General features: G+C 38.5%; 54 protein-coding genes, 1 tRNA gene and 2 pseudogenes (1 of these 57 running past the window's edge). 27 read left to right on the top strand and 30 right to left on the bottom strand.

All coding sequences use genetic code 11. The annotated features are described in order from the left end of the window. Together Q0976_RS16735 and Q0976_RS16740 are read left to right on the top strand one after the other, a co-directional pair. A partial coding sequence (locus Q0976_RS16735) for a condensation domain-containing protein (RefSeq protein WP_299495015.1) occupies positions 1-2,153 on the top strand: 2,153 nt, incomplete at its 5' end. A gap of 62 nt (positions 2,154-2,215) precedes the next feature. After that, a complete protein-coding gene (locus tag Q0976_RS16740) occupies positions 2,216-2,611 on the top strand; it encodes a VOC family protein (RefSeq protein WP_299495016.1) in 396 nt (131 codons plus the stop codon). Positions 2,612-2,697: 86 nt separating this feature from the next. Here Q0976_RS16740 and Q0976_RS16745 read toward each other — a convergent pair whose 3' ends face one another. Continuing rightward, complete coding sequence (locus Q0976_RS16745) at positions 2,698-3,366, bottom strand: GDSL-type esterase/lipase family protein (protein WP_299495017.1); 669 nt, start codon at positions 3,364-3,366, stop codon at positions 2,698-2,700. A gap of 306 nt (positions 3,367-3,672) precedes the next feature. On the opposite strand from Q0976_RS16745, the gene Q0976_RS16750 reads away from it, so the two are divergent. The 5 genes from Q0976_RS16750 (at position 3,673) to Q0976_RS16770 (ending at position 8,869) form a co-directional block, all read left to right on the top strand. Next, positions 3,673-4,188: an AAA family ATPase gene (locus tag Q0976_RS16750; protein WP_299495018.1), complete on the top strand. Its 516-nt coding sequence runs from the start codon at positions 3,673-3,675 to the stop codon at positions 4,186-4,188. Between the two features lie 647 nt (positions 4,189-4,835). Further along, positions 4,836-5,324 (top strand): hypothetical protein, encoded by a 489-nt coding sequence (locus tag Q0976_RS16755; RefSeq protein WP_299495019.1) that lies wholly within the window; start codon positions 4,836-4,838, stop codon positions 5,322-5,324. A 1,117-nt stretch (positions 5,325-6,441) separates the two neighbouring features. Continuing rightward, a complete protein-coding gene (locus tag Q0976_RS16760) occupies positions 6,442-6,753 on the top strand; it encodes a DUF4286 family protein (RefSeq protein ID WP_299495020.1) in 312 nt (103 codons plus the stop codon). 349 nt (positions 6,754-7,102) lie between these two features. Next, entirely contained in the window at positions 7,103-7,891 is a 789-nt protein-coding gene (locus Q0976_RS16765; protein WP_299495021.1) for a hypothetical protein, read from the top strand. Between the two features lie 18 nt (positions 7,892-7,909). After that, positions 7,910-8,869: a sterol desaturase family protein gene (locus Q0976_RS16770; protein WP_299495022.1), complete on the top strand. Its 960-nt coding sequence runs from the start codon at positions 7,910-7,912 to the stop codon at positions 8,867-8,869. Positions 8,870-9,146: 277 nt separating this feature from the next. On the opposite strand, the gene Q0976_RS16775 is transcribed toward Q0976_RS16770, so the two are convergent. Further along, positions 9,147-9,584: an EamA family transporter gene (locus Q0976_RS16775; RefSeq protein WP_299495023.1), complete on the bottom strand. Its 438-nt coding sequence runs from the start codon at positions 9,582-9,584 to the stop codon at positions 9,147-9,149. 741 nt (positions 9,585-10,325) lie between these two features. Between Q0976_RS16775 and Q0976_RS16780 the strand changes: the two genes are divergently transcribed. Beyond that, the gene (locus Q0976_RS16780) at positions 10,326-12,395 is read left to right on the top strand and encodes a hypothetical protein (RefSeq protein ID WP_299495024.1); all 2,070 of its coding nucleotides are present in this window, start codon (positions 10,326-10,328) and stop codon (positions 12,393-12,395) included. A gap of 79 nt (positions 12,396-12,474) precedes the next feature. Here Q0976_RS16780 and Q0976_RS16785 read toward each other — a convergent pair whose 3' ends face one another. Both Q0976_RS16785 and Q0976_RS16790 read right to left on the bottom strand, forming a co-directional pair. Beyond that, the gene (locus tag Q0976_RS16785) at positions 12,475-12,987 is read right to left on the bottom strand and encodes a GNAT family N-acetyltransferase (RefSeq protein WP_299495025.1); all 513 of its coding nucleotides are present in this window, start codon (positions 12,985-12,987) and stop codon (positions 12,475-12,477) included. 165 nt (positions 12,988-13,152) lie between these two features. After that, entirely contained in the window at positions 13,153-13,671 is a 519-nt protein-coding gene (locus tag Q0976_RS16790; protein WP_299495026.1) for a GNAT family N-acetyltransferase, read from the bottom strand. An 880-nt stretch (positions 13,672-14,551) separates the two neighbouring features. Between Q0976_RS16790 and Q0976_RS16795 the strand changes: the two genes are divergently transcribed. Together Q0976_RS16795 and tadA are read left to right on the top strand one after the other, a co-directional pair. Continuing rightward, positions 14,552-15,202, top strand: coding sequence for a trimeric intracellular cation channel family protein (locus Q0976_RS16795; protein ID WP_299495027.1), 651 nt, complete (start codon positions 14,552-14,554; stop codon positions 15,200-15,202). Between the two features lie 30 nt (positions 15,203-15,232). After that, complete coding sequence (gene tadA / locus Q0976_RS16800) at positions 15,233-15,730, top strand: tRNA adenosine(34) deaminase TadA (protein WP_299495028.1); 498 nt, start codon at positions 15,233-15,235, stop codon at positions 15,728-15,730. Positions 15,731-15,779: 49 nt separating this feature from the next. Here tadA and Q0976_RS16805 read toward each other — a convergent pair whose 3' ends face one another. Both Q0976_RS16805 and mltF read right to left on the bottom strand, forming a co-directional pair. Beyond that, positions 15,780-15,929 carry a hypothetical protein gene (locus Q0976_RS16805; protein ID WP_299495029.1) on the bottom strand — a complete coding sequence of 50 codons (150 nt, stop codon included), beginning with the start codon at positions 15,927-15,929 and terminating at the stop codon, positions 15,780-15,782. Positions 15,930-16,092: 163 nt separating this feature from the next. Beyond that, a complete protein-coding gene (gene mltF, locus Q0976_RS16810; RefSeq protein ID WP_299495030.1) occupies positions 16,093-17,553 on the bottom strand; it encodes a membrane-bound lytic murein transglycosylase MltF in 1,461 nt (486 codons plus the stop codon). A 359-nt stretch (positions 17,554-17,912) separates the two neighbouring features. Between mltF and purL the strand changes: the two genes are divergently transcribed. From purL to cydX, 4 genes are all read left to right on the top strand, one after another. Beyond that, positions 17,913-21,794, top strand: coding sequence for a phosphoribosylformylglycinamidine synthase (gene purL / locus Q0976_RS16815; RefSeq protein ID WP_299495111.1), 3,882 nt, complete (start codon positions 17,913-17,915; stop codon positions 21,792-21,794). A 503-nt stretch (positions 21,795-22,297) separates the two neighbouring features. After that, on the top strand, positions 22,298-23,854 hold the full coding sequence (locus tag Q0976_RS16820) for a cytochrome ubiquinol oxidase subunit I (RefSeq protein ID WP_299495031.1): 1,557 nt from the start codon (positions 22,298-22,300) through the stop codon (positions 23,852-23,854). A 13-nt stretch (positions 23,855-23,867) separates the two neighbouring features. Further along, on the top strand, positions 23,868-25,007 hold the full coding sequence (gene cydB / locus Q0976_RS16825) for a cytochrome d ubiquinol oxidase subunit II (protein WP_299495032.1): 1,140 nt from the start codon (positions 23,868-23,870) through the stop codon (positions 25,005-25,007). An 11-nt stretch (positions 25,008-25,018) separates the two neighbouring features. Then, positions 25,019-25,141, top strand: coding sequence for a cytochrome bd-I oxidase subunit CydX (gene cydX / locus Q0976_RS16830; RefSeq protein ID WP_299495033.1), 123 nt, complete (start codon positions 25,019-25,021; stop codon positions 25,139-25,141). Positions 25,142-25,275: 134 nt separating this feature from the next. Here the strand turns inward: cydX and Q0976_RS16835 are convergent. After that, a pseudogene (locus Q0976_RS16835) lies at positions 25,276-26,508 on the bottom strand (efflux RND transporter permease subunit); the annotation flags it as partial. A gap of 45 nt (positions 26,509-26,553) precedes the next feature. On the opposite strand from Q0976_RS16835, the gene Q0976_RS16840 reads away from it, so the two are divergent. Beyond that, positions 26,554-27,180, top strand: a complete 627-nt coding sequence (locus Q0976_RS16840; RefSeq protein ID WP_299495034.1) for a TetR/AcrR family transcriptional regulator — start codon at positions 26,554-26,556, stop codon at positions 27,178-27,180. A 148-nt stretch (positions 27,181-27,328) separates the two neighbouring features. Then, positions 27,329-28,213: an autotransporter outer membrane beta-barrel domain-containing protein gene (locus Q0976_RS16845; protein WP_299495035.1), complete on the top strand. Its 885-nt coding sequence runs from the start codon at positions 27,329-27,331 to the stop codon at positions 28,211-28,213. Positions 28,214-28,285: 72 nt separating this feature from the next. On the opposite strand, the gene Q0976_RS16850 is transcribed toward Q0976_RS16845, so the two are convergent. The 4 genes from Q0976_RS16850 to Q0976_RS16865 all read right to left on the bottom strand — a co-directional run bounded on the left by Q0976_RS16850 (position 28,286) and on the right by Q0976_RS16865 (position 32,330). Then, the gene (locus tag Q0976_RS16850; protein ID WP_299495036.1) at positions 28,286-28,843 is read right to left on the bottom strand and encodes a chalcone isomerase family protein; all 558 of its coding nucleotides are present in this window, start codon (positions 28,841-28,843) and stop codon (positions 28,286-28,288) included. A 28-nt stretch (positions 28,844-28,871) separates the two neighbouring features. Then, the gene (locus tag Q0976_RS16855; RefSeq protein WP_299495037.1) at positions 28,872-29,351 is read right to left on the bottom strand and encodes a DUF2947 domain-containing protein; all 480 of its coding nucleotides are present in this window, start codon (positions 29,349-29,351) and stop codon (positions 28,872-28,874) included. A gap of 514 nt (positions 29,352-29,865) precedes the next feature. Further along, positions 29,866-31,188: a GntP family permease gene (locus Q0976_RS16860; protein ID WP_299495038.1), complete on the bottom strand. Its 1,323-nt coding sequence runs from the start codon at positions 31,186-31,188 to the stop codon at positions 29,866-29,868. Positions 31,189-31,256: 68 nt separating this feature from the next. Then, positions 31,257-32,330, bottom strand: a complete 1,074-nt coding sequence (locus Q0976_RS16865) for a hypothetical protein (protein ID WP_299495039.1) — start codon at positions 32,328-32,330, stop codon at positions 31,257-31,259. A gap of 267 nt (positions 32,331-32,597) precedes the next feature. On the opposite strand from Q0976_RS16865, the gene Q0976_RS16870 reads away from it, so the two are divergent. Then, entirely contained in the window at positions 32,598-32,963 is a 366-nt protein-coding gene (locus Q0976_RS16870; protein ID WP_299495040.1) for a hypothetical protein, read from the top strand. Between the two features lie 82 nt (positions 32,964-33,045). On the opposite strand, the gene Q0976_RS16875 is transcribed toward Q0976_RS16870, so the two are convergent. Both Q0976_RS16875 and Q0976_RS16880 read right to left on the bottom strand, forming a co-directional pair. Continuing rightward, a complete protein-coding gene (locus tag Q0976_RS16875; RefSeq protein WP_299495041.1) occupies positions 33,046-33,204 on the bottom strand; it encodes a hypothetical protein in 159 nt (52 codons plus the stop codon). A 66-nt stretch (positions 33,205-33,270) separates the two neighbouring features. Next, positions 33,271-34,650 carry a metallophosphoesterase gene (locus Q0976_RS16880; RefSeq protein WP_299495042.1) on the bottom strand — a complete coding sequence of 460 codons (1,380 nt, stop codon included), beginning with the start codon at positions 34,648-34,650 and terminating at the stop codon, positions 33,271-33,273. Positions 34,651-34,811: 161 nt separating this feature from the next. Between Q0976_RS16880 and Q0976_RS16885 the strand changes: the two genes are divergently transcribed. After that, on the top strand, positions 34,812-35,321 hold the full coding sequence (locus Q0976_RS16885) for a hypothetical protein (protein WP_299495043.1): 510 nt from the start codon (positions 34,812-34,814) through the stop codon (positions 35,319-35,321). On the opposite strand, the pseudogene Q0976_RS16890 reads toward Q0976_RS16885, so the two are convergent. Both Q0976_RS16890 and Q0976_RS16895 read right to left on the bottom strand, forming a co-directional pair. Further along, positions 35,318-35,833, bottom strand: a pseudogene (locus Q0976_RS16890) (DUF2726 domain-containing protein). The gene Q0976_RS16885 and the pseudogene Q0976_RS16890 sit on opposite strands and share 4 nt — an antisense overlap. A 102-nt stretch (positions 35,834-35,935) precedes the next feature. After that, on the bottom strand, positions 35,936-36,334 hold the full coding sequence (locus Q0976_RS16895) for a DUF4019 domain-containing protein (RefSeq protein WP_299495044.1): 399 nt from the start codon (positions 36,332-36,334) through the stop codon (positions 35,936-35,938). A 458-nt stretch (positions 36,335-36,792) separates the two neighbouring features. Here Q0976_RS16895 and Q0976_RS16900 point away from each other — a divergent pair, with 458 nt between their 5' ends. Further along, positions 36,793-37,341: a TlpA disulfide reductase family protein gene (locus tag Q0976_RS16900; protein WP_299495045.1), complete on the top strand. Its 549-nt coding sequence runs from the start codon at positions 36,793-36,795 to the stop codon at positions 37,339-37,341. Positions 37,342-37,378: 37 nt separating this feature from the next. Here Q0976_RS16900 and Q0976_RS16905 read toward each other — a convergent pair whose 3' ends face one another. Further along, entirely contained in the window at positions 37,379-38,830 is a 1,452-nt protein-coding gene (locus Q0976_RS16905) for a PLP-dependent aminotransferase family protein (protein WP_366525081.1), read from the bottom strand. Positions 38,831-38,965: 135 nt separating this feature from the next. Between Q0976_RS16905 and Q0976_RS16910 the strand changes: the two genes are divergently transcribed. After that, positions 38,966-39,478: a GNAT family N-acetyltransferase gene (locus Q0976_RS16910; protein ID WP_299495046.1), complete on the top strand. Its 513-nt coding sequence runs from the start codon at positions 38,966-38,968 to the stop codon at positions 39,476-39,478. Between the two features lie 4 nt (positions 39,479-39,482). Next, positions 39,483-39,830 carry a GNAT family protein gene (locus tag Q0976_RS16915; protein ID WP_299495047.1) on the top strand — a complete coding sequence of 116 codons (348 nt, stop codon included), beginning with the start codon at positions 39,483-39,485 and terminating at the stop codon, positions 39,828-39,830. Between the two features lie 3 nt (positions 39,831-39,833). Here the strand turns inward: Q0976_RS16915 and Q0976_RS16920 are convergent, their stop codons facing one another. The 3 genes from Q0976_RS16920 to Q0976_RS16930 all read right to left on the bottom strand — a co-directional run bounded on the left by Q0976_RS16920 (position 39,834) and on the right by Q0976_RS16930 (position 42,548). Then, positions 39,834-40,283, bottom strand: a complete 450-nt coding sequence (locus Q0976_RS16920) for a cellulase family glycosylhydrolase (protein ID WP_299495048.1) — start codon at positions 40,281-40,283, stop codon at positions 39,834-39,836. Continuing rightward, positions 40,232-40,594 carry a cellulase family glycosylhydrolase gene (locus Q0976_RS16925; RefSeq protein ID WP_299495049.1) on the bottom strand — a complete coding sequence of 121 codons (363 nt, stop codon included), beginning with the start codon at positions 40,592-40,594 and terminating at the stop codon, positions 40,232-40,234. The genes Q0976_RS16920 and Q0976_RS16925 overlap by 52 nt, the downstream gene beginning before the upstream one ends. A gap of 274 nt (positions 40,595-40,868) precedes the next feature. Further along, positions 40,869-42,548, bottom strand: a complete 1,680-nt coding sequence (locus tag Q0976_RS16930) for a carbohydrate porin (protein WP_299495050.1) — start codon at positions 42,546-42,548, stop codon at positions 40,869-40,871. 1,005 nt (positions 42,549-43,553) lie between these two features. Between Q0976_RS16930 and Q0976_RS16935 the strand changes: the two genes are divergently transcribed. Both Q0976_RS16935 and Q0976_RS16940 read left to right on the top strand, forming a co-directional pair. Further along, positions 43,554-44,336, top strand: a complete 783-nt coding sequence (locus tag Q0976_RS16935) for a hypothetical protein (RefSeq protein WP_299495051.1) — start codon at positions 43,554-43,556, stop codon at positions 44,334-44,336. Positions 44,337-44,373: 37 nt separating this feature from the next. Beyond that, positions 44,374-44,772 (top strand): CesT family type III secretion system chaperone, encoded by a 399-nt coding sequence (locus Q0976_RS16940; protein WP_299495052.1) that lies wholly within the window; start codon positions 44,374-44,376, stop codon positions 44,770-44,772. A gap of 677 nt (positions 44,773-45,449) precedes the next feature. On the opposite strand, the gene Q0976_RS16945 is transcribed toward Q0976_RS16940, so the two are convergent. Together Q0976_RS16945 and Q0976_RS16950 are read right to left on the bottom strand one after the other, a co-directional pair. Continuing rightward, positions 45,450-45,525: transfer RNA gene (locus Q0976_RS16945), tRNA-Arg, on the bottom strand. A 91-nt stretch (positions 45,526-45,616) separates the two neighbouring features. Then, the gene (locus Q0976_RS16950; protein WP_299495053.1) at positions 45,617-46,519 is read right to left on the bottom strand and encodes a flagella assembly protein FlgT middle domain-containing protein; all 903 of its coding nucleotides are present in this window, start codon (positions 46,517-46,519) and stop codon (positions 45,617-45,619) included. A 266-nt stretch (positions 46,520-46,785) separates the two neighbouring features. Here Q0976_RS16950 and Q0976_RS16955 point away from each other — a divergent pair, with 266 nt between their 5' ends. Then, the gene (locus Q0976_RS16955; protein ID WP_299495054.1) at positions 46,786-47,583 is read left to right on the top strand and encodes a FlgO family outer membrane protein; all 798 of its coding nucleotides are present in this window, start codon (positions 46,786-46,788) and stop codon (positions 47,581-47,583) included. Between the two features lie 98 nt (positions 47,584-47,681). Here the strand turns inward: Q0976_RS16955 and Q0976_RS16960 are convergent, their stop codons facing one another. The 3 genes from Q0976_RS16960 to flgA form a co-directional block, all read right to left on the bottom strand. Beyond that, entirely contained in the window at positions 47,682-48,107 is a 426-nt protein-coding gene (locus Q0976_RS16960; protein WP_299495055.1) for a flagella synthesis protein FlgN, read from the bottom strand. Positions 48,108-48,123: 16 nt separating this feature from the next. Further along, positions 48,124-48,447, bottom strand: a complete 324-nt coding sequence (flgM, locus tag Q0976_RS16965) for a flagellar biosynthesis anti-sigma factor FlgM (protein WP_299495056.1) — start codon at positions 48,445-48,447, stop codon at positions 48,124-48,126. A gap of 98 nt (positions 48,448-48,545) precedes the next feature. Continuing rightward, positions 48,546-49,253, bottom strand: coding sequence for a flagellar basal body P-ring formation chaperone FlgA (flgA, locus tag Q0976_RS16970; RefSeq protein WP_299495057.1), 708 nt, complete (start codon positions 49,251-49,253; stop codon positions 48,546-48,548). A 233-nt stretch (positions 49,254-49,486) separates the two neighbouring features. Here flgA and Q0976_RS16975 point away from each other — a divergent pair, with 233 nt between their 5' ends. Then, complete coding sequence (locus Q0976_RS16975; RefSeq protein WP_299495058.1) at positions 49,487-50,407, top strand: chemotaxis protein CheV; 921 nt, start codon at positions 49,487-49,489, stop codon at positions 50,405-50,407. A gap of 177 nt (positions 50,408-50,584) precedes the next feature. Continuing rightward, positions 50,585-51,478 (top strand): protein-glutamate O-methyltransferase CheR, encoded by an 894-nt coding sequence (locus Q0976_RS16980; RefSeq protein ID WP_299495113.1) that lies wholly within the window; start codon positions 50,585-50,587, stop codon positions 51,476-51,478. Positions 51,479-51,716: 238 nt separating this feature from the next. On the opposite strand, the gene Q0976_RS16985 is transcribed toward Q0976_RS16980, so the two are convergent. From Q0976_RS16985 to Q0976_RS16995, 3 genes are all read right to left on the bottom strand, one after another. After that, entirely contained in the window at positions 51,717-52,277 is a 561-nt protein-coding gene (locus Q0976_RS16985; RefSeq protein ID WP_299495059.1) for a hypothetical protein, read from the bottom strand. A 289-nt stretch (positions 52,278-52,566) separates the two neighbouring features. After that, positions 52,567-52,806, bottom strand: a complete 240-nt coding sequence (locus Q0976_RS16990; protein WP_299495060.1) for a hypothetical protein — start codon at positions 52,804-52,806, stop codon at positions 52,567-52,569. 133 nt (positions 52,807-52,939) lie between these two features. Beyond that, entirely contained in the window at positions 52,940-53,701 is a 762-nt protein-coding gene (locus Q0976_RS16995) for an SDR family oxidoreductase (protein ID WP_299495061.1), read from the bottom strand. Between the two features lie 173 nt (positions 53,702-53,874). On the opposite strand from Q0976_RS16995, the gene Q0976_RS17000 reads away from it, so the two are divergent. Further along, positions 53,875-54,711: an SDR family oxidoreductase gene (locus Q0976_RS17000; RefSeq protein WP_299495062.1), complete on the top strand. Its 837-nt coding sequence runs from the start codon at positions 53,875-53,877 to the stop codon at positions 54,709-54,711. Here Q0976_RS17000 and Q0976_RS17005 read toward each other — a convergent pair. From Q0976_RS17005 to mfd, 3 genes are all read right to left on the bottom strand, one after another. After that, positions 54,689-54,886, bottom strand: coding sequence for a hypothetical protein (locus Q0976_RS17005; protein WP_299495063.1), 198 nt, complete (start codon positions 54,884-54,886; stop codon positions 54,689-54,691). The two genes, Q0976_RS17000 and Q0976_RS17005, sit on opposite strands and share 23 nt — an antisense overlap. Positions 54,887-55,088: 202 nt before the next feature. Further along, positions 55,089-56,033: a peptidoglycan binding protein CsiV gene (locus Q0976_RS17010; protein ID WP_299495064.1), complete on the bottom strand. Its 945-nt coding sequence runs from the start codon at positions 56,031-56,033 to the stop codon at positions 55,089-55,091. A 2-nt stretch (positions 56,034-56,035) separates the two neighbouring features. Beyond that, positions 56,036-57,671, bottom strand: the final stretch of a protein-coding gene (gene mfd, locus Q0976_RS17015; RefSeq protein WP_299495065.1) for a transcription-repair coupling factor. 1,838 nt of this gene lie beyond the right edge of the window; the window shows 1,636 of its 3,474 coding nt (coding positions 1,839-3,474); its start codon lies off the right edge, out of view; it ends in the stop codon at positions 56,036-56,038.

Genomic DNA, 57,671 nt, shown 5'->3' on the forward strand with positions numbered 1-57,671 from the left:
CTATTTGGCAGACGGTTTTGGGCCTTGAACAAGTGGGGATTGAAGATCACTTTTTTCAGATTGGAGGTGATTCTATTTTCAGTATTCAGCTGGTAACTAGAATGTCTCAGGAAGGCTTTTGTCTGCAGATTAAAGATCTCTTTGAGGCACCGACAGTGGCGCAGCTGATGAAAAGGTTGAGTAATATTAAATCTGAGATAAAAAATGCAGAACAGGGAATATTACAAGGAGGATTTGGATTATCACCTATTCAACAGTTCTCATCAATAAATAACAATGGGAGTATGTTTTTTGTTCAAAATATTTCAGCAGAATTTACTGCAACCCAAATTAAAGAGATGTTAGTTTCTCTAGTTGAATATCATGACATATTGCGAGTGCGTTATCAGCTTATAGAAAATATTTGGACTCAAGAATATTTAAAAAGTCAACCTCAATCTCCGCTAGTTTCTATCGATATGAAGGTGATATGTGGTGAAGAGCTTAGAGAGCGACTTAGCGTGCTTCAAGCTTCTCTTAATATAGAAACAGGTCCTTTGTGGAGGGTTGTACATATCAAGGAGGAGGAAGTTGCTCGGTTGGTGTTTATTATGCATCCTCTCATCTTCGATTCTGACTCTTGGAACATTCTATCTAATGATATCCAATTATTACTCATGGGCCAAACATTGGCTCCAAAAACGAACAGTTATCGACAATGGGTGAGTGAGGTAGCAGATTATGCTTCGGAGAATGAGGTACAGGTAGCCTATTGGCGGCAGATAACAGAGTTCCATATCGATTGGTCAAAGCTATATTCTGAGTCACAGCATAAAATTCATTGGAGCAAGTGCTTAACTGGGCGATTATTAAAAGATGCTCCTAGAGGCTACCATACTCAAATTAAAGATCTTTTATTAAGTGCGTTGTCTATTGCTTTGAATACTACCTTTAACAGAAAGTGTTCATTGATTACCCTAGAAGGCCGAGGGAGAGAAGCTATTAGTCGGTCTCTTGATACTTCACGAACACTAGGTTGCTTTACCACTGAATATCCTATTATTTTACAAAATAAAGATACGGTTGAAGATACGATCATTCATACTAAGGAAATGCTCAGAGCTATACCAGACGAAGGTATTGGTTATGGTGCGCTGATTCAGAGTGGAGAATTACAAAGAATTTCTTCACCTATAAATTTCAACTTTATTAACCAATCAAGTGATAATAATGGATATTGTTGGCCGTTATGCCATAAAGAATATAATGATAACATGTCACCAATGAACCATGAAAATTACCTTTTAAACCTTAGTGGTACCGTGAAAAACGGACAATTGGTTTTTTATATTTGCTCACAATTAAGTAATAAAAAGGTGGGTGCTTTTCTTGAGTCATTTCAGCAAGCAGTGCAAGCGGTAACCGAAGCTGCTTGTTCTCAAGAGAAACAAGGTGGGTTACATACTCCATCAGACGTGATGATACAAAATCAAAAATCTTGGATTGAATATTACCGAGCCTCAGATACCAAAGAAACTCTAATTGTTTTTCCTATTCATGGTCTAGGATACGAAATGTGGTTGAATACCTTATTACCTGAGATATCATCTGATATACACTTAGTTCTGTTTGATACCGATCGAGAGAGGCGGTTTGCTAACTTTGATACTTGGGCTACTGAGTTGGTCGAAAAAATTGTCAGTGAAAACTTATGTCCACAAGGTCATTGTTCTATTTTAGGATGGAGTTTTGGTGCTGTTCTTGGTTATCTCGTTGCCGTTAAACTACAGACGAAAGGTATCATTGTCAATCAAACATTTTTAATGGATCCAATAGTCCTCTCTTTGATTTCTGATGAACCATTGATTCAGAAAGAGGATAATTGGTATCGCAATTTACAAATGCCTTTATATGAAAAAAAGGTGACGGTGTATCAGTGTACAGAGCCAGCTGATGAGTCAATTCATGTACTAAAAGCTGTTCAATCTGACGGTTTAGGTTTTAGACAGCTATGCTCTGATTTATCTGTAGTTCATATACCTTGTCAACATTATCAAATGATGAATAATGATGTTGCTAAAAAACGATTGTTTGAACATTTAAAAAAGTGTTTATATTATTGGAAAGAGGGTTACTTGCGAAATAACGCTGTTGACGAATTGAAATCATTGTAAGCAATAAATAAGGTATTTTTTAGAATAATAAATAGTTAATTACATGGAGTTAAGGGATTTTTATGAAAGAAATAATAAGAATAAATCATGTGGGATTACGAGTAAAATCACTTGATGTTTCACGGGTATTTTACGAGAAATTAGGTTTTGTTTTTATTGAAGGGCCTGTTGGGCCTGAGCCCGTTGCGGTGATGGAGCATCCGTCTGGGATTAATATTAATTTTATTTTAAATGCTTCAAATGATGAATCAACCAATATCTTGATGGATTTACCTCAAAAGTATACTGGGTATACACATATTGCGCTGGAAATTACCAGCCTTGAAGCTGTTCAACAACAATTAGCTGAGCTTAATATCGCAATAACAGGTGGACCTATTACGATTCCTAGTGGTGCACAGTTTATTTTTGTACGTGATCCCGATGGCAATGTCATTGAATTTCATTTTCCAGCTTAAATTAAGCGAACTATAAAGGTGCTAATTTTTAAACCGTCTCATTTTCTAAGGGGTTGGATGATACGGTTATCTTAGATTGGTAGCACCTAACATAGAAGCTGTTTTTTAAGACATTGTTCAAAATATGGCTGTAAATGTTGCAGCCAGAGTGCGTAGGCTTTAGGAGTTAAATGCAGTTTGTCATGCATGATATCCCTTGGAATATTTCCTTGGTAACTCAAAAAAATATCATTGATATCAATGTAATTAATGAGCTTATTTGTGTTTAAGTTTGAATATAATGAACTGGCTTGGGTGACTTTTTGGCGTTCATCCGATCCTTTTTCTCCTCGAGGAAATAATCTATGCAGCAGTATTTTTACCTTAGGTTGTTTATATTGAATTTGATGAACTAACTGTTTTACACCAAGTGCGATTTCCTCTGCGGTATGATCAAAAATATTATTAGTACCAATATTGAGTAGCAATAGTGCAGGGTTAATATTATCCAGCTGACCATTTTGGACTCGCCAAAGTGCATGTTGAATTTTATCTCCTGAAAAACCAAGATTATGGATGGTGAGTTTTTCTGTCCAATGTTGTAGTACTTTTCCTCCCGCTTGCTCCCATTGTTGCATTATTGAGTCGCCCATTAAGATCACATCAGGAGAGACATGGTTTTGTTGGTGACGGGATAGAATATCAAAGTGTCGTTTGGCCCAGCGTTGGCTATTAAGTTTATCTTGTGGGATGATTGTTGAGTTAGAGGGAAGCATAAAGCTAAACCTTTAAAGTTGTGTCTGGTTACATATTAACGAATAACTGAGTATTATTTTACTCTTTTGTTTTTTAGTTTATTTGGTCTTTCGGGCTATGAGCGTATTAACATCGGGACAGGTTTCATATTCAAGTACGCCCTATAAACGCAACATCAATATTTAAATATCCTTTGTTCGGTATAGTGGTTGTTCTCAAATGGGATTGAATCATTATTTAAATTTAGTTGAATACAGCTTACGACGAAATAAATTGTTAGCTACACTCTTATCACCATAAATGATTAAAAATGGAGCATTATTGTGATGGAAGCATTTATTGTCTGTGGTGCACCAGGGGCTGGAAAGTCCACTCATGGATTTCAATTAGCTAATCAGATGGGGGCAACATTAATTGATATTGACGTAGTTACTGAACGCTTAGTTCGCTTGGCACTTGAGTTATCAGGAAGAGATCCTAATGACAGAGACAGTGATTTTTTTAAAGATAATTTTAGAGAGGTGATTTATGAGCAAATGTATGACATCGCAATAGATAATTTAGTATTAAACTCTGTTGTTATTGTGGGCCCTTTTACGCTAGAGCTGCAAGACCCTTATTGGCCTGCGACACTAGCAAAAAGATTACATGCTAAAGTGGTGGTTCATTATGTCAGTTGTCTTTCAGAAATACGTCGAAATAGAATTAAGCATCGTGGCTACTTACGTGATAGGGATAAACTCAATGATTGGGAGCAATATATTCAATATTACAAAGATGAGACGGGGCCTTGTTTTGAGCATGTATTAATCAATAATAATAAGGATAAATATCTTAAATAATCGGATTCAATAAGAGTCCACTAACCCTTATTAATGTTGTTGACGGCAATTTCTATAGAATGCTGTTATAAAATTAATGAAAATGAGTGTTGAGCTGGCATAGCTTAATAATATAGCTGGATAACAAATTATTAAACTTAAGATTGAGTATGTGTTGACTCAAATATTGAACTTAGATGTTAATATTGGATAGTCCTAGATAGAAACTTCTAAGCTATTAAGAGAGTTTTTTTAGAAGCTCCACCTTTAATAACGGCAATCTACAATACAGAGTAAAGTATGTTGAGAAGGATAGTGTTTGGTCTAGCTTTAAACATTAGGTGAGAAGATAGAGGGGGATATGGAACCTAAGTGGAGAATAATTACACATCACTCGTTTTATCTCGTATGAAGAAGCTACAAACTGTGCCATAAACCATAAACCATAAACCATAAACTATAAACTATAAACAACAGATCCTAGCATAGCCATTTTTATATGTTCACTTGTACTTGTAGGGGAAAAGTTAACGGTACACGGACTGATTATAGGCCAATATGTACCAATTAAGTGTGTATCGGTCTATAAGTTATCCATATATAATGAACTTAACTAGGCAATATTATTGAGTATTGTTTTAATTTAATGACTTTAAAGGGTATTCACAATGAAAATACAAATCAACACGGAAATAAAGCAATCAATAGATTCTGTTTGGCAAGTCATGGCTGAAGATTTTACTAAGATTGATCAATGGTTTAAACCTGTATTAAAATCTTATGAGCTGCCAAATACTCCGGCATTGGCTAATGCATCTTGTGCAGGGCGTATTTGCGAATTTAGTGAGAAACCGAATGGATTAAAAGCTTCTGAATTAATTGAAGTTTATGATAAAAGTAAGCATTTACTCGTTATTGAAGTCAGTATTCTTAATGCTCCTTCTATTTTTCCAATTAAAAAGAATATAGCCACTTTCCAGTTAACAACTTTAGGAACTTCTCATACACAATTAACACTCGTAGCAGAGCCTGATTTAAACTTCTTAGGTAAAATGCTCTCACCTATATTAAAGCTAGCATTAAAAAAGAACTTTACTGATATAAGCCGTGCATTAAAATTGCATTGTGAATCACCTTTATTGCCCTTAGCCGTTTAGATTTCATTATAACATAATAAGTTGGCTTTATTTATTATTTGATAATGGAATGTGTGTGTTGGGTAATATGAAATTAATATTATAAACTTAATATCAATAGTTAAATGTTGAGCATGGTCATATAATCATGTAATGCTATTTTTTAATGTATGGATTCTATTTTCATAAATGATTTATAGGAGAATGTTTTAGTCTTTACTTGCTCATTATAACGTTGATAGTTGAAATGATTTATACAGAATTTGATATATTGAGTCGCATTTTAAAAGGTTATTGGTGCTTGTGTTTAGCACCAATAATGTTGGATTAATATTACTCAGTTGATGGTTTTGTTACGCATCATAGTGTGTATTTAACGCTATCCTTTATATGGATATTATTGGCTAAATCAGAGCGCAGAAGTAAATATTACGTTCAGATCTCTATTGCTGATTTAAAAAATGATAATAATGGGCAAGTATAATCATAACGTTATCAATTGATCAGGTCATAAATATGCGTAAACCCAGCGAGAAATTATGACATTTTGAGGAAACGAGTCTGCTAAAAAACTAGATACTTTACAAGGGGCACCTTGTAATAAATGGAGTATATATATTGCGTGGATGACTGTTTCCAAAAAATATTGGTGAAGTTGTATGCATCTAAATGATGATGGAATAAAATATCTTATCTTATCTTATCTTATCTTATCTTATCTTATCTTATCTTATCTTATCTTATCTTATCTTATCTTATCTTATTTTATTTTATTTTATTTTATTTTATTTTATTTGTTGGCAGGAGTGGTGTTGATTTTATTTAATAAGGTATGGTGAGCAATATTATATATTTCTTTAATGTTAATTTTTTATGTTTTGTTTTATTGTGATGTCTAGATTAAAATAAATAGTCGGTGATAGTTTTATCTACTTAACTTGTATTTTATTATCAGTTTAATGATTTTTACTTTCTCAGTATCTTATATGATAAATGAAACATCATCTCCTTTTGGTAAGTAAGATAATACAATCCATTATCAGGAATAATTAAATAATTTTTCTCATTATACTTATAATAGAGCTGCTATCATTATGTGTTGATAGGATCAATATTATTTTAATAAAGAGGCGTTATTATGATTATTTATCAAGTCGATCTTAAAATAAAAAAACAAGTATCTATCAGGTATTTAGCTTGGTTAAAGCCCCATATGGAGAAAATGATGACGTTTCAGGGGTTCTTAAAATCTGAGCTTTGTAAAGAAATTGACCTTGATGATCAAGGAGTGGACCATTTTACCGTTATATATCATGTAAGCTCACAGGAAGACCTAAATTTTTATTTTGAGCATCATGCAAAAGTGATGCGTGATGAAGGCGTTAAGCGCTTTGGTGATGCTTGTCATGCTAGTCGTAAGGTTTATAGTGTTAGTCTATCTTTTGGTTAAATGAGTGATAAAAGGACAGTACCTATTTTATCTTGTTTATGTCTTATTAATGATATAATGGTTGTTGCTGTATAGACTTTAGCTTTTGACTGATATAAATATATTTTAGGGTTTTCTCTATTAGTGAAAGCTGTTTTTTATGAACATTATAAAAATGATTTATTGGTATTAAGTTTATTGTTAGATTGTCGCTTTTATATATGCAAAAACTTTTATTCTCCCGCCTTGTTTATTACCAATAAGTAGTGTTGACATTGTTTTGATTGTAGTGATATAAAATAATTCGAATGAGAATATTCGATAACTCTTACAATAATAATCTATTATTTTATGTATAAGGATTTACACAATGCTGTTGAAAATAAGTGTTCCTTTTCTTCGTTTTGGCAATAAACCTAATAAAATTTCAAAAGTGAGTACCTTATCATATCAGTCACTTTCAACTCAATCACAAAAAGATATGATAGATAATGTTTATGATATATATAAAGAATCATCTTTAACTCTTAATAAGGATGAGTTTTCAGAAGCATTTTTTAATACTGATAATGTCCAAGTTTGTTTATTTTATAATAAAATGAAAGAACTGATTGGTTTTATCAATGTTTCTATTTTATTTATAACAGATGATAAGGATAAAAAGCATGCTATTTTTTGCGCAGGTGTTTTTTTTCGCCCGGGATATAAAGGAGGAAAACTAGCGGTATTATTTGGTTTGTCACAGTTCTTAAAATTTAAATCCCACAATGTGATGACGCCGATTAGTTATGTCACACTGGTTTCTAATCCTGCTGTTTATACATTGCTTGCCGAGAATGCTTATAAACTTTATCCCGTGGCAGATAAGCAAACACCACAATATGTCAAAACGATTTTTGATAGAACGGTCGACGCCAGAAATATTTGTATGATTGACCGTAATAAGTATCTTGCTCGCTCTCAAGCTATTCCTAGGTATGTGAGAAGATTGTCGCATTCTGAAAAGCTGGCATCGAATCCATTTGCTGCATTTTTTAATAAAATAAATCCACACTATAGTCAGGGGATGGCGATGTTAGTGTTTATTGAATTAAATTTTATTACATTTACATTTGGTTTATGTAAGTGCATTAAAAACTTAGTGATGACTAAACGATAATAATTAAAGGAAACAATAATGTTAAAGAAAGGATTTTTACCATATACGCTAGTTTCTACTCTAGGCTTTCCTGTATCATTGATATTGTTTACTTTTATTTCTTGGGAGATTTTTACGTTAGAGCCCAGTATCAGTATTTTTTTTTATTTTTTGATATTAAGAGTAATAGCTGCTGTTTTTTGTCTATCTTTTGAATCACTTATACCTTTTGATAAAGAACAACCATTTGAAAAAAATGAATTAAAAACAGATTTTCTATTTTATATCACCAATAACTTTCTGCTTATTCCTGTTATTGCAGTATTTCATGTTACTTTGTGTTTTTGGGTGATAGAGGCATTAGATTATCAGAATACATTTTCCTTATCGAATTTACCAATATATTGGGAAATAGTGATTGGCTTTTTTTTAATGGAGTATCTTAGCTATTGGGCTCACCGGTTAGTTCATACTCAACCTCTATTATGGCGTGGGCACGCGACGCATCACAGTCCGACATCTATGTATTGGTTGAATAATTTCCGCAATAATTTATTGAGCTACCTTGTTGCTTTTGCACTGGTTTATACTCCGATGTATTTACTTGGGATAAGTAAAGAGTTTTTGATATTTCGTTTTAGTATTTTTATATTGTTAGCTCCCTATCAGCATATTAATGCCGATTTTAAAATGGGATGTTTAAATTATATTTTTAGTGCGGCAACAAATCATCGATTTCATCACTCAAAAAACCCAAAACAAGCGAATGCTAACTTTGGTCTAATGGTGATTATTTTTGACATTTTGCATGGCACTTTTATTAATGGTGATAAATACGATAAAAAAATTAAAATGGGACTATTTTCGGAAGTAAAAGGGTATAAAAAACATGATTTTGTTTTTCAAGAGTTGGCACCTTATCGTTCTAGTCTCTGGAAGAAAAAACCATCAGTTAATTCAATGGATGTCCCTGTTTCGGTAAAGCAGGAGCAGGTTTAAAGTAAATGGAAGAAATTGAAGAAAATATTCGCTTTTTGATGAAATAGGATCGACTATCAATATCCAAGTGGAAGGTATCATTTATTCATTTCACTTGGGTATTCATACTTCATGTTCATCATCGATGGAGAGTCGATTTTGCTTTCCATCATGCTACCTTATTTTCATTAGGGGAGATAAATCATTTCAAGAGAGGCCGATATTGGGCTCGTTGGTTTGTTATTACAAACCTCTATATTGCCTTGTTTAACTTAGGTGTCTGTTAGGTGTGTTTGCTTTATTGGCTATTTCCTAGGTTGAAAAAAACAATGGTAACGATAGCTGAAAATACCGCGATCCAATGATACAGATTTAACGTTTCTTTAAAGACGATACCGCTCACAACTAACACCGTTATTAGGATAGAAAGAACCGCATAAATGATATAGCTAGAAGCGCCAAATGAAGAGTACAGTAAGTTAAATCCCAAGTAAGTCAAGAATAATCCGAATCCACTAATAATCGCCCATATACCATTTACTCTGATGACTTCTGAGTACTTGGGGGAACCAAATAGAGGGGCTGCGAGTAAAGTGAGCAGTAAACAAAAAATGGCACTGATACTGATAAATGTAAAAGGATTTGCGAGTTCTAGGGCTTTTTTTTGTCCGATAACAAAAAAAGCATTTCCAGTTGCTGCGATGAGGGCAAATGCAACTGCAGTTAATTGGTTCATATTTCTCCAGAAGATAAATCTAATATTACCATACTGTTGATATTAATATTAGACAGCAAAAATAAAATAGCAACAGTATAAGAAGCATTAAATTTACAGTGTACTTACTATTTAGATTTTACTAAAGTGATAGTATAACTGTTTGTTTTATTAATAATGTTTTTATTTATGTTCTTTTTAAGCAATAATGTACCAATATTATTTAATGATACGGACTTAGCTTTCATGGTATCCATAGTATTCATCGAAAAATGACTCTACTTGATGATATATTATATAATTCATTAAATCTATGATTGTCGAGTGTAGGTGTTAATTGATTAAGGATTTTGACTAAGCTTGTTTTTATATTAACTTCTGTTATCTATGTACATATTATCTAGTTACAATACTTTATGTTTGCTGAATATAGGTTGCATGGAAAAGAGAGTCGTCTTATTTAATTAAGTTGACTATAAGTGTTTGCAATATAATGTGTTGAATAAAAATTTTATTTTTATCTTAATAGTAAAAAAATGTAAATAATAACGTTAAGGCTGGTTTATCTTTGAGGTTTATTAGGATTTCATATACTTTATTGGTGAAGTTGATAATGAGTATATTCTATGATGTCAAACATGAGTCTTGTCATACTATTCATTATTTAAAGTCATTTAAATTTAAATCATATTTTTATAAAAATTAATTAAATCGTTTGAATATTTTAAAAGAGCAAGAAGTGCAGAAGTGCAGAGGTAATGAATGATTAACCCTTCAATAAGAACAGTTTTATATTTGGTATTGTTCGCATTATCATCACAGCTTGCAGCATGTGGTGGCGGAGGCAATGATTCAAGTTCCACAAGTGAGAGTGATTCATCATCGACGGATGATAATGGAGGAAGTAGCGCTGATACACAAACAATGATGTTAACGCCAAGCTTAAGTGTGAGCTCATTCACTTCAGGTGATAGTGGACTTATCACTATTCGTGCTGATGCCTCTCCCTCTTCTGAGATAATAGTCACAGCATCTGAATTGGCGAGATTACTAACTTTCAGTGATTCAAATACTTGTATGATAACAAGCAGTTCGAAGAGCTGTACCATTGCAGTGGTCGCATCTTCTATTGATGACGACACTTCACAAGCAGGCAGTATTCACTTTACCAGTAATGATAGTGATTCAACCTTCTCTGTAAGCAGTCTTTCTTTTACTGTGAATGGGGTAACCAGTCGTTCAGATGACTCAGGAGATTCAGATCCCACTGTAAGGGTGAAAGGTTGGCCGAGTTACTTGGCAATGGGGTCCATTACAGATGATACGTTATCTGAAGATGTTTCAGATACGACTGATTATACCGTTTCATCTGAAGATTCTTTTCAAAGCCGCCCTGTGAATGCGATTTTTAAATACGCAGGTACAGGATTAGAAGGCGATATTGATCTTGAGTATCCTTATTACACTAAAAAAACCATTGTTGAAGCGAATAATTTAACCACCCATTATGCTGCGTTTGGTGCGATTCCGAATGATCATGCTGTTCTGCCTGTGATGGTGGTGTATATGGCTAACATGAGTTATGAGGATTATTCTGTCGACTTTTCTGAAACAGGAATAAGAAACAAGCTAATTAAGCTCATGATGATGGCTAAGATGCTTGAAGCGAATCAAGACAGTAATGGGGATTCTGTGGGCAGTGTAGTATTGAATCCAGATTTACTCGGGTATATACAACAAAATAATTTAAAGGGAGGTTTAGACAGTACATTAGGTTCAATGGATTTGAGCGCTATATTAATTTCAGCGATTAATTATACAGAGCAGGAAATCACATACAATTATACTCATTTGGCTGATAGCGATCATAGAAGTACTTGTGAAGGTTCATTTACAGGTAATGTGAATGATTTATATGATGATCTCTATTCTGTCTGCTCTTGGGGCTATTGGAATGCTAAAGAAGATTGGGCAAGTTTAATTGATGCGAACGGGACAGTGATAGATACGACGCCTGCAACTTATTATACGCTGCCTACTATTAGCAATGATCTTAAAGGTTGGATACTCATGACAAATTGGGTGATGAAAACCTTTGCGCCGAATGTCTCTTTTGGTTGGCAAGAAAACTTATGGGCGTCAGGTGGTACTGAGTGGGTACGAAATTCATCGGGTGCACAAACTGGAGTGTATACACCATCAGAAGCGGCAACCAGTGTTGTCGATTTTTTAAACGAGTTAGATGTGTTTGATGGTGATTATCAGCCAGATTTTCTTGTTATGGATCGCTATGAATTTGATGATTTCAATGAGAATGCTTATAGCATAGGTTACTTATTTAACGCTCAAGATTGGACGAGTTTTTTCACTTATGTCGGGGATATGAGCAATCAGATGAATGATATTCCTGTGATGTTATGGCAAATGCCCGGTGGTCATATTCAAGAAGATGGCGACGGGGATGACAGGGGGGCATACGGTGGCACTTTTCCTCATTTCATGTTTAGTCGCGATCATGGTGGAACTAGTGCTGTTGACTTTGATAGTGTGAATTCATATATATCAGAGATAGATTTGACTGCCTATAGCCGTTATTTTCAAGACATTATTTCTTATTTACAAGTCACTCCCGATGGAAGTGGCAGTGATTATACTTGGGATGAAGGGTATTTAGAAGCAGCTGTTACAGATGCGAATGTCTTCTCTATTCTTTTTGGTGGGGGAAATACGACAGGCGTGGCAGCAGTGCCGATTGTTAGTGTCGGTGATGACGGAGGCTGGTTATCGAATAAAGTAGTAAATTATTTCACTGATCCTATGTATTTTGAATAGGTAGTATTCAAAATACATTGATAAAATGCAATATGTTTAATGGCTTATTGCATTTTTACTTTTTAAGTCAAACAGTATGTTACCAAGGTAAACCATTTAAATTAATGTGTTTAGGACTAATAGGATCGTTTGGGCTTAATAAGAGTGTGTTTGATTGATAATGCTCGATACTATCACCTTGCTTAAATTGGACAGTGCAGTCCACTTTATACCAACCCAATTGCTCATAGAAATTTGTTAAATCATCATTACAAAGTAAAAGCGCATGTTCGACTTTGAGCTGTGTAAAAATAACAGGCCGTGCTTGGATTAATAATTGAGATGCGTACCCTTTTCCTCGATAGTGCTTTGGGGTAACAGCATTGGTAACACCTGCAATTCTAGTTATTTTATCATCAAAAATAGCTTCTCGAATAACAAGATTAAAAAATGAAAAGAGATCATCTTCTTGTTTGAACGCAAAAACAAAGTCAGGCCGAGACCATTGGTGATTTTTAATGAATGAAATATCACCAAAAATTTCATTAATATATTCTTTTTGTTTCTGTTTTTCTTCTATGGATAAACTATGATAGTTGTCAATTTTTAGCATCGTATATTCTGCCTTTCCCAAGTGGTGATATAAATCAACTTTGCAGATTAGTTTATTGATAATGCAATTTTTATTAAGTCGATTGAATTAATTAAGGCAGTGTCAGCAGTGATTTGCAAGTATCCAGTATGACATTATGTTAAAAATATTCTTATCAGGAAGACGTTACCAAGGTAATCCTTTTAAATCTATGTTTGTTGGATTGAGAGGTGCACCTGCACTGAGCATTAAAGTATTAGAGTGGTAATACTCGGTTCCTTGTTTTTGCATGAAAACAACTTGGGTATTAATGATGTACCAGTTCAGCTGTTGGTAGAAAGGAATAAGCTCATCTTTACATAAGAGTAAGCTATGCTGGGCGTTAAGTTGGCTAAAAATAGCTGAAAATCCTTGTGTTAAAAGGGCATTGGCGTGGCCTTTTCCTCTGTGTTGTTCAGGGGTGATAAGGTTACTTAACCCCGCGACAGGAATACAGGTTCCATCCACTTCAATATTTCTTAAGACAATATGAAAAAACGCTAATAATTCATTGCCTTCTTTAAGAGAATAACTCATATCAGGCTGGGCCCATTGCCTTTGCTTTACAAACGGGATATGACCAAAAGTGTCTTGAATATGTGCTTGTTGTAGGGATTTTTCGGTTATAGGTAGTTTGCTGTATTGTTGAATATCAAGGTGCGTCATAAGTTTCCTTTTAACTTCGAGTCCGTTTTTTATCAAGCGATATTAGGTTTTATTTTGAAGTAATATTGCATCATTTTTCATTAATAACAAGGATGTAGTCGACTTTGGTACGCAGTATAGATTGTTCTTCTACTTTTTATTGTACTGTGAATAAGTCAGTGGAAGGTGGGATTATGTCATATCAGGTTAACAGCCTATCAGCCTATCAGCCTATCAGCCTATCAGCCTATCAGTTTTGATTTTGATGCTAACTTGTACAATATCTTTTGAGGTGATTAACACGGCTTGGTCTATGGTTTTTCCTGCCCCAATAGAGGCAATTGATTTGCATCTTTGGCATTAGGTGAAAGAGCTATTTTGTTAACCTTTTTCGTGCTTATGGATGTAAGCGGGCTACTGTCTGCAATAAAGAAGAGAAAGTCATAGAGAATTTCTTGAATAGGGTTAATGAAAACGTTGTCAAAAGAAGGTTACAAACATAGCATTTAATCCACTTTTCTTTTGATTAAGCCTTAAATTATGCGTCACTTTGTCAAGATATTAATGGGATACAGGCTATACCAAGGCGATGGGAGCCAGCTGCGCTTATGTTTGTTAGTGGGGTGTTTTTAATGATTAGTTTATCTAATGTATTTTGAACGTGCAATTTAAAAGGCGGAGTTAACGTCATTTTTTTAGTTAGTAAGCTTATTTATATTGCTATTTTAATTATTTTTGGTGTGGTGTTTAAATGTTTTAGTCTTGGAAATTATCAATTGTATTTGGTTTTTACCCTTTTTAGCATTAGTTTAATTCATGTATTTTATTCTTATTTTGGTTTTGTTTTTTTGTTAAATAAGGCAGAATTGCGCCTTGATATGAATTAATCGATGTGATGAACATGTTTGAAGTGAAATTGATGGGCATATTGTGGCTTATCGGGATCTTAGCTGAGGCGATGACAGGGGCGTTAGCCGCAGGAAAGAAACAAATGGATCTTTTTGGCGTGGTGATTATTGGTTGTGTTACCGCCATTGGTGGCGGCACACTTCGAGATATGCTACTGGGAAATTACCCCTTAATTTGGGTTGAAAATGTGCATTATCTCGTTGCTATTGCATTGGCGTCATTGTTTACCGTAATGATTGCACCTATTATGCGTTACTTATCAAAAGTTTTTTTAATCATTGATGCACTCGGTCTGGCTGTTTTTTCTATTATTGGCGCACAAAAAACACTTCAGTTAGGCTTCAGTCCAATTGTTGCGGTTGTTATGGGATTAGTGACTGGCGTTTTTGGTGGTGTGATCCGTGATATTTTATGTCATCAAATGCCATTGGTTTTTAAAAAGGAGCTGTATGCGTTAGTCGCCATACTCACCGCCTCACTATATATTGTTATGAAGTTATTAGGTGTGGTTGAATGGGCTAATTTATTAGTTTCTTTAACGTTAGGTTTTGGTTTCAGGTTACTGGCAATAAGGTATCATTGGGGAATGCCAAAGTTTGATTATCAGTATGGTGCGGATAGTTCATCTGATAAAGTGCATTAATTTTTTTTAAGAGCCATATGTGGAGCCAATTTGTCACAGCTAACTGAAGATCAATATTTCATGCAAATGGCCATTGAGATGGCTAAAAAAGCGGAACAGCAAGGAGAAGTGCCTGTTGGGGCAGTTCTTGTTAAAGATGGGCAGGTGATAAGTTCTGGATTTAATCTAAATATCAGTTTACATGATCCTAGTGCTCACGCTGAGATGGAGTGTTTACGCCAAGCAGGAAAGCGCTTGGAAAATTATCGACTATTAGGAACAACTTTATATGTAACGTTAGAGCCTTGTGCTATGTGTGCAGGCGCTATGGTGCATTCTAGAGTGTCACGGTTAGTTTTTGGTGCCAGTGATGCTAAAACTGGCGCCGCAGGAAGTGTGCTTGATCTTGTTCGCCACCCTAACTTTAATCATCAACTCGATGTGTCTTCTGGAATATTAGCCACTGAATGCAGTGAACAATTAAGCCAATTTTTCAGGCGCAGAAGAAAAGAAAAAAAGCAATTAAGGCAGCTGCAAAAGAACGGTTAGATAAGCCTTAACAAACTAAGTCTAGGGCTCAGTTAAACAAGGTAATCGATTAGGCACTTTTTAAGGGTAAAAAAGGAGAAGCCTGTTCACTTTTTGACATGGAAAAAAATTGCTTTTGTCTATTTAGCGTTTTTTTTAAACGGCTTTTTCGTAGGCTACGCCGCCTTGCAGCAAAATGATTAAACTTTGTTTTTTTCATGATTGACCCCGTATTGTTATTATCGTCTAACGGTACTAGGTTAATATAGCATGGCTGGTGTTAAGGTCGAGTATTCGTTTGATTTAGCTATATTGCTATAACATGAGTTTGACACAATGGCACTCTATCGATAAAGGGGAATCGATAGAGTGGGTAATGAAGGTTACAAGTTTTGCTCTGCGAGTAGACTGTTGTCAGTATCTTTAATATCAGCAGTTTGTGTTGGTTTAGTCTCATCGTTAAGTTGTATATTTTGATTATCGACCCATACTAAGGTGTCATAGTAACGCCGAATACTGTCAACATAATGCACAGCTTGTTTACCACTGGCATAACCATATCGAGTGTTTTTATAATATTTTCGTTGCTGTAATAAAGGTAAAGCTTGTTTAACATCACGCCAAGCACTGGGATCGAGTCCCATTTTTTGAGCGAGTTTGCGAGCATCTTCAAGGTGGCCGATGCCGATATTATAAGAAGCTAAAGCAAACCACATTCGCTGGCTGTCAGGAATGGAGTTAGGCAGCCTGTCCAGAATTTCTTTTAAATACCTTGACCCTCCTTCAATGCTTTGTGTGGGATCTAATCTATTTTTAATACCTAATTGTTTTGCCGTGGCTAAGGTCAACATCATTAAGCCACGAACACCTGTGGGAGAGCGGGCATTAGGTTTCCAATGTGACTCTTGATAGGCTGTAGCAGCGAGCTTGCGCCAATCCAAATCACCTGCATTTTTTTGAAAAGTATCCTGGTATTCTGGAAGTCGAGTATCGATTGCTTGGATAAATGCACGCGTATCGACATAGTCAAAGCGTTGCACGTGAGCAAAATATTTTTCATTTAAGTGGGCGAGTACGCCAGCTTTTTGTTCCTGATCCCAAAAACGCAATAATTCACTCATCAACCTGTCACTGTTATGTTTGGGTAATAACCAAACAACGGCTTGTTGTTTTTTTAAGATAGGACCTGCACGCAATTCAGGCATGTAACGGCGGTTAATATTAAAGGTTGTAGAGTTCGCCAGCGTATAAGGAATGTCGCCGCTATCTATCATACCAAGTAATTCGGCATTATCTTTGTCACCCACTTGCTGCCAGCTCAATTGGGGATTATCTTGACTCAATGAGGATAAAATATCAGCAAAAGAGGAATGGGCTGTGACGGTGATCTCATCGGTAAGCTGGGTTACATTTTTGGGTTTATTTGTTCCTTGTCTGTAAACCAAGAGCTGATCAACTCGATAGAGTGTCGGGCCAATGCGGTAATGTTCACGGCGCTTAGCTGTGTCCGTTAATCCAGCAGCAATAATATCAATATCCCCTTGTGCCATCGCTTGGTATAGCTCATCAATATTAGCGTAAGGTTTAATGATTAAGGTTTGTTTTAAGAAGGAGGAAAACGATTGTGCCATCTCATAATCAAAGCCAGAGCTGCCTTGATCGGTTGTAAAATAAATACTGGGACCAAATAAGGTACCGACCCTAAGTGAAGCGCTATTCTCATCACCTAAAGCCGCAATGGTTTTGTTTGTGTCAGTTGTGGTGTCAGTTTGAGTACTGTTTTCCTCTTGAGATGGGCCCATCTCTTGGCTATTGTGAATAGCATCTTCTAAATTAGGCTTCACAGTCTCCGTATTAAAAGGCTGGACAGGCGCTTTTTGGCAGCCTGCGAGCGAGAGAAGAAGACAAAATAGGAATAGCAGTTTTTTCATAAATTTAACTTACTTTTTCGACACTTTTTCAAAAAACAGCCGCAGATAATAGCATAAAAGCATGTTTTGAACAAAATTTATCCTCTTAGCCATTGGTCTGGTATTGTTTTTTATGTTTTAAACGTCACTTTTAAAGGAGGGATTTATTGATTTTGCACTCAGAAGGAAACACTGTTTTGCTCTTACTGTTCGGGTGATTTGTCTGGGACATTTCCCTATAATGGCGCCAGATTTTGACCCTGCAATAATCAATCATAAGGTGAAATGACGTGATGGAGATCATCCGCGGAGCCCCAGCACTTTCAGCGTTTAGAGTACAAAAATTAATGCAAGCTTGTGAAGCTGCTTCTTTGCCCATACAAGCCATTTATTCCGAATTTATTCATCTTGCTGATATTGATTCAGAATTGACTGCTGCCGAGCAGCAGCAACTGAAGACGCTATTGACCTATGGCCCTGCTATTGAGGCCTCTTCACCTAAAGGAATGCTTTACTTTGTTATTCCTCGTCCAGGGACATTGTCCCCATGGTCTTCTAAAGCAACAGACATTGCCCATAATTGTGGCTTAAATAAAGTGAAACGCTTAGAGCGTGGTATTGCTTATTATGTTGACTCGCAAGCTTTAACGGCCGATCAAGAACAGCAACTCACCGCTTTATTGTATGATCGCATGGTAGAAGTCGTATTAAGTACGCTTCAAGAAAGTGAGATATTATTTGCTCAGACTCGCCCTAAGCCTGTTAAAAGTGTCGATATATTAGGCCAAGGAAAAATAGCCTTAATAAAGGCTAATAATGATTTAGGTTTAGCGTTAGCAGATGATGAAATCGATTATTTAGTTGACAACTTTACTCGGTTAAATCGTAATCCTAATGATGTTGAGCTAATGATGTTTGCTCAAGCGAATTCAGAGCATTGCCGACATAAAATTTTTAATGCCGACTGGACCATTGATGGCGAGAAACAGCCAAAATCATTGTTTAAAATGATTAAAAACACATTTGAGAAAACCCCAGATAATGTGTTGTCAGCATATAAAGATAACGCAGCAGTCATGACGGGATCAACGGCTGGCCGTTTTTTCCCTAACAGTGAAGGAGAATATGCTTACCATACTGAGCCTATGCATATTTTGATGAAAGTGGAAACCCATAATCATCCCACAGCAATCAGTCCCTATCCTGGTGCAGCCACAGGATCAGGCGGCGAAATTCGTGATGAAGGGGCAACAGGGCGAGGGTCTAAGCCGAAAGCTGGGTTAACGGGTTTTAGTGTGTCTAATTTAAATATTCCTGGGTTTGAGCAACCTTGGGAGACAGAATATGGTAAGCCTGAGAGAATTGTTAGTGCGCTGGATATTATGACTGAGGGGCCATTAGGTGGAGCCGCGTTTAATAATGAATTTGGCCGTCCGGCGTTATTGGGCTATTTTCGGACTTATGAGCAAGCTGTTAATAGTCATAATGGTTTGGAAGTGCGCGGGTATCATAAGCCGATTATGTTAGCGGGTGGTCTAGGTAATATTCGTGAAGAGCATGTTCAAAAAGGGGAGATCACTGTTGGAGCTCAGTTAGTTGTGTTAGGCGGCCCGGCAATGAATATCGGTTTGGGCGGTGGCGCAGCATCCTCAATGGCGTCAGGTCAGTCTAGTGAAGCGTTAGATTTTGCTTCTGTTCAGCGTGAAAACCCCGAAATGGAGCGTCGCTGCCAAGAAGTGATTGATAGGTGTTGGCAACTGGGAGAAGATAATCCTATCCAGTTTATTCATGATGTGGGGGCGGGTGGATTATCGAATGCGTTTCCTGAACTCGTGAATGATGGCGATCGAGGTGGCCGTTTTGAATTGCGTAATGTGCCTTCAGATGAACCGGGAATGAGTCCACTTGAGATTTGGTGTAATGAGTCTCAAGAACGTTATGTGATGTCAGTGGCGCCTGAAAATATGGCCAAATTTAAGGCTATATGTGAGCGTGAAAGGGCCCCTTTTGCTGTTGTCGGAGAAGCGACGGCTAAGAAAGATTTGTTGTTATCGGATACGCATTTTGATGACAACCCCATTGATTTACCCCTTGAGGTTTTATTAGGTAAAGCACCTAAAATGAGTCGCAATGCACAAAAACTGCAAGCCCAATCACCTGCAGTGGCGCAGGATAACATCGATATTAAAGAGGCGGCCTTACGAATCTTGCGATTACCTGCTGTGGCCGAGAAAACCTTTTTAATCACCATTGGTGATAGAAGTGTTACCGGGTTAGTGAACCGAGATCAAATGGTGGGCCCTTGGCAGGTGCCTGTAGCCGATTGTGCTGTAACTGCGGCCAGTTATGATGCTTATGTGGGTGAGGCGATGTCCTTAGGTGAGCGCACTCCATTGGCCTTGTTAGATTTTGGCGCTTCTGCACGTATGGCCGTTGCTGAGTCGATAATGAATATTGCAGGTGTCGATATTGGCCACTTAAAGCATATTAAACTTTCAGCAAACTGGATGTCTGCTGCTGATCATCCTGGAGAAGGTGCAGGCCTGTATGAAGCGGTTAAGGCCATTGGTGAGGAACTTTGCCCTGAATTATCATTGACTATTCCTGTGGGGAAAGACTCCATGTCAATGCGTACAGCTTGGCAAGATGGCGATGAGGATAAATCGGTCACTTCACCCATGTCCCTTGTGATCACCGCATTTGGTCGTGTTCAGGATATTCGCCATACTGTCACGCCACAATTGAGAACCGATAAAGGTGAGAGCGTTATCTTGCTGGTGGATCTTGGCGCTGAGTTACCGCGTTTAGGTGGCTCTTGCTTGGGGCAAGTGTACAGTGAATTAGGCGATGTGGCACCAGATTTGGACAACGCTGCAACATTGAGATGTTTTTTTGAGGTGATGCAATCCCTTGTGTCAGAACAATCAGTCATGGCTTATCACGATCGCAGTGATGGCGGGCTATTTACCACATTGGTTGAGATGGCTTTTGCGGGCAATATTGGGCTTGATATCGATATTAGTGCGTTAAAAGGCAGCCATCTTGAGCGTTTATTCAATGAAGAACTCGGGGCCGTTTTACAAGTCAGCCTTGAACAGTCTCAAGATATTATTAAGCAGTTTGAACAAGTAGGACTGAGATGTCATCCAATTGCTAGTCTGAATACTGCTGATGCAATTACAGTGAATGACTCAGGGCTGCAAGTGTTTAAAGAAGGCCGAAGTGTGCTTCGAGGCGTGTGGGCTGAAACCACCTATCAAATGCAAGCAAGACGGGATAATTCAGAATGCGCCCTAGAAGAATTGACACTAAAACAGCAACCTTTTGAGCCAGGATTAAGCACTGAGCTCAGTTTTGATATCAATGAAGATATCGCTGCACCTTATATTTTAAAAGGTGTGGCGCCTAAAATGGCTATTCTGCGTGAGCAAGGGGTTAATTCTCACCTTGAAATGGCGGCCGCTTTTAATCGTGCAGGTTTTGAGAGCCGTGATGTCCACATGAGTGATATTCTCAGTGGCCACATTTCTCTTGATGAATTCCAAGGGCTAGCTGCTTGTGGTGGATTCTCATACGGCGATGTGCTTGGTGCGGGTGAAGGTTGGGCAAAGTCGATTTTATTTAATGCTAGGGCACGTGAGCAATTTAGTCGTTTCTTTGAACGGGATCAAAGTGTCTCATTGGGGGTTTGTAATGGTTGTCAAATGCTCTCAAATTTAAAGGCAATTATTCCTGGAACAGAATATTGGCCACATTTTGTTCGTAATCGTTCAGAGCAATTTGAAGCGCGTTTTAGCTTAGTTGAAGTGCAATCGAGTCCTTCGCTATTTTTTGACGGTATGGCAGGATCACGTATGCCTATTGCAGTGTCTCATGGGGAAGGACGAGCTGAGTTTACAAGCTTAGACGCATTAGCGGCCACGAAAGCGTCCGGTACTATTGCGCTGAATTACATTGATGGTTTTGGTAAGGTAGCAACGCAATACCCTCAAAATCCCAATGGCTCCCCTGATGGGATCACGGGATTGACGAGTGTTGATGGCCGTGTGACTATTATGATGCCTCATCCAGAGCGCGTTTTTAGAACGGTGGCGAATTCTTGGCATCCTGATGAATGGGGAGAAGACAGCCCTTGGATGCGTATGTTCCGTAATGTGCGAAAAGCCATAGGATAAGCGTTAATGTTGTCTGAATAAAAAGCTGCATAGTCATGTGGCTTTTTTATTATCTGTATCCAATTTTTAACATGTTTTTTTGAATATTAGTAAAGTCTGTTCCACGAAATATAGTATTTGTCAATACTATCCCTGTGAAATGTGTCCTGCCCCGCAAAACCCATTGAAAGCTGATGCTTTGATTGATTCCTCTTTAACTGGGGCGTATAAAAACACTATAGATTGGAATGAAATGACTATATGTAATCGATAGTTATCACCTGTTAAATCTATTGTTTAACAGTGTGCAATAAGGACTTTTACTGTAATAAAAGTATCGATGAATGTACTTTTATGTTTTTTGTATCGTAATTGACTTATGCAGCGCATGCTGCAAGTTTTAATTCGATGATTAGTTAATTGCCTGATAATGTAAATTAACTAATGTTCCTCAAGAAATACATTTTGCTATAGTTAATAAGGATTAATTATCGCAATGTATCGTACCTATTAAGGAGTCTCGAATGATTGTACAAGAGGTGGTTGAACTCTCGCGTTTTCAATTTGCGTTAACAGCCATGTACCATTTCCTGTTTGTTCCATTAACGCTAGGACTGGCTTTTTTACTGGCGATTATGGAGTCACTTTATGTGATGACCAACAAACAAATTTATAAAGACATGACTAAATTTTGGGGAAAGTTATTTGGTATTAATTTCGCCATTGGTGTCACGACTGGCTTAGCCATGGAATTCCAATTTGGAACCAATTGGTCTTATTATTCTCATTATGTCGGTGATATTTTTGGTGCTCCTTTAGCGATTGAAGCCTTAATGGCTTTTTTCTTAGAATCCACATTGGTGGGCATGTTTTTCTTTGGCTGGGATCGATTCAGCAAAGGGCAACATCTCGCCATTACTTGGCTCGTAGCACTGGCCTCTAATATGTCAGCGTTATGGATTTTAGTGGCCAATGGTTGGATGCAAAATCCTGTCGGTTCAGTGTTTAATTATGAAACCATGCGCATGGAAATGACCAGCTTTGCTGATGTGGTGTTTAATCCTGTTGCCCAAGTGAAATTTGTTCATACTGTTGCATCGGGTTATGTAACGGGCGCGATGTTTGTATTGGCTATTAGCTCATTTTATATATTGAAGAAGCGTGATTTACCTTTTGCACGTCGCTCTTTTGCCATTGCGGCCAGTTTTGGTATGGCCGCAATTTTATCTGTACTGGTATTAGGGGATGATTCGGGTTATGAAGTCGGTGAAGTTCAGAAAGTAAAATTAGCTTCTATCGAAGCTGAGTGGAACACTGAGCCTGCACCCGCTTCTTTCACATTAGTGGGTCTGCCGAATCAAGAAACCATGAAGACGGATTATGCGGTTAAAATTCCTTATGTGATGGGCATTATTGCCACCCGCTCATTGGATCAACAAGTGACAGGGCTTAAAGACTTGTTAGTGGCTCATGAGGCTCGCATTCGTAATGGTATGAAAGCCTACGGTATGTTAGAAAAACTGCGAGCAGGGGATGAATCTCCTCAATTAAAAGCAGACTTTGAAAAAGCGAAAGTGGATTTAGGGTATGGGTTATTACTCAAGCCTTATACCGATAAAGTGGTGGATGCCACCGAAGCGCAAATTCAGGCTGCTACAAAAGACTCTATTCCCCATGTATGGCCTATTTTCTGGTCATTTAGGGTGATGGTTGGATTAGGTTTCATTATGTTATTCGTCTTTGCTGCTGCTTTTTGGCAAAGTACAAGGCATAAAATTGAAGAAAATAAATGGGTGCTGAGGGCGGCACTGTTTAGCTTACCTATGCCATGGATAGCGATTCAATGTGGTTGGTTTGTGTCAGAATATGGGCGACAACCTTGGACGATTTCAGAAGTATTGCCCACCTTTATGTCGGCATCGAGTTTAACGCCGAGTGATGTTTGGACGAGTATTATTTACATTACCTTGTTTTATTCAGTGCTGCTAGTGGTTGAGCTGTTCTTAATGACGAAGTTTATTCGTCGTGGTCCCAGTAGTTTAAAAACGGGCCGTTATCATTTTGAAAAACTAGCAGACTAACGGGGAGCAGAATATGTTTGATTATGAAACGTTAAGATTCATCTGGTGGGCATTAATTGGGGTCCTCTTTATTGGTTTTGCTGTTACAGATGGATTTGATATGGGCGTGGGTGCATTACTGCCGATTATTGGTAAAGATGATACCGAACGCCGTATTATGATTAACACAATTGCGCCTCATTGGGATGGTAACCAAGTTTGGTTGATCACGGCAGCCGGTGCTTTATTTGCCGCTTGGCCAACAGTCTATGCCGTCTCTTTCTCGGGCTTTTATTTGGCCATGATGCTGGTGTTGTTCACCTTGTATTTACGTCCAGTGGGCTTTGATTATCGCTCAAAAATAGAAGATCCAAGATGGCGAAAAACATGGGATTACCTATTGTTTTTAGGAGGTTTTGTGCCTCCACTTGTCATTGGTATTGCCTTTGGTAATTTGCTACAAGGTGTTCCTTTTAATTTTGATGAGTATTTACGTGCAACTTATCATGGCGGCTTCTTGAGTTTATTAAATCCTTTTGCGTTGTTAACCGGTGTGGTTGCCGTGAGTATGTTCATCATGCAAGGTGCCAGTTGGTTACAAATGAAAACTGAAGGTGAGTTGCGGGTTCGGGCCGCAGGTGCTTCACAAGTGGCAGCTATTTTCGTGCTTGTTTTCTTTGTGTTATCAGGCTTGCTACTGGTTAATGGTATTGATGGATATGTCATCACTTCAGCAATTGATCATAATGGTCCATCAAATCCAGCATTGAAAACGGTGGCGGTAGAAGCAGGTGCATGGTTAGCTAATTATCAAACCTACCCCATTACATTGCTATTTCCTATCGCGGGCTTGATATTACCGCTATTGGTGATATTTACCAGTCGCTTTCATCGCTCTGGTTTTGCCTTCTTGTTTAGTTCATTGACCGTTGCAATGGTGATCTTAACGTGCGGGGCAGCAATGTTCCCATTTTTGATGCCTTCGTCGCTTGATCCTAATGTGAGTTTAACCATGTGGGATTCCACTGCCAGCCAAGGGACTCTAGGGGTGATGACAGTGGTTGCAGCGATTTTTGTACCATTAATTTTGTGTTACACCATTTGGACGTATTACAAGATGTTTGGTCGTTTAAATCGTCAACATATTGAAACCAATTCAACGTCACTTTATTAAGGGAGCAAGTTATGTGGTATTTTACTTGGATATTGGGACTATTTTTAGCTTGTTCTTTCGGTATTATCAATGCGTTATGGCTTGAAAGCAGCGAGAATATGGATAGAGAATCAGATAGCTCAAAGGGTGAATAGATAGACCGTTAAAGTGTCAACTTATCTCAGGATGGGACAAGGACATAATATAAAAAAGCCTCGTATTAACGAGGCTTTTTTATGTCTTGACTATGACTTTCTGAGAAAAGCTCACTAATATGGTGTCGTGGGGATTAATTGACACCCTTAGCAAGTTTATGATGTGTTGTTTTGCTTCTCGGTCTCATGATGAGTTTATACATGGTGGGTACCCAGATGAGAGATAGGAGGGTGGCCAGTAAGGTGCCACCAGCTATCGCAATGGCAAAAGGTGGCCAGAATCCACCGCCAGCAATGATAAGGGGTAAAAATCCTCCAATGGTGGTGATGGTCGTAGAGCCAATATGGCGACCACAACTGCTAACGAGTCGTACAATAGTATTGATATCGCCTTGGCGTGATTGTGGGTCGACTTCTAGCTCTGCAATAATGACAATCGCTGCATTAATTGCTAGCCCCATTAATCCTAATAGACCAATAATAACTGTAAAACCAAATGGATAATCAAAAACATAGACCGAGAGCAACCCTAATCCTGCAGATTGGACAGCACTTAATAAAATGATCCCTGTTAATCGAAAGGAGTTAAACGACAACACTATAGTGGTTAGTAATAAAGTCAGGACGAATAAAACATTAGATAAGAGATTACCCACTGCCTCGTCACGTTTTGCGCTCTCGCCACCGATTTGAATTTGATAGCCTGAAGGTAATTCAAGCGCATCGAGCTTTACTTTTGCTTCATTTAATACTGTCTGAGGTAAAATACCATTTTCGATATACGCTTCAACAGTGTTAACCCTTTGTCCATCTCTGCGGGGAATCGTACCTCGGCTGACTTTTATTTCACTGTTGGAAATCGCTGATAACGGGATCCCTGACGCGGTATTGGAGATTAAATTCAGCTCAGAAATTTTCATTTGCTCTTGTCGTTGATTATCATCTAGTCGAACACGAACAGGCAAAGATTCTGTTTGCTCTAAAATACTGCCGCCACTCAGTCCTGTGGTGGCCATTTGAATTTGGTTAGCGATATTGGTTAAATGAAGTCCAGCCATTAAGCTTTCATCTTCATCTATTTGTAGCCAGAGCTTCGGAGAGCCTGCACTGAGTGTCGCGCGAGTGTGTGTAACATGTTGTGTGTCAGTAAAAATAAGCCTGACTTGCTCTCCTAAACGTTTGAGTTGATCGAGGTTTGGGCCGAATAACCTGACTTCAACTGGCGCGTTAAAAGGAGGCCCTTGTTCGAATTTTCTGACCAAAATTTGTGCTTGTGGGTAGGCTTTATCCAGCGCTTTTTGTATTTTGGGGATCAATTGATTGGCAGCTTGAAAGGTCTTGGCCTTTACCATGACTTGCGCATAATGACCGGTTCCATGTTGATTACCATTTAATTTGAGAGTAATTTGTTGATGGCACTGACTTCATTAAGCAGCCAAAACCTGACGAAGCGTGAGCAAAAGCACGCTAATATTTTAGCCGCGGCGAATATGTTATTTTGTGAGCAGGGTTTTCCTCATACCAGTATGGAGGAAATTGCAAAAAAAGCGGGCGTGTCGAAACAGACGCTTTATTCTCATTTTGGTTGTAAAAACACCTTGTTTGCAGCATCGATAACAGCGAAAGCAGATAGCTATCAACTCAACAGTGAGATATTTTTTAATTTAGAACAGCCTGAAAAAACATTAATGTATTTTGCTGAACAATTTGGGCAATTAATGGTAAGTAAAGAAGCACTTGCTATTTACCAAACATGTGTAACACATGCAGATAGGCATCCAGAAATCGCGCAGGTTTTCTTTAAAAATGGTCCAGAATGTATTCTTTCTTTACTGAGTGATTATCTCGAAAAAGTGTCAGCGGCACAACAATATCAGTTTCATGAGCCGCGTCATTGTGCAGTTCGTCTTTGTTTGATGTTATTTGGAGAAATGCGCTTAAAGTTAGATCTGGGGATTGATGTGGATGATTTAGTGGCAAGTCGAAATCAGTATCTACAATCGAGTGTTGATATGTTTCTTCGTGCATATCGAGTTTAAAAATAAGCACCTTTATTCAATGTTCACATGCTGTTATCTTTAAGTTTATCGGCTGAATGTGATGGGAATGATAAGTGCTATTTCATGTGCCAGATATTAGCTGAATAAATAAACTATATTAATTAATATCATGTGTTTAGGGAGAAACATGAACTTTACTTCTGTTGCTAAATGGTCATTTATTTCAACGTCTTTATTCTCTTTTTTTGTTGCGGCTAAACCGCCAGCTGATTTTTCGCCATTTACCTTTAGTGTTTCTCGTGTCACGACGGGCAATGCAGATGTCGGTAATGATGGAAATGAATTACAGCGCGATCAGTGGATCACTAATTTTAAGGTTAAATATCCCCTATCTAAAAAATGGATTATAGGAGCTGATTTTGGTTATGATTATCTAGATTATGATTGGAAGAGTCCTTCAGGTGAAGCGACAGATTATGCTTGGGATCATATTAATCGTTTTAGGGCTGGTGTATCAGTTGTCTATCGACCCGATAAACATTGGGTATTTATGTTATCTCCTCGTCTTCAATATGCCTATGCAGAAACTGCCTCTGCTAGTGAGGCACAAAGTTACGGGGTTGTCATTTCGGCCATGCACCGCTTTTCTTCTGGGCATTTATTTGGTCTAGGGGTGGCGTATTTAAATGATATTGATGAAGTCAGAACGGTGCCTTTTCTCGCTTTTCGTTGGCAAATCAATGATGCTTGGTATTTATCTAATCCTTTTTCGGTTGGTTTCAGCGGACCTGGTGGGGCAGAATTGAGTTATTTAGCCGCACCGGATTGGGAGTTTGGTTTAGGTGTATCCAAGCGCACGAATCGTTTTTTGATTGGGGATAATGAAAATACGGCTGAAATTGATGAATGGGTAAGTCATTTACGGGCGAGCTGGAAATGGACGCCAAAGATCACAATATCAGCATTTGCAGGGTATTTCTTCAGTGGTGAGCTTGAGCTCAATCCTGCAGGCACAGATGAGACAATTGAAAATCAAGGCGGAGCTGCACTTGAAGCGAGATTCAGTTTTTAGAGGAAACGTTAACAGACAAGCTGCTGCGATAATAAGAGGCGTGACACTATGCCTCTTATTATCAAACTGGCATTATTTATCGAGTAAATCGCTTTTTAAACTTGATTGCACCGGATCGTCTCCCAGCCAAATATTCAACAATGCCTGACGAAACGTATCGTTGTTTATTGTGACCAAAACGGTACCATTTTTAGACGCGGTCACGCCGGTTTTAGGGCTAGTATCAAAAGTAAACTGATCGCCTTCTGATATTTTATCTGAAAAAACGGCGACGAATTGATCTATTTGGGCTTGAATAGGCTTAACATTGCCGTTTGTCGAGGCATCAAAACCTTCTGCAATGGCCTTTTTCATTTTTTCAGCTGTTATCATACTTGAAACAATATTCAGTTTGATAACGGCACGAGGAGCATTTAATACATCTGCAGCATTATGGATTTTGCTGGGTAGATATAGGCTCGCGACATAAAGGTCAAAAAACATTTTACTTCGCTCACCCGCCCCGTTAAGGAGGAGTGTTTGATTATCTATGCTCAAGGTATCAGGAAGATTAACACCTGATACTTCTTTTGCTTGTGCGCTGGATATGAAAAAGCTACTCAGCAAGAGAAGGGTGGTTAATCGTGTCATATAAAGCCTCATAAAAATAAGTTAGTCCTTAGCCTCTATGTCCAACTTGATATTGACCATTTTGGTGAAACAAAACTGCTTGTTTCCGTTTTGGAGATACCAACAAAGGGCCGTCATCAAAAAATAAAAAGCATTTCCAATTTCGTACAAACACTTCCCAAGTGGTTTGAATCACTTGATATTTATCATAACAAAAATAAACTATAGCATTACTAGGCCAATCGATAAAGTCAGCGAGGGTATCAGGTAATGTTGGGATTTCACTGTCCCAAGCGCTTTGCCAATGATCGGTTTCTTTCCAAGCATCTTGCTTAGCGCCCCAATCTCCCTTTGCAAATTGTTCACTACGCGTGCTTTTATTGCTGATCCATTGATTCCAGACTTGCATGGCACTTTTTTGATCTAGAGGCTGTATTTTATTTTTATCTTCTTCGCTGACGGGAAGATCTTTATGATTAAAAATCCATTTACGAGTGTATTGCGCTAAGGGAATATAAGTGTGGGACAAGCTAGCCTCTCTCAATGATGCTATATAAGACAACAAGGGTAATGATTATTTCAATCCATTATAAAGCTTTCTCTGCGTTTATTATACTAGGGGGCGTTGATCTTTCGTGAGCCCTGCTTGATAAAGTAATGAGGACAGCGTTTGTCGCTTCTTTTTAAGGCGTGATAGCTTATAGATGTACAATCTTAAGGTTGTTCATTCACATATATGTGAACACGACATTTGTTCATCCGTAAACATCAGATGGAGGAGATAGAGCGGCGTCAGGAACCTAAGCCGACGATTCCAGGGATGGTGGAGATAGAGCGACGTTTGAACCCAAGCTGACGACTCCATGGTCGTTCATTCACATCCATGTGAACACGACATTTGTTCATCCGTAAACATCAGATGGAGAAGATAGAGCGACGTTTGAACCCAAGCCGAGAATAATGACATAGCATTAGCTCAGCTTTGTCTAAAACCTTCTCAAACGGTTGCAGAAGTCATCACCAAGAACAACAGCCTTGGCGCATTACATGCCTAGAATAAATAGGGTAATGGCGAGTATGGCGCCCATAAAAGGGATCAGTACGGTTAATGCGCCGAGTGGGAGGTAGGCCGTTTTATGGGTTTCACCACAAATGGCTCTGATTGTAGTGATCACATAGCCATTATGGGGTAATGAATCCAGTCCTCCAGATGTAATAGCAATAACCCGATGCAATGCATTAGGATCCACGCCAGCGTCAAGATAATGAGGGGCAATTAAGGGCAGGGCAATGGCTTGCCCACCAGATGCAGAGCCCGTTAATGCAACGATAACGCTGATGGCAATGGCTGCACTGATTAATCCATTGCCGGGTAATGCTGTCATGTGTGCAAGGGTATCGTTAAAAGCTGGAGTGAGTTTAGCTACGCTGCCAAATCCAACGACAGCACAAGTATTGGCGATGGCAATCAAGGCACTGTAGGTGGCAATAGAAAGAGCATTGCCTAAATGTTCAAATCGTTTCCAATATAAAATGACTGAGCTTATTAAGCCAATTAATAGCGCAATAATGAGTGATGAGCGGCCAAAATCTAACATGACACTGCAATAAAATGAGCTTCCAAGGACTAATACTAATGGGATAAAGCACAGAAAAGGGGGAGGGAGCATATTTGATGATTTAGGGGCGGGATCGCCTTCCCTATCATCAAAACGTTCACCTTTGGCGACGGCTCGTTTTATCATGACATGAAATAGCCACATTCCCATTAAGGCCATAAATAAGGCGACAACAAGGCTTACAGGCCAACCTGCAAATTGATTGGTACCTAAATATTGCATAGGTTGAAAGTTTTGAATTTCGACAGAGCCTGCTGAGGTCATTGTAAAAGTAATGGAGCCAAAAGCGAGGGCTGCTGGAATAAATCGTCTTGGCAAATTGGCATCTTTGAATAAACTGAGTGCCATAGGGAAAACGGAAAAAGCCACAACAAACACGCTGACTCCCCCATAGGTTAAAATGGCACAGGTCAGTACAACGGCAAAAGGGGCGTGTTTTGATCCGAAAGTAAGCATAATCCAATGGGCTAGGCTATCTGCTGCACCACTTGCTTCCATCACTTTGCCAAACATGGCACCTAACAGAAAGACAATGAACCAATCTTGTAAAAAAGAGGCAAATCCTGTCATATAACTGACAGTGAAACTGGTACTATTATCAGCTAATGGAGGGATGATGGGAATATGGCTGGTAACCGCGAGTATTAAAGCACATAAAGGTGCCGCGATAAGAATATTCATGCCTTTTAGGGTTAATATTATCAGTAATATTAACCCTAAAATTAAGCCAACCATGCTCAGTGTCATTCTCGTCCTTATTAATGCATTTATGCTGTTAACATAAAAGCGAATGGTCTTCCTAAGCAAGGTTTTTTTTAAATAATAAAACGGTAATTTGATTTCGCTTCATTCTCTTTTTCGTCCTCAACGCGTTGCTGATATTCTTGAGCACTTTTGAGCGCACATCGACCCAGTAATTGGGTAAGCGTTTCATCTTGCCAGTCCATATTGGGTTGTTTTGTTTGCAAGCGGTCAAATTGACTAAAAAATGCAAAGTGTAAATGGGTATATAGCGCTAGAGTACGATTATAAAGATAAAGTTCTGGGTTATCTTTGAAATCATTGACTTGAGGGATCAGTAATTTGACCATTAAAAAAGGAAAGTGACCTAAGTGGGAAACAAAGGCCATATTCCATAAACTGTAAAGATCTGCCCAGGATTTTGCTTGAGGAGGTGTGAGTAAAATACCTTTTTGATTATCACTAAAACGAGCAGGTTTCGCATTCGGTAGGTGAAAAGCGAGAATGGCGCCTGCTTTAGCATTATCAAATCGCTGTTCACTTAGATCTTCTGCAACAGCTTCAAAGATATTCATGGGTAAATCTAATAGAGCATAATCATGAGGAACAGCTTCGGCGCGGTGAAATTGAAGGTAATCACTCATCGGTTTTTCAATAGAAGCGAGTTTCATACTTTCAAATGTAGAAAGTTGAGACTCTATTCCGTATTGTTTGCGCAGTGGTATCCATATTTTCATTAAAGTATCGATTAAAGGCCAGTGTTGATATAGGGCCTGCGTGAGGCGTTCTTGAACTAAAGCGTATCCAATCACCGCGGGGAGGATTTGTTTGAAATTAAGGGCTGACTTTTCTTTTAATTGAGCAAATTGCTGATGTTCTGCTTGGCTAAGAAAATGCATTAAATATGGGTTGTCAGCAATAGCATTTTGGATATTATCGAGTAAAGATAGTACATGCTCATGAGTAATATTAACAGGCAGCAATTGCTGTGATAATTCTGCTAATTCAGGTGAGGCCCAATGTAACTCACTGTCTATTAAACGCAATGTTTGATAGTGATTGAGCATAATATTATATAAGTCAGTATTGTCTAATTGTGCTGCAGTGACTTTAAGTATATTGACGAGATGATGGATAACTGGGCTCATTGTTTTACTCTCCCTGCTTTATTGAAAATGACTGCTCGATAATGTTGTCGAAGTATTTAGAACATGTAGAGTCTATCTTTCCTTGATTTTGGTGACAATGAATAGGATTGCTTTTTAATTACATATGGGATTGTTCTCACATGTGAAGGGGTAATTGTGAGTCATGTAAATTTTCAATGAAAAATACAACATCAGGTGAACACCTGATGCTTATACAAAAGTATAAAAGGTAGATTGATGCCTGTTTTTAATCATAGGTATTGAGATATGAAAAAATTTATTATAGCGAGTGTGTTAATTGTAACATCAGTTTTATCTGCATCGGCTTTTGCATTAACCAGTGATCAATTAAACTTTATATCACAAGAGCGAGCGGATTATTTTGCTGCCAATGGTACAGTTATCTCTTGGCAATTAGCGTGTAATAATGTTATTAATTCCACTCCAGCTCAAGATAAAATCGCGTTTGCAGCTGCATACCCTCTTGAAACATGCTCAACAGCAGATTTTACAGAATTCTTTGCTTGTAAAGACCGAAACACAGCAAATGCAAATACCCAAAGTGTGTTTGATACTAAAGCCAGCCTTAAAGCCAGTATTGCTGAAGAAGGTTGCAGTTCTTTACCTTTGTAATTATTAACCAAAAAACGGCAAGTCATTTGCCGTTTTTTGATTATATTAAATTTTACCTTGTGTCGTGCCGAATGATCGTATTTTATGGTTTTTCATTAATGTCATAGCGATAAATAATATCGCCATTTTTTAAGTTGCTGGTTCCATCCTCTGGTAATACTGATGCAATATAATCCACTGTAACCTTGTCAGTTGAAACGGTGACATTGATATGTCCAGATGGCGGTAAAATAACACTCATATTAGGGTTGTATTCTGCATGGGGTAAAGCTATCGATTCAGGAGCATAGTAATGAGCATATTTGAGTCAGCTATCTTCACTGTTATCTGCTGGACTGGGTAAACTTTGATAGATCACATCATCGACGACTTCTTTTGAAAATACATGATCATGTCCATGAAAGAAAATAGTCACATTTTTTTGCACCATCAATTGGTGAATGGGAAGTTCCCAATTGGGACGATATTCATTAAATTTAAAGTGCTTGGCATTTTTATCATATCCTCCCCATTCAGCGTTATGTAGGATACTGGCTGCGCCACGCCCATTGATATGATGTGCAAAAACAAATTTATATTTTGCAGTACTGTTCTTTAGTGTATTGTTTAGCCAGTGATATTGTTCATCCCCCATACTGATTTCCCATATATCATGACTTTTTTCATATAGTGGTGGAATACCTGAGTCGACGGCAACAGCTGAGTGCCAGTAGGGGTCTAAGGTAACAAATAAGGCATCTCCCCACTCCCAAGCATAATAATCCTTAAGTAAACCAATACTCTCTAATTGAGTGTGGTCGCCTGAATAAAATTCACTGGGTGACGGTAATGCGTAATATTGACTTCGTGCATTAGCTGCATAAATGGGGGAATAAGCTAAATTAGAATAATGTTCATTATAATCGAAGTTTCCTTCATAGATATACCGAGCGGCTTGTTCATGATTACCGTTGATAAGGTATAAAGCAGTACTGTGCATTGCACCTTGAAGATAATCCCGTTGACTGGCATAAACGTGATTGACTTTTTCTTGGCTGATGGAGTTATCTGCAATTAAACTTTCGATACTGAAATCATCTCCTAGCATAAAAAATAAATCAGGTTTATTGAAGGCAATATTTGCAATATTTAATTTATACAATTCTGAATGATATAATGTTTTTGCTCTTTCAGGGTGTGAGTCTTCTTGAACACCAAAGCTAAATGTTTGGCTTTTCTCTCTTTGAGTATAAAAGCTATGAATACTGCCATAATGTATTTCTGCTCCATCTATTTGCTGTATTATACGGTAATAATATTGTGTGTTTTTTGATAAGTTCGACAGTAATAGGGCGATGGGTTGAGAAGCTGTGGCAGTGAGTTGTTCGGTGTGACTAAATTGGTTATTTTGGTCGAGGCCGTATTCACAATAGATAAGGCTGTTTTCATTAACAAGCAGGTTTACTGTAATGCTAGTATCTGTTGCTTGACCTAAAATAATGTTGAAATCTGCATATTCATTTTTGTTTAATGTATGGGGAGTTTTTGCTTTGAAAATACCAGATATATTTTGTTTTTTAGGGGGTAAATTATCGGCTTGAGATAAATATTGTTCCTTAGCATCGATATGTTTGGATAGTAAACTTGTGAATATAGTGAGAAGAATGAGTGTAATATAATATATTGAATCCCCTTTTATTTTTATCAATATGTACAGAGTATAGGGCGTCTTTAATAAGTTTAAACTTAATGACCTCAGTCTTAATGTATTATTAATCATTGATGTTTAATTAAAGGCTGAAAATAATGAATGGTTTTATTTGGTCTATGCTTTTATTAATCTTATTTTAATAGTCAATAGAGAATAAAATGAAAGGTAGCTTATTTATTTTAATGCTTGCATCATTAATGGCCGCTTTCCCAATTATGGGATGTTTAAATGCGAACTCCTCCGTTCCAGAGACTTCATTTCGTTTAATGTTGAGTGCTGATACCACAAGTAACCACCCGAGTTATTTTTATTGCACCGTTGTTGCTCAACCCAGTTTTGCAAATGGTGGGCACCCTACACTGCCTCAATGGACGCCACCCATTTTGTTTACGCCTGTGTCGTTGATGAATTATGCGCAAAATGTACAAGGCTTCAATGGATTAGGGAAGTTAGATACGACAGCAGACTATATTAATAACCATTATTTTAAATCTTATCATGATCCAGATTTTGATGAATACGCACAATATAGCATTTCAGCAGGGTTTATTGATGCTTTTGTGTTATGGGCTGGGTATGGTATTGAATGTGCGACGTTTGATGAGAGTGAGGTTAATAGCCAAGGGGAATATCGAAATAGAGTATTAGCGGGCAGTGATTATAACTAAGTGTTAAGGCTTGACTGAATAGTATTAATTATCTCATTTATATTATAGCTTTTCTTAGCCTTAAAGCGGACAAGAGTTAAACCAGCTGATGAGCATGCATTGTTAACCAATTTATCTCGTGCTTGTGCTTTTTTTCGTCGGTGGCTTTTATCATCCAGTTCAATGACGGCAATTACTGAGAATGTATTTTTATCTCATAACACAAAATCAAAGTGTTTAGCTGAGATTTTATTAAAAGCAATTTGCCATTGTTGTCTATTCAAGTTGTTTCTTGGAGTGAGTACATCAGCAATACGAACTTTGCTAAATAATAGATACTTTTCATTGAAAGCAGGAGCTTGAATAGCGCTGAATAATACTGTGAAAAATGCTTTTTCAGCAGGAGTGAATAGGGCTTTTCGTTGTGTATATTGAAGAGAAGTTGAAGAAGAAAGTTTGATGATTACAGCGATAAGGCTGATACATAAGAAAAATGATAAAAATGAATATGGATAATCAATTATCCATTGCATAGATTTGCCTTTTAAATAATATCACTTTTTGGGGCTAGGTTGAGTAAGGTAAGCTTTTAAAAAGCTTACCTTACTATTTATAATGAGTCATACCATTGATTCTTATTTAATAAAGTAGCCCACAGTAAGCCATTGGCCACTTTTTTTACTTAAGGTTAATATTTCTGTTGAAGTGGCTTTATGTTGAAATTGCGTTTGGTATTGCAAAACCATATATTCACCGTCGGGTGCACCAGGCAATGAAGAGTAACTGCCAGAACTGAACGCTGAACGTGAAATGACTTGGCCAAGCGGGGCACGGATACCTTCCAGTGTTTCTACCCAGCGTTGTTGCGTGAGTTGTGTTTTAAAGAGTGGAGCAGCTTGTTGCCAACTTTCTGCGTAGGCGCCAGTATCAATAATAGAGAGCCATTTTGTTGCGGGCTCCAAGCTAATAGATTGTTGTGACCAGGCAAGAGGTGAGAAGAATATTAATAGAGCAGCGATGATATTTTTTGTCATAGTAAACTCCTTTTTTAATACACCTAAACTTTATGTATTGAGTATTGGATGTAACGATTTTCATAAATTCCTTTTCTCTCCTAAAGTACCAAGTTCAAAAAGTCATAGCAAGTTTGTTTGTTATCCAAGAGCGTTTAATTTCTGTGGTTAAACGATGTTTATCAAAACGCTGCCTAATATAAAGCCTTCACAAACGATTACAGACGTTATCACCAAAGAGCAACAGGCCCTATATAGAGTAAAGTTTTTTATGATTGATTATAATGACTTTTTTGTGCATGGTGTAACTCGTTTATTCAGTATTGATTAATGTTTGAATATTGATATGGTCTTTGCTGAAAAGGTTATCAGACTCGATAAATTGAATAAGTGTATTTTGTCTTATGGAAATTCACTTTTAAAATGAGGACGCGGATTGAATGAGGGTCACTAAAAAGTAATGAGAGAAGGATATCGTAATGAATAAAGTGAAATTAGCATTGGTGACAGGAGGCATAGTGATGTCACTGTTAGTAGCAGGGTGTAGCCATCATCAAGGGCATGTGAGCCAAGATGCATCGTTACCCGTTAATGAAGCTGCGAAATACCAAACGTATGTGAAAGTGGGACAAAGTGTACCTGTAAATCAATTTATTGATATTCAAGGGCGACATATTGACTTAATGCAATCTAAGCATAAGAAGATACTAATATTATTTGCAACTTGGTGTCCAGATTCCCAGCGGGCAATGAAAGCATTGGTTCAATCGGCTTTAATTCATGATGATACCATTGACATTATTGGTATTGGTCGTGAGGAAAGTATTGCCTCATTGAGCCAGTTTGCTCTGGATTATCAGCTACCTTTTTCTTTAGTCGCAGATAAAGGTAGAAGTCTTTATCGCCAATTTGCCAGTGCGGGTATTCCGCGATTTATTTTACTCGATGAGCATAATAAAATCGTTAAAACCTTATTGCTTGAAGATGATATTCAAGTTGATAAGCTATTAGCGCCTATTCAGTGGTGATCTTGTATTGACGCTTTAGAGAGAAGCCCATCAAATATCATGTTTGATGGGATTGAACGTAAGCTAAAATCAGCTCGCCAAGACGTTTGATACCTGTCGCCATTTGTTCATTCCAAGGCAGTGCAAAGGTTATTCTAAAATATTGAGAATAATCTTGATTGAAGGAAAACATGTCCCCAGGCGCAATAGAAAGCTGAGCTGAAATGGCTTTTTCCCATAACACCTCGCTGCTCAAATGATCGGGTAACTTTATCCATATGCAGGGACCGCCTTCTACTTGGCTATAATAAAAATCATCGCTTTTTATCTGACTAAAAGCAGGTAAGAGTAAATTTAAGGCAGTCGTATAACTTGTTTTTAAACCTGTATGCAATTGACGCATTAATTGGCCATATTGCTTTGTTTGCATCAATTCAATCATCATATATTGCAAGTTGATATTGGGTTCTTCAGTGATTACCTGTTTTGAAAATAAACAAGCCTCTAAGGTATTGGTGCAAATTAAGTAACCTAAGCTAATCGAGGGTGAAATCGTATCATAAAAATCACTCATTGTTATCACGCGGCATGGGGAGCTTGATTTAACTAGGCTGGCGATACTACAAGGTCTGCTAGTGCCAAAGTGAAGTTCACCTCTATCGTACTCGATAATCGTCACGTTATGGTTTTCAGCCCATTGAATTAAGGCTTGTTTATTTTTATTGGTCAAGACTCGCCCAGTAGGATCGGCAAAATTTGGATTGATTAAATATGTCTTAAAAGGTTGTAATTGATGTGCTTTAGAGAGTAGTTCAAGCTCCTCTTGATAATTACCTTGGATGGGAACTTCAATGATATTCGCATTTAATTGTTTTAAAATAGAGTGAAAGTAAAAAGAGGTAGGGGATTCTACTGCAATTGTGCCATTTAAGGATTGAGTGGCGATTAAGGCGATAAGTAAGCAATCTTTACGGCCATTGGTGATGAGTATTTGCTCTGGAGCAAATTGTTGCTGTGATTGAGATAAGTGACGGGTAATTTCATGCCTAAGTGCATACAAGCCTTCAACGGGGTCTTGCATTAGTAATTTATAGGGTCGATTTTTTAAGGCTTTTTTTTGTAGCCGATTGAGTAGCAGTTCATTGTCAATAACACTGCTGGGAGCTGTGCAAGACAAAGGTAAAATATTAGGATCGTTAAAGGAAAACTGTACCGCTTTGTCTAGGCTGAGATCCGTTTGAATATAGTGTATTGCTTTGCCGTAATTAGGCTGGGCAGTACATTTTTTGCTAATAACAAAATAACCAACCTTAGGTTGTGCTTCAATCCATCCCAGTCTTTCGAGTTCATAATAGGCTTGCACAACGGTTGATACGCCAACACCTTGTTCTTTTGCTAATGAGCGAACCGAATGATGCTTGCCGGTTAGCTGTTTTTTTTCAATTTTTTCAATAATATCATCAATAATATTGCGGTATTTAAAGTCAGGTATTGGTTTTTCCTTGATAATAAGCTAAAGAAGACTGCATCGAACAGTGCCTCAATCTGTATTGGGTTTTATTGTGCTGAACTGTATCTGTTTTGCTTTGTTAATTCTATATAAGATAAAACCCAATACAGAAAACGTGAATAGAGACGTCTAAAAATGACAATAATCACTCAAACGACCAGATTAATCATTCGAGAGTTTACCCTTGATGATGTGCAAGCAGTCTATGATTTTAATGCCCCGAAAGAGGTGAATTTATACACAGGTGATGCGGGCATGTGTGAAAGCTTAGAGGATGCCAAAAATATTATCACTAATATTTGGCTGAAAGAGTATCAAACCATTGGTTTTGGTCGCTGGGCCGTGGTACTCAAAGAAACGGGAAAAGTCATTGGCTTTTGTGGGTTTAAAAATGAAACACGGATTAATGAAGTTGATATTGGCTATCGGCTGCACCCTGATTTTTGGGGAAAAGGGTTAGCCACTGAAGCCAATAAAGCGTGTATTGAATACGCTAAAGCGCATATGACGCTTGACTATGTGGTTGGGGATGTTGTTGCAGACAATACCGCCTCTATTAATATTTTGCGTAAGTTAGGTATGCACTTTATTGAAATTTATCAGGAGAATGATTGGTTATTACATCGTTATGGGATGAATTTGAAGTAGGAAAGTGTCACTTGAGTACCTTGGTGGTTGTGGGGTGAATCATTTTGAGCATGATAGATATGTGGCTGTCATTGGTTACGAGCTATGCCAAGGGGCATGGGGTAAGGGGATTGCCAGTGAAGCGTTAAAGGAAGTGATTGATTTTCTATTATCAAAAACGTGTCTGCACCGAGTAAATCGTATTGAGGCTTATGTAATGCAAGGAAATAGGGCGTCAGAAGCAGTGTTGAATAAACTGGGGTTTTTCAAAGAAGGTGTGCTTAGGCAGCACAGTTATTGGAAAGGCAATTACCATGACTTATCACTGTATGCCTTATTGAGGGGAGATTGGTTTAATGGAAGTGGGGAATGACGTTTAATGGTTATCATCCCAGACTTGTTTGCCTAATGGGGTGAGGTTGGTTAGCTGCTGGCAATCATTGATATCAACGCCGTGACCTTTTGGGCTGATAGTGAGATTATTATTATCATCGGCGCTCCAGATCCAAACAAAACGACCAATGCCCAATTTATTGACCGATTGGAACATGGCTTTTGTTGCTTTGCTGGTTGAGATAGATGCATTTTCTGCCCCGTATTCCGTGACGATTAAGGCTTTGTTTGTGTCAAGAACTGTGCCTTGAAAATGAAATAATTTATCTTGGCTATTATGATTCCATTGTTCATAAATATGCTGGCTGAAAATCAAATTATTTAAAGGATCCACATTTGAGTCCAGTAGTGATTGTCCTAGGGATAAAATGGCACTGCTTTTTACTGGTACTTTGGCACTGGACCAGTCACAGGCACTTGGCCCCAGCACCATCCTTGGATCAGAATAGGATTGATATTGCCTGTTTCTCGAATCGTTTGAATGAGAGTTTTATTTAAATTTAACCAATGTTGAGCTTCTTTTTTGGGCGATGCGGTTAAACTGCCAGAGGTTTCAGGTTCATTTGTGGTTTCGAACCATACATAAGGGTTATCCCTATAGCGTTTCGCAAAGTATGCGTATTGCTTTTGTAATCTATCTAACTTGTTTGGCCAGTAACTGACAATAGCGTCAACATTTTCGTTACGTCCTGCGAAGATATTGACCCCTTTTGCTATGAAGGGCTCACCTAGTGCGGGTTTCAAAACTCGCTACACTGCGTTAGTGACTTTAGATATACGACCTCAAGGATGGGGAAGGTAGGGCGACGTTTGAACCCAGGCCGAGAATAACTATTAGCTTCAAGTCCCCGCCTTGTCTATCGTATTTTTGACTTGTCGCTGAATGACCGCCTATTTAATCAAATTGGTATTAAAGCGTAAAAACAAGCTAAGTAAAGTAATAGTGCGATCCGTAAATATGTTTTTATCATAGGGTGAGTTTTTCATATTATCATGGGTATATATTTTGAAATGTAGCTTACCACGAGGTAGTAATTTGTACCCCAGCATTAAAGCCCGATGTGTCATTTGAATAGGCATTTCCACCTACGTTATCGACTTCATAGTCTTTAGACCAAGCGGCAAAGGTGATATAGCTGCGAAGTTGAGTATTTAGGCCTAATTGCATGAAAGGATCAATGGTCAATTTTGTTAGCACCCCGTCTCTTGTTGACGTTCTGAGTTGATCTGAGCTGACATAATCCACACCAAGTTCAAATTGTAAGCCAAAGATATCATCAAACATATAAGTGGGTCTCATCCCAAATGAATACCAATTACGAATGCTGCCATAAGTGGGATCCACATTACCGTTTCTATCATGTTGAAAGATCCCCACTGTAATTAAGGTCCATTTTGGCGTAAAGGGTATTGTGAAAAAATCTAATATTCGAACGCTATGGGCTTTATTTAAATCGTAAATGCTTGGGTTTACATTTTCACCTGATAATGTGAGTTGATCGGTTCCGGCTTTAAAGTTTGAGCTAGTACCGATACCATACATGGCTGCGAATGTATTTTCCCCTCCAAAAAAATGGTCGTTAAAATTAAAAAAACCCACCCCAAAACCTGATGCTGCTTTAGTTTGGTAAGAATAGGTATCGCCATTGATGGAATTATAAGAAGTAGCGGTACCGCCACGATCGTAAGAAGCATTTAACCAGATCATACTGTGTGTATTGCCCATTGGAATATCATGAATTTGAATATCAAGATTATTTTTGGACAAAATGCCATTATTGCTGCCTAAGTAATCCGATGTCGAATCGGCTGGAATATCTGGCCCGCCAATAAAGGCGATATTGAGCTTAGCGGCGGTACCTAGTGCGATATTTTCAGCTCCAGCGCCAACACCACTCATGTCGAGAAAATAAAAGTCATTCAGTAGGGATTCATCAAGCCGATAAAAACGTTGGCCTCCCCATACCGTTGCGTCAGGGTTTGATGTAAACATATTGGCGCCAGAAACAAAAGATTCAGCGATATAAACATGATTAACATCGCTTCGATAAGGCGCTGCGGAAGGAGGAGAATATAAATAAGCTAAACGGACTTGTGCTTCCCAGTAGGGGTCAATCGGCTCGTCTAATATCGTGCTGTTATAGCCTAAAATTAACTCGCCGTAAGTTTCTGCCTCATTGCCTAAGCGGTATTTTGTGGGGGCGTCAGGGTTTTGAAATGCTGTCATGGTATTACTGAGCTTATTAATGCCGTAACCGGATCGAAAGTATCCGCCATAAATAAAGTGTTCAACCGAGGTTAATTTATCGGCATAAGCGGAAGACTGGTTTGCTTCCTGAGTCATATTTTCATCATATTCTTGAATGTTTGAGTTTGCATGTTGTGGCTTGTTATGATCAGTAAAGCGTTTACTGTCTTGATGATCTTTTGCTAAGGTGTTTACGGGGTTGACTTGCTGCCCTTGCTCTGTTTCCAGTAAGGCACTTTTTTCTAGTGCACTAAGTTGTTCGGCTATTTTGGCCATTTGTTGCTGGTATTCTTGCTGCATCGATACCATTTCGGCTTTTAATTGCTGTAATTGCTCTTGGGTCGTTAAAGGCTGTGTATCTTGGGCGAAGATCGTTGTGGAAAAGAGAGTCATAGTTAAAAAAAAGAGCAGTATAACGATAGGTAAAGCTACAAAATCCCTGTTTGTCATTATTGATCCTTACTAGATAAGGGGAAAGCAAGATGGCTAACGACTCACACATATGCATATGGCCATGATACAAAGACTTTTGTGTATTTTTGTGTTGGATGTTTATTTGGATGTTTATAAGATTAGTGAATAACTAATGGAACGGCAATTTTTTACAGGAATGATTATTCTTTAGTCTATTTTTTGGGTAAAACAGTTAACTTATGCATTTTCTGATAGAGAAGGTAAGTTTCATGTAGATAGAATAAAGTTAATGAGTAACGATTAAAATGTGACATAGAAAAATACATGAATTTAAATTTTAAATCAGAGCAATTAGGCCAGTTAAATTTGGGTCATATCAATAAAATTACTCAAGCATATAGTAAGGGGGCAGATGTTGTAGTGTAATTTGGAGAAGGCTTATGGGCTAAAGAGTATAAAGTTGTTTCTCAAGACGAGCAGTTATGTTTAAAGCGAATAGGCCTTATTGCCAATATTAAAGATTTTTTGGGGTTAACGCATCACGGGGCAGTTAAAATGTCAGCTCAAATGCAAAGCCAATCAATAGAGACACAGCATTAAAGAGTAATTGACAGCCAAGCATTACAAGAGAAGCTCGCAATTAACGCACCGAGTAGAAAAGCCACCAGTGTACTTTGCCAGTACAAACACCTTTTTTCAAAGTTCCTTGTTTCCAACCCATGGTTTTTTGGTGGCCGGTAGAACAGGGAATGAGGCACAGATTAAACCGCTGGATAGCTAGCAGTTTATTGAATGCACTTATGCTAAATATAAGGCTCATCCTAAAGTAGATGCTATTTTACAAAGGAAAATAACAGCGTTTGTCGATAGTAAAGGGCGTGAGGCATCTGAGAGTGAGCGAATGAGCCTAAGAGAAACCGCGCTTAAAGAATATAATAATGAGCGCTTTGAAGTGGCAAAAAAAGCAGAGCAACATTATTAAAAGCAGGTGTATCTCATACCGATGGTACAGGTAAAGTCTTTCAGCTATCTTCAGATATCATGTTGTCAAAAATAAAGGTTAATAAAGCCTTTATCGAAGCGGTGATGAAAAACAAGGGGATCCCTGAGCAAACTAAAGCAGCGATTAAGCAATTGAAAGGTTCAGAATATCAATATGTAGAATATTTTATTTTGGATGTGATTAAGCAAGAAAAAAAATTAAACCCTAATGAGAACATTGATGTCAATGTAACATTAAGAGCTTTTCAAAAAAATGCCCCTGAGGTTATTCATTATAAAAAATTGGTTTCAATCTATCGCAAATCGATGGGAATGAAAATGAACTTTAGCACACCATTTTCAAGTTCTGGTGTGATGGTACGTGACGAGAAGCTGTTCAATTTACATAAAGTGATTAAGTCTAAATTGGATATATCGATCACAAGTTTACAAGACATCATAAGAGAGCAGCGTATTTCCCAAGAGTTTAAGTATGAGAAACTGGGTATTGGTAAAGCCACTGAGCAATTTCGAAAAAGGCCACAAGATTTAACTATGGGGCAGTTGGCACCGTTAATACAAAATGATGTGCAATATGCTCGCTTTCCAAGAGGAAAGTATGAATCAAATTGTAATAAAACGGCGGCATCATTATACCAATTGGCTAAAAATAGAGAAATAGCGACTAAAGAAATGGAACAAAGAAAGCAGCAAGATACATTTAAACAAGGTGAAATTATCGTCCCTCGGGCAGATTATCAGAAAGTTAAGACGCCGACTATTTTTTCTATAGGGAGTGGAGATAAAGAGAGAATGGCGCTTTGGCAAGGGGTGAAAGCGTGATAATGGTTTTTGTTTTGCTACATGAGGTATTGCGACTATGCAAGCGTTAATCCATGCACTTCATGCGTTAGGCATGGATGAATTTAGACTTGATGAAACCCAGAGTTATCATTGTATATTTGCCGTTTCTGGTGAAGAGTTGATGTTAACATTAAATGTAGAGGAACAAAGTCACACAGTGTTTTTGTCCGTTACCACCAGTGCATCAATGAAGCATGAGTGTGATAAGGCGTTTTTTATGGCATTTTCTCGTCAAGCCATGGAGCCTTTTCGTGGTGGAGTGGGCGTCGGCGTGTTCCCTGAAAGCGAAGAGATCAGCGTTTATAATGCATTTTCATATATTGAAAATGACAGTGATGAAATATTGGCACTTATTTCAAATGTGGTAGAAAAAGCCTATGAGTGGCAAATGCGGCTTATTGAACCTGCCAGTTAAGCATTGATTTAAGAAGGTGATAAACAGTTATTGATTATTAAGTTGATTCGAGAGCTGAGTTAATGTGACACCAGCTTGCTTCTCGTTTTCAAGCAATCCATTGCTTTTAAACCTCCTGTAAACATGGTTGTGACCGTCAGTGACAAGGATGTCACGGCCGACGCTATAGGGCCAAAAATGTTCCCGACATTTTAAGGCATCTACCACTATCCATGTAGTTCAGACACTTGCGCCGTGTCACAAACGAGTTTGCACATAGCCTGCGGCAGCTAATCGATAACAACGACGTTATAACTGACAATCAGCTAATTAAATACTTGGAGGCTATGTTGGTAGAGTTGGTAGATTTTATGACGTACAACTTCATAACCATTCCCTGCTATCCGTCCAGGATGGAAGTACTTTACAATGAAACCCCTATCTAACAGTCAGCTTGATATTCTGATTTTGCGCCCGCAAGGCTGCAATGATATTGCGCGATTATTGGATTTAAGTCCACTATAGGCAACGGAATATCAATAAGGCTGAATAGAATAACAGATCGAGTGTTTGGACTGGTGAGATAAGAAAGATAAATAGAAAGAGTACTTCAATTAAAGAGGCAAACCTGACAGTAAAAAATGAGATGTTAACATTGTCATTTATCGATAAACGGCACTTATCGATAAGAGAACAACTGGTCTCCCCACAGGGACTCGAACCCCGATCGATCGCTTAGGAGGCGACTGCTCTATCCTGTTGAGCTATAGGGAGACGCCAATGATTATACTGATTTTTTTTGCGATGAAAAGGCTTTAAATTTAACTGCTTGAATATTAGACGTTCAAGATTATTTTTGCAGCCTTTATTTGATAATAAGATCGTTTATTTGAATGTTGCGCATTGCATCTTGTGGGGATAAATGGGCACGAGCATTATTTTCGCTAACTTGATCAATATCGATTTGTATTGAAGTGTCAACGGCGGTGATCCGGGCAATATTAATGCGGTCCTGAAGTGGGTTTTGTACTGCCAGGCGAAAACGATCACCGACTTTAACCCCACTACGCCTTCCTAAGTTAATGAGTATTTGATTGCCATAACGAGCAATAATTTGTCCAATAACAGGACGGCATTGCAAAGTGACATCAAGATCTTGGCTAATTTGAGATAATAGTATGTCAATATTTTGGCCATAGTCACTCTGCCAAAAGTCTTGACTTGCCGAGTCGACATGAGTGGTTAGGCTAAACTCCCATTCTGCGGAACTGTCATAGCGTTTTTGCCAAATGAGTTGTCCGCTCACGCCATGATATAGACGTAGATTAAGAACAAATTGCCGCTCAGGGGAGGTTTCCCATAAGCCAAAAATATAACGCTCTTTTTCTGTGGCCATATTTTCAATACTGGGGATCAGTAAATATTGGCTATTAGTGATTTTGTTTAACCAATCAGGAATACGAGTACTCTGAGTCGGGGAAAGCGAGGGGGAAAAATCCAGACGCTCATTTGAGAATGCCAGCACAAAGGCACTTTGTAGGTTACGATTCAGAACTTGGGTTAACCGATTTGAAAAATGCTGCTCAAAATGCCCTAATTGTCCGTAGCGCAGCTGACTTCTGTCTTGCATTTGAGCTTGTGGTAATAAAATGCTGGCTTTGATATGAGAGGCACACTGTGTAGAGGAGGGCTGCTGCGCTAAGCCATGAGTGTGATATATCAAACTCAATAGGCCAGTAATAATGAATGGGATGCGCTTAATGTTCAAGTAGCTACCTCTATATTTTGGGGATCTTTGAGTCTGTTTTATTGCCAAGGTTTTTGGTGCAAGACGCAAGTCTGCTTATTCTTTAATAGAGTAAGCAATATACATGCCGTACTGATGGACAAGATGTCAGGATGAACATAACGAAGCATTAAAGTAATCAAGATTTAAGCCGATATCACTATAGCAGGGTTATATCCCGTGGCAGACGATTTTTCAGACAGGAGTATGAACTCTTGTATTTATTTTATGAATGTGGATTTATTTTCATGCTGAAATTTTTTTATTCAGGCAAACAAGGTTGGCTGCGCCAATGTAAACAACTATTGTGTATAGCTATTTACGGAATATCAATAATATTAGTAGGCTGTAGTGCCAATGAGGGAGAGGCTTTTACCGAAAAAGGCTCAGTTAATATGGGGAATTCACAGCAAATGAAGGCAGTGAAAGGCACTCAACAAACGCTCACTGGCTTTCAAGCGTTAGCTTATGTGTCGTCGAGAATATTGGATGATTTAGTACAGTTTAATCAAGGTTTATTCGAGACACAACTCATTGTGGTAACCACACCTGTTTTTTTAAATGAATTGACTCAAACTAATCCTTTAGGCTTAGCATTACAAGACAGTTTAATGACGGGGTTGCAGCAAAGACAGTTTACAGTGATTGATGCGAATATGAGTCATAACATTCAAATTACGCCAACGGGAGATTTTATGTTGAGCCGTGATTGGAAACAATTACCTGCTTCTTTGATGGTGGATCATGCCTTAGTGTCGACAATGAGCGTAACATCTGAGGGAGTGATTTTGAATGTACGATTATTGAATATTGACAGTCGAAGATTAGTGTCTTCGGCGCAAGCCTTTTTCAGTGATAATGAACTGGCAGGTTGGATGCCATTTGAATTTGGTTTGTCACAGCAAGAAGCCACTAAAAAAGTACAAAAGCAACCAACATTGACATCAGGAACAACGTCCGCTACTAGCCCAGTTCAGGGGGATGTAGCACATGATATTGAGCTTCATTCAACACGTGTAATCGAGAGAGATATTGAGTTTTTTTGATGTCGCTAACAGCCTGCGTATTGCATTGAAGCGTTAATGACTCAATGAGAGGATAAATAGCTGAAGAGGGAAGTTATCAAGGCATGTATTAGATAAGGTTAGACTTTAATGTTATTACCTAAAGAAGATGCTGTGGATGTTTTCCCTTTCTCATTATAGGTTAAACTTGCAGCGTTACGGCTAACTTGTAATGCTTGAGAGAAACGATTGAGGCTCGCTTGATTAAAAGCAACAATACTGGCATTTTCACTATTAAGTTGTTGGCATTGTGTCAATAATGCTTGAGTGTGCTGCAATTGTTTCTCTAAACTTGGCTCGTTGAGCAATAAAGCGATATTGGGATGGCGAGCCATCATTTTATCATGATGTTTAATTTTCGCCAATAAGGCTGCTTTTTCGTTACAAAGGCTCAGTAATAGGTCCGCTTTTTTATGAATGACAGCTTCTTTTTCTTGAGTCAATAGCGTTTGAAGTTGAACTAACATGTCTTGTTGCAAGTGAAGCTGTGAGTGTAAGTCTTCCATCTCAATATCTCTTCAATTATATGTCATTCAATTTTTGTGCAAACTCACTTTCTAAATTGGCAATGTTATTCGCCAATTTTTCAGGGTCAACTTTATAATGCCCTTCACTGATGGCGAGTTTGATGGCTGCAACTTTTTCCATATCCATTTCTGGTAATTGAGCAAGGCTCGATTGAGCCCCTTGAACTTGCTGTGCTTGTGGAGTGATAGAAACTGAGTCACTGGACACCGTTCGTGGGTGTTGGGCTAATGTTTGTGCCTTAGGATCTGTGTTTTGAGGGCCAGATAATGGCGACAGAGTATTGCTGTTGCTCAGGGTGGACTTAATATCAATTGCCATTTTTTATTCCAAGTCAATAAAGGAGCTATCACGATACTGAGGTTATCGGCCCGCTAGAATATAGCTTTAGGGCTATTTTACATTTTATCATTGATTGATCAAAGCCTGACTTGGACTTGACCGACACCAGTGACGACAGCATTAAATGTTTTCTGTGTGTGAGCATTACTTATTTGGATATTATCACCGATATTTCCTTCATTTAGGGCTTGTCCTTGAGTTTTAATGCTGAGGTTGGCAGTGCGCGCAATAATAGTGACAATATCACCTTCACAGATGAGGCAGAAGTGGTTATCAAATAGTGGCGTATTGGCTGGAATACGGCGTTTGACTTTAGCGCCAATGACTGCGGAGAGTTCATTTTGTTGTTTCCCACGTAATTGACTTTTCTCAAGATAGGCAATGCCCACATCGGTATTTTCAATAATATGATCTGCGCCTAATAAGCGCTGACTGATAATGACGGGAAATAACACATCCACTCTAACACTCAAGAAAAGTTGCCATGGGTAATCAAGCTCCGGGCTATCACAGGTGATCTTAACGGTATTATTACGTTTTATCTGTCTATTGCTCGCAAGTTTTGCCTTGATAGGACCTAAACAAGAGGGAATATATTGAGCAGAATGAAGCTTTTGTGGGGTGATCTTCACTTTTGCCTCATCAGGTACAACAATTTTTTTCTTGATTGCCGCTATAGCTATGTTAGATAGCGCCGATATAGTAGGTATGCTAGCGATATCCTCTGCAATAGCGAATTTTGGTAGTAATAGAAAAAGAAGATAGATACAATATTTAACTTTCATAATCAATGCATTAGTTATATTTTAAGTCAGTATTTGAACGCGCCATTATTTTGACGAACTAAAAAGACATGTTTATGGTTTGCAATAATAATGGTATTTAAGCAATTAATATGCCTTTTCATATGTGTCATGTAGGGGTTTATGATAGTTTTCCATGCACTTGTTTGCATGATGAGGCTTAAACTTAGCGATGTTAAGTTGAGCATAGGTTCATAAGAATAAGGTTTACTTCAATGTCACGTATTCTTGACTCTGTAAATAAACGCACCCAATTAGTGGGGCAAAATCGATTAGAGTTGTTGTTGTTTAAACTAAATGGTAGGCAAAGGTTTGGCATCAACGTTTTTAAAGTAAAAGAAGTACTACAGTGCCCCAAATTAACCAGCTTACCTAAATTAAACAATAATATTCGTGGCGTGGCACATATTCGTGGCGTGACGATTTCTGTGATTGATTTAAGTGCTGCGACGGGCGGCCGCCCAATTGAAGATACCACTGGATGCTTCATCATTATCTCAGAGTACAATCGTAGCGTTCAAGGTTTCTTGGTACGTTCTGTTGAGCGGATCATTAATATGAATTGGGAAAGTATTATGCCTCCGCCTCAAGGGACAGGGCGTTATTCTTATCTGACAGCCGTAACAGAAATAGAAAGTGAATTGGTTGAAATTTTAGATGTTGAAAAAATTCTCGATGAAGTGTCTCCAGCTAATACCAATATTAGTAAAGAACTGGATGAGCAACTGACCATCGACAGAGATAGACATTATCATATTATGGTGATTGATGATTCTTCTGTTGCCCGTAAGCAAATTATTAGAGCTTTATCGGCATTAGATTTACAAATCGATACCGCAAAAGATGGAAAAGAAGCGCTGAATAAACTCAAAGCCATAGCAGTTGATATGGATAATGTTGCGAATGAAATCCCATTGATTATCTCTGATATTGAAATGCCTGAAATGGATGGGTATACCTTGACAGCAGAAATTCGAGACGATCCCAAATTGAAGGATATTAAGGTCGTTTTGCATACTTCATTAAGTGGTGTGTTTAATCAGGCGATGGTACAAAAAGTTGGCGCAAATGACTTTATTGCTAAGTTTAACCCTGATGAGTTAGCCGGAGCGGTGAATAAGCATCTCAGTTTTTAGTCTCCGTTTTGAAATAAAAGACAGACATGCGGGCTAAATATTCATGTTCTGTCTTTATATTTGTATTCAATAATATAATCATGTATTGACTTGTATTTTTTAGCGCTCTGGGGTATAAATCTGCGCGATTGTTATTCATTTTTAAATTTTGTTCCCCCTTTGCTATAAATGTAGGATATAAAGTTGCCAAATAAATCACTCGAACACCTTGAGTATAACCAGTTTAGACTTTTTTTAGAGCAACATAGTGGCATTGTATTAGGGGAAAATAAGCAATATCTCGTGAAAAGTCGATTGGCGCCATTAATGGGGAAGTATAACCTACCGTCTTTATCTGATGTTGTTAGGCACTCAATGAAACCTGCTGCCAGACAATTACGCATCGAAGTGATTGATGCTATGACGACAAATGAAACCTTGTGGTTTAGAGATGGCTATCCATTTACGTTATTACAAGAGCAATTACTACCTCAGTATACTCGTCTGGGGCGTCCGCTAAAAATATGGTCTGCGGCCTGCTCTTCTGGTCAAGAACCTTATTCTTTGGCTATGTCTGTTATTGAATATCAGCAAAAAACATTGAATGGATTATCGTTTAATTGTGATATTTTGGCGACGGATCTCTCTCCGACTATGTTGGAGCGATCTAAGTTGGGTATGTATGACAGTTTAGCATTGGGAAGAGGATTATCAGAGAATCGAAAAAGGGTATTTTTTGAGCCAGTCACTGAGAAAGCTGAACGGGCTATGGCTGGAGCCAATGGTTTTCATTCTCGCGCCCTGAGCGGGCAAATGATCATTAAAGATCATGTTAAACGTATGGTTAATTTCAGGCCTCATAATTTACTGGATAACTATAGTCTATTGGGGAAATTTGATATTATTTTCTGTCGCAATGTGCTGATTTACTTTTCTCCAGAGTCAAAACAAAAAATATTACGGCAATTTGCAGCGGCATTGAACCCCAAAGGTATTTTGTTTTTAGGGGCTTCAGAGTCAATCTCTGGGTTAAGTGAAGAGTTTAATATGGTGCGTTGCCACCCTGGAATTTATTATCAAAAGCGGTTTTAGGTTGCCTGATTGATGCATGGGATCTGCTCATAGTGGACTGTGAAGCGCATGTTGTGTTGGTTGTTCAGGGGTAGATGGATAGGTTGCCGTTAAAGTGCATTTTGTTATTCATTTGATCTATCAGTTAGCGTTCAGAAGAATCATACTAATAAAATTAAGTTAGTATTAGAGCAGGCTAGAGAGTAAAAAAGGAAAAGCTGGCACTTTTCCTGTCGTGATTTTGAAGATAGCATCAATATTATGTTAACTCGGCAATCCGCTCTTCTTTTTCTGCTTTTGAAATGAGATCCATTTCATACTGCTTTTCAACTTTACGAATGTCGATGAAGTTATCGACTCGCTTTTTAGCCTTGAGCAGTTTTTCAGTATGTTCAGCTTTAGAAATAACATCCATCTTTAACGCTTTATCCAGCTTTGCTTGCTCTTCGTCAAATTCATTTTGAAAAGCGGCCTTTTCTTGCATGATAAGCTGATCTTTTAGGTTTTTCTCAATTTCAATGGCTTCATTTTCAAGTTGGGATTTTTTATCGAGTTTCGGAGCAATTTGCATTAATGTGTCTTGTACACCAAATTCAAAAGCTTGTCCTGTCTTAGCAACATGGTCAATGTATTTTTTACCAATTGCTTTATAAGCAAACTCTAAATCTCCATCAATAGAGGCTATCTCACCTTTAATGGCAACTAATTTGCTATTTTCTTTTGAAGACGTTAATACATTACCGGCCAGCTTTGATGTGGTTGCACTGACGCCATCACCTAAGTTATTGACTTGTGCTTTCATTTTGTTCAAAAAACTCATCTTTCATTTCCTTATAGAGATTAAGTACCATGGAGAAAGCCAAAGCTGTGCTTATCATTACTCGATCCATGAGATTTTATGGGTGTTACTGAAGCCATAAAAAGCGACAGATTTCAGATCATACTGAATAACAAGTTTGAAAAATGAAGTAAATAGGTGAGAAGTCCATAACGAGATGAACTTGAGTCGAACACTGAATTCCCTTTCACTTATATTGATTCAATTATGCTATCTGTTGATACCAACACCCTGAATATGGATGCATCTTAATACAATTGTAAATAAACATCTAGGGTTTTTGTCTGCTTTGTATATGTTGGATGCATTCTTCTTCAATGAGATGAATGAGGGCTTGGGTTTGTTGTGTTGCTATATTGAGTGCTATCCAACCATCTGTGCCTAATATGTCGAGATGTTTAATGTGCAGTGCAGGCGAATTGCTGGTAGGGAGAGCAGATTGAACGATATGTCCTGTTAGTCTAAAAATGCCATTAGGAGTATGTATTCGTGTGATATTAAACCTTGGCATGAGAAATCCTTTTGTATCGTTTTTATTGGTGAATTTTAATTGGTTAGTTTGACTGGTATCTATTAATTGAACCTAGAATGAATGGGTTAGCGATTAGATTGTCTATAGTATCGGTCAGGCTTTGGATAAGCAACTAAACATGCTGTCCGCCATTGATATGGATCTCTGCTCCATTAACGTAACTTGATGAGCTGGTACACAGAAAATAAATGGTTTTAGCCACTTCTTCAGTCGTGCCGAGCCGTCTCAGTGGAATAGAGCCCAGCAGTTTCTCCGTACCGGGCGAGAGAATAGAGGTATCTATTTCGCCTGGGGCAATGGCGTTTACGCGAATGCCATGGGGACCAAAATCTGCCGCCATTTCTCGAGTGAGAGAGGCAAGTGCAGCTTTGGAGCTGGCATAGGCCGCGCCTGCAAAAGGGTGTACTCGACTGCCTGCGATAGAGGTGACGTTAACAATTGCCCCCTGAGTCAGTTTCAATTCGTCAAAGAGGCCTCGAGCTAAAAGAATAGGGGCAAAGAAATTGACTTGGAACACTTCTTGCCAAAGAGATAAGTCTGTATTGAGCGTATTTAAACGTTCACCTTGTGTATTTTTAGGGCTGATCCCAGCATTGTTAATCAGTGCTTCTAGTTGACCATTTTTTTCACTTAGGCGTTTTTTTATCTCAAGGATAGCTTTGGTAATATTGTCAGGCACACTTAAGTCAACTTGAATATGATCTTCGGGCCCTGATGGCCAAGGGCATTGACTTGAAAAAGCATGTCTTGAACAAGTGATCACTCGATAACCTTCAGAGGAAAACTGTTTGACCGTTGCATGGCCTATGCCTCTACTGGCACCTGTTAGTACAACTGTTTTTTTAGGCGCTTGAAGATCAGAGTTGATGTGCATATTCTGTGTGTCGAGGTGATCATGTGGGTGAATTTGATACTAGTCATAAATGAGAGCGATGTCGATGATTTTAATGTTTTCCCTTGTTGATGGCCTATCTCTTTGTCGTGATGGTATGCATAATTTGAAAAAATGAACAGAATAGACCAAAGTTATTGCAAAAATGAATGTGGATGTTCCATTTTATGTTTATTAATAATCGTTATATTTTGATCACAGGCGCTGCAAGTGGTATAGGTTTAGGGCTCGTGCAGTACTGTTTACAGCATGGGGTGAGGCAGCTTATTTTGCTTGATTGCGATGAGGAGGCTATTCATCGTTTAAAGGCAGCTTATGCTGCTAAAAAGAATGTACAGGTGATAACCATCGATATTGGTGATGATAATGCGGTTAAGGCATTGTCAAATATGCTGGCTTTATCATTACCATGTATTGATATGGTGATAAACTGTGCCGGCGTATCTGGGCCTTTCGGCCCTGTATGGGAAGTCCCAAAAGAGCAAGTGGATTGGACCTTGACGGTAAACCTTATTGGTACTGTCAATGTTGCGCGTCATTTTATACCGTTACTTCACACATCTAAGCATCCTAATCCCTGCTTTGTGAGTGTGTCTTCCCATTTAGGTTTAGTGACGCAGGGGCATTTATTCAGTTACCAGATCACGAAACATGCCATTGTGGCTTTTACTGAAGCGCTTCAACAAGACTGTCAAGGATTGGAGCCGTCAATTCAGTTCGCTATTTTTTTTCCTTACTTTGTTAAATCTAACCTAGCTAATTCAGGTCGGCATTTAATCAACAATCAAAAAAAGATACATGTTAGTTCAGATTCTAGAGATTTTTTTCATGGGATTGAGAAAGAAACCGAGCTGGGGATAGAAGCTATAGATGCGGCAAAGATATTATGTGATGGATTAGCAGCAAATGCTGTCTATATCTTTACTAATAAGCAGACATTACAAGACTTTAATCAAAGAATTGAGCATATTAAGGATAATGCGTATTGTTAATATGATTGCTTAATGGTTTGTGAGTCGTCAATGAGTCCATTAACGATAAAGCAAGCTCAGCCATAGGGAACATGATTAATGAGGTGGTAATGCTCTGTTTGTACTCGCTTACCCTATCAATATCTTGAGGTAAGCGAGCATTAATTTTTTGTCTCCCGTTGATAAGGTACTGCATTGCATTGCATTGCATTGGATCATTTTACGGATCTAATAACCCGTCGATAAGGTACTGCATTGGATTATTTTACGGATCCAATAACCCGCCGAGAATGAACAGCCTATCTAATTTCCCGCCGATAAGGTACAGCATTGCATTGGATTATTTTACAGATCTAATAACCCGCCGATAAGGTATTGCATTGCATCATTTTACAGATCTAATAACCGGTCGATAATGTACTGGGCTGCGTCATTTTACGTATTTGAATGATCATGCCCATTTTCGGGTGATCAAAGTAATGGATCTCTCCACTGCGCACGCGGCGATTTTGTTTAAGCGGGATGGCATATAAAAACGGCGTTGACTCAGTTTCAGTCATACTATTATTGAGGTTATAACCGCTATCAGTGGTACTTAAATCATCTTTAGTGATCAAGACTTGTTTAGTGCCTTCTTCTCTTAAGTTGAGCGCGGCTTCAATATACAGATAATGATTCAGATAGATATTTAAGGTACCGTCGAGCTGCCAAACGGGGCCTTTTTGCGAGCCCGAATAGACGCCTTGCATAAAATCAAAATTAGGAATGTCGTCACTGTTTTGATTGACGCTAACAGCTTGCCCATCATAATCATAGGCACCTTCAAAATCATGACCGGCATAGAGATGTAACGGCTTGGCTTGATTTCTGGGCTTCATCGCTTGTTGCCACGTCATGTGTAATAAGCTGGTGGTGCCAGGTTGTCTGGCTATTTTTTTGATGATATCGCTAAACTGGCTCTGACTTTTGGCCAGTAAGACGGGGCTGTTACCGGTATAAGCGGTAGCAGGTTGAGAGGCTGCGATTTCAACAGGTAAGTTTTCAGGTGTATTGTTGTTTGAGCTGGTGGTTAATTGGGCATTGCATTCATCACTATTGGTGGCCCAATCTTTTGAAGTACAGCTGGTCAGGCCGTTGCGGACGGAGCTGATGTCTGTGCTTGTCACGGGGGCGATTAAATCAACAGCATTGTTGAGCTTGGGCGGTGTGACTTGAGTGGGCCACTGCTCAACACTGTTACTATTATGCTGATACACATAAATTTCAACTTCAAACCAACGTTCATCTTCTGCGTGAACACTCACCGATAATAAGCTAAGTAAAATAAGACTAAGTCGTAGCACGTTTATTCTCCAAGACGATGTTGGGATAACTGCTCTAAGAGCAATTTGAGCAATGCCAGTCTGTCTTGATAAGACTCTGACGGCAGATTGAATTTTAACTTAACTGGGCCATCCATTCGATAAATTTGTGGTTGCTGTTGTAATAAACCAATAATAAAGCCGGGATCGATACTGTGATTATCACTAAACTCAAGGCTACCGCCTTTGGCATGCATCTCAATTTTCTTGATCCCAAACTCAGTGGCTTGGTGTTTATAAAAACTCAGTGCTAACAGGTTTTTGGTGGGTTCGGGTAACAATCCAAAGCGATCGATGAGTTCGACTTGTAATTCATCTAAGGCTTTTTTACTGGTGCAGTTGGCGATGCGTTTATATAAAGATAAGCGAATATTGACGTCAGCCACATAATCATCGGGTAATAAAGCGGGGATCCTAAGCTCTATTTCACTTTGATGTTTTAGCATATGTTCCAGAGAGGGTTCTTTGCCTTGTTTTAATGATTTGACCGCGTCTTCTAACATTTCCATGTATAAGCTAAAGCCTATTTTAGAAATATGACCACTTTGCTCGTCCCCTAATAATTCACCGGCCCCTCGAATTTCTAGATCTTGAGTGGCAAGCATAAAACCTGCCCCTAAGTCTTCTAATGCACTGATGGCCTCGAGTCGTTTGCGTGCATCTTTGGTTAACCGTTTGGTGTGCGGGGTTAATAAATAGGCGTATGCTTGGTGGTGAGAGCGTCCAACTCGCCCCCTAAGTTGATGTAATTGGGCTAAACCAAACTTATCGGCCCGTTCCATGACGATGGTATTGGCTGAAGGCACATCAATCCCTGTTTCAATAATGGTGGTGCACACCAGCACATTAAAGCGTTGGTGGTAAAAATCAGACATGACTTTTTCTAAATCCCGCTCACGCATTTGCCCGTGTGCAGTGACCACGCGAGCCTCAGGTAATAAATCTGCAATCTCTGCGGCTCTTTGCTCGATGGTCTCAACACTATTATGTAAAAAATAAACTTGCCCACCCCGTAAAATCTCCCTTAATAGGGCTTCACGTATGGTAGCGTCATCATATTCACGAATAAAGGTTTTAACAGCCAGTCTTTTTGCGGGGGGAGTCGCAATAATCGATAAATCACGCATGCCCGACATGGCCATGTTTAAGGTACGGGGGATAGGTGTTGCGGTCAGGGTAAGAATATCGACATTGGCGCGAAGGGCTTTGATTTTCTCTTTTTGCCTGACGCCAAAGCGGTGCTCTTCATCGATGATCAATAACCCTAGATTTTCAAATTTGGCATCAGATTGCAGTAATTTATGAGTACCTATCACCACATCGACTTTGCCAGCCTCAAGATCGAGCATAACGTTTTGTTGTTCTTTAGCGGTTTTAAAACGTGACAGTACTTCTACTTTGATGGGCCAATCGGCAAATCGGTCACTGAAGTTTTCAAAATGTTGCTGGGCCAATAAGGTGGTTGGGACTAAAATAGCGACTTGCTTTGAATCATTGATGGCGACAAAGGCTGCCCGCATCGCCACTTCTGTTTTGCCAAAGCCAACATCACCGCACACAAGTCTGTCCATGGCGATGGGAGAGCACATATCATTAAGCACTTCTTTAATGGCGGTTTCT

It is taken from the genome of uncultured Shewanella sp. (assembly GCF_947501665.1).
Classification (GTDB): domain Bacteria; phylum Pseudomonadota; class Gammaproteobacteria; order Enterobacterales; family Shewanellaceae; genus Shewanella.

Bases quoted from the DNA above. Each gene is read 5' to 3' on its own strand.
- Q0976_RS16740 (WP_299495016.1), top strand. From the start codon at position 2,216: ATGAAAGAAATAATAAGAATAAATCATGTGGGATTACGAGTAAAATCA.
- Q0976_RS16745 (WP_299495017.1), bottom strand. From the start codon at position 3,366: ATGCTTCCCTCTAACTCAACAATCATCCCACAAGATAAACTTAATAGC.
- Q0976_RS16750 (WP_299495018.1), top strand. From the start codon at position 3,673: ATGGAAGCATTTATTGTCTGTGGTGCACCAGGGGCTGGAAAGTCCACT.
- Q0976_RS16755 (WP_299495019.1), top strand. From the start codon at position 4,836: ATGAAAATACAAATCAACACGGAAATAAAGCAATCAATAGATTCTGTT.
- Q0976_RS16760 (WP_299495020.1), top strand. From the start codon at position 6,442: ATGATTATTTATCAAGTCGATCTTAAAATAAAAAAACAAGTATCTATC.
- Q0976_RS16765 (WP_299495021.1), top strand. From the start codon at position 7,103: ATGCTGTTGAAAATAAGTGTTCCTTTTCTTCGTTTTGGCAATAAACCT.
- Q0976_RS16770 (WP_299495022.1), top strand. From the start codon at position 7,910: ATGTTAAAGAAAGGATTTTTACCATATACGCTAGTTTCTACTCTAGGC.
- Q0976_RS16775 (WP_299495023.1), bottom strand. From the start codon at position 9,584: ATGAACCAATTAACTGCAGTTGCATTTGCCCTCATCGCAGCAACTGGA.
- Q0976_RS16780 (WP_299495024.1), top strand. From the start codon at position 10,326: ATGATTAACCCTTCAATAAGAACAGTTTTATATTTGGTATTGTTCGCA.
- Q0976_RS16785 (WP_299495025.1), bottom strand. From the start codon at position 12,987: ATGCTAAAAATTGACAACTATCATAGTTTATCCATAGAAGAAAAACAG.
- Q0976_RS16790 (WP_299495026.1), bottom strand. From the start codon at position 13,671: ATGACGCACCTTGATATTCAACAATACAGCAAACTACCTATAACCGAA.
- Q0976_RS16795 (WP_299495027.1), top strand. From the start codon at position 14,552: ATGTTTGAAGTGAAATTGATGGGCATATTGTGGCTTATCGGGATCTTA.
- Q0976_RS16805 (WP_299495029.1), bottom strand. From the start codon at position 15,929: ATGAAAAAAACAAAGTTTAATCATTTTGCTGCAAGGCGGCGTAGCCTA.
- purL (WP_299495111.1), top strand. From the start codon at position 17,913: ATGGAGATCATCCGCGGAGCCCCAGCACTTTCAGCGTTTAGAGTACAA.
- Q0976_RS16820 (WP_299495031.1), top strand. From the start codon at position 22,298: ATGATTGTACAAGAGGTGGTTGAACTCTCGCGTTTTCAATTTGCGTTA.
- cydB (WP_299495032.1), top strand. From the start codon at position 23,868: ATGTTTGATTATGAAACGTTAAGATTCATCTGGTGGGCATTAATTGGG.
- cydX (WP_299495033.1), top strand. From the start codon at position 25,019: ATGTGGTATTTTACTTGGATATTGGGACTATTTTTAGCTTGTTCTTTC.
- Q0976_RS16840 (WP_299495034.1), top strand. From the start codon at position 26,554: ATGGCACTGACTTCATTAAGCAGCCAAAACCTGACGAAGCGTGAGCAA.
- Q0976_RS16845 (WP_299495035.1), top strand. From the start codon at position 27,329: ATGAACTTTACTTCTGTTGCTAAATGGTCATTTATTTCAACGTCTTTA.
- Q0976_RS16850 (WP_299495036.1), bottom strand. From the start codon at position 28,843: ATGACACGATTAACCACCCTTCTCTTGCTGAGTAGCTTTTTCATATCC.
- Q0976_RS16860 (WP_299495038.1), bottom strand. From the start codon at position 31,188: ATGACACTGAGCATGGTTGGCTTAATTTTAGGGTTAATATTACTGATA.
- Q0976_RS16865 (WP_299495039.1), bottom strand. From the start codon at position 32,330: ATGAGCCCAGTTATCCATCATCTCGTCAATATACTTAAAGTCACTGCA.
- Q0976_RS16870 (WP_299495040.1), top strand. From the start codon at position 32,598: ATGAAAAAATTTATTATAGCGAGTGTGTTAATTGTAACATCAGTTTTA.
- Q0976_RS16875 (WP_299495041.1), bottom strand. From the start codon at position 33,204: ATGAGTGTTATTTTACCGCCATCTGGACATATCAATGTCACCGTTTCA.
- Q0976_RS16885 (WP_299495043.1), top strand. From the start codon at position 34,812: ATGAAAGGTAGCTTATTTATTTTAATGCTTGCATCATTAATGGCCGCT.
- Q0976_RS16895 (WP_299495044.1), bottom strand. From the start codon at position 36,334: ATGACAAAAAATATCATCGCTGCTCTATTAATATTCTTCTCACCTCTT.
- Q0976_RS16900 (WP_299495045.1), top strand. From the start codon at position 36,793: ATGAATAAAGTGAAATTAGCATTGGTGACAGGAGGCATAGTGATGTCA.
- Q0976_RS16910 (WP_299495046.1), top strand. From the start codon at position 38,966: ATGACAATAATCACTCAAACGACCAGATTAATCATTCGAGAGTTTACC.
- Q0976_RS16920 (WP_299495048.1), bottom strand. From the start codon at position 40,283: ATGGTGCTGGGGCCAAGTGCCTGTGACTGGTCCAGTGCCAAAGTACCA.
- Q0976_RS16930 (WP_299495050.1), bottom strand. From the start codon at position 42,548: ATGACAAACAGGGATTTTGTAGCTTTACCTATCGTTATACTGCTCTTT.
- Q0976_RS16935 (WP_299495051.1), top strand. From the start codon at position 43,554: ATGTTGTCAAAAATAAAGGTTAATAAAGCCTTTATCGAAGCGGTGATG.
- Q0976_RS16940 (WP_299495052.1), top strand. From the start codon at position 44,374: ATGCAAGCGTTAATCCATGCACTTCATGCGTTAGGCATGGATGAATTT.
- Q0976_RS16955 (WP_299495054.1), top strand. From the start codon at position 46,786: ATGCTGAAATTTTTTTATTCAGGCAAACAAGGTTGGCTGCGCCAATGT.
- Q0976_RS16960 (WP_299495055.1), bottom strand. From the start codon at position 48,107: ATGGAAGACTTACACTCACAGCTTCACTTGCAACAAGACATGTTAGTT.
- flgM (WP_299495056.1), bottom strand. From the start codon at position 48,447: ATGGCAATTGATATTAAGTCCACCCTGAGCAACAGCAATACTCTGTCG.
- flgA (WP_299495057.1), bottom strand. From the start codon at position 49,253: ATGAAAGTTAAATATTGTATCTATCTTCTTTTTCTATTACTACCAAAA.
- Q0976_RS16975 (WP_299495058.1), top strand. From the start codon at position 49,487: ATGTCACGTATTCTTGACTCTGTAAATAAACGCACCCAATTAGTGGGG.
- Q0976_RS16985 (WP_299495059.1), bottom strand. From the start codon at position 52,277: ATGAGTTTTTTGAACAAAATGAAAGCACAAGTCAATAACTTAGGTGAT.
- Q0976_RS16990 (WP_299495060.1), bottom strand. From the start codon at position 52,806: ATGCCAAGGTTTAATATCACACGAATACATACTCCTAATGGCATTTTT.
- Q0976_RS16995 (WP_299495061.1), bottom strand. From the start codon at position 53,701: ATGCACATCAACTCTGATCTTCAAGCGCCTAAAAAAACAGTTGTACTA.
- Q0976_RS17000 (WP_299495062.1), top strand. From the start codon at position 53,875: ATGTTCCATTTTATGTTTATTAATAATCGTTATATTTTGATCACAGGC.
- Q0976_RS17005 (WP_299495063.1), bottom strand. From the start codon at position 54,886: ATGCAGTACCTTATCAACGGGAGACAAAAAATTAATGCTCGCTTACCT.